Annotated in this window: 58 protein-coding genes and 1 riboswitch (2 of these 59 running past the window's edge); of the genes, 19 read left to right on the plus strand and 39 right to left on the minus strand. The window is 64.6% G+C overall.

Annotated elements, in window-relative coordinates:
• From rep to QYS36_RS17565, 3 genes are all read left to right on the plus strand, one after another.
• Positions 1-1,278 carry the 3' portion of a DNA helicase Rep gene (rep, locus tag QYS36_RS17555; RefSeq protein WP_308840706.1) on the plus strand. It extends 732 nt beyond the left edge of the window, so only the last 1,278 of its 2,010 coding nucleotides appear in the window; its start codon lies beyond the left edge, outside the window; its stop codon occupies positions 1,276-1,278.
• Positions 1,279-1,667: 389 nt separating this feature from the next.
• On the plus strand, positions 1,668-2,150 hold the full coding sequence (locus QYS36_RS17560) for a UPF0158 family protein (protein ID WP_308840707.1): 483 nt from the start codon (positions 1,668-1,670) through the stop codon (positions 2,148-2,150).
• A gap of 117 nt (positions 2,151-2,267) precedes the next feature.
• Positions 2,268-2,840 (plus strand): xanthine phosphoribosyltransferase, encoded by a 573-nt coding sequence (locus tag QYS36_RS17565; RefSeq protein WP_308840708.1) that lies wholly within the window; start codon positions 2,268-2,270, stop codon positions 2,838-2,840.
• Here QYS36_RS17565 and QYS36_RS17570 read toward each other — a convergent pair.
• The 6 genes from QYS36_RS17570 to dadA form a co-directional block, all read right to left on the minus strand.
• Positions 2,824-4,956: an acetyl-CoA hydrolase/transferase C-terminal domain-containing protein gene (locus QYS36_RS17570; RefSeq protein WP_308840709.1), complete on the minus strand. Its 2,133-nt coding sequence runs from the start codon at positions 4,954-4,956 to the stop codon at positions 2,824-2,826. The genes QYS36_RS17565 and QYS36_RS17570 overlap by 17 nt on opposite strands.
• A 132-nt stretch (positions 4,957-5,088) precedes the next feature.
• Positions 5,089-5,511, minus strand: coding sequence for a c-type cytochrome (locus QYS36_RS17575; protein ID WP_308840710.1), 423 nt, complete (start codon positions 5,509-5,511; stop codon positions 5,089-5,091).
• Between the two features lie 138 nt (positions 5,512-5,649).
• Positions 5,650-6,198 (minus strand): cupin domain-containing protein, encoded by a 549-nt coding sequence (locus tag QYS36_RS17580; RefSeq protein WP_073267937.1) that lies wholly within the window; start codon positions 6,196-6,198, stop codon positions 5,650-5,652.
• A gap of 309 nt (positions 6,199-6,507) precedes the next feature.
• On the minus strand, positions 6,508-7,581 hold the full coding sequence (gene alr / locus QYS36_RS17585; RefSeq protein ID WP_308840711.1) for an alanine racemase: 1,074 nt from the start codon (positions 7,579-7,581) through the stop codon (positions 6,508-6,510).
• A 193-nt stretch (positions 7,582-7,774) separates the two neighbouring features.
• Positions 7,775-8,125 (minus strand): RidA family protein, encoded by a 351-nt coding sequence (locus QYS36_RS17590; protein WP_308840712.1) that lies wholly within the window; start codon positions 8,123-8,125, stop codon positions 7,775-7,777.
• Positions 8,100-9,398 carry a D-amino acid dehydrogenase gene (gene dadA, locus QYS36_RS17595; protein ID WP_308840713.1) on the minus strand — a complete coding sequence of 433 codons (1,299 nt, stop codon included), beginning with the start codon at positions 9,396-9,398 and terminating at the stop codon, positions 8,100-8,102. The genes QYS36_RS17590 and dadA overlap by 26 nt, the downstream gene beginning before the upstream one ends.
• Before the next feature lie 156 nt (positions 9,399-9,554).
• Here dadA and dadR point away from each other — a divergent pair, with 156 nt between their 5' ends.
• The gene (dadR, locus tag QYS36_RS17600; protein ID WP_013789818.1) at positions 9,555-10,043 is read left to right on the plus strand and encodes a transcriptional regulator DadR; all 489 of its coding nucleotides are present in this window, start codon (positions 9,555-9,557) and stop codon (positions 10,041-10,043) included.
• Between the two features lie 4 nt (positions 10,044-10,047).
• Here dadR and QYS36_RS17605 read toward each other — a convergent pair whose 3' ends face one another.
• Positions 10,048-10,401 (minus strand): YkgJ family cysteine cluster protein, encoded by a 354-nt coding sequence (locus QYS36_RS17605; RefSeq protein WP_308840714.1) that lies wholly within the window; start codon positions 10,399-10,401, stop codon positions 10,048-10,050.
• Between the two features lie 152 nt (positions 10,402-10,553).
• Between QYS36_RS17605 and QYS36_RS17610 the strand changes: the two genes are divergently transcribed.
• Entirely contained in the window at positions 10,554-11,867 is a 1,314-nt protein-coding gene (locus tag QYS36_RS17610) for an FAD-binding oxidoreductase (RefSeq protein ID WP_308840715.1), read from the plus strand.
• A gap of 56 nt (positions 11,868-11,923) precedes the next feature.
• On the opposite strand, the gene QYS36_RS17615 is transcribed toward QYS36_RS17610, so the two are convergent.
• Positions 11,924-12,163, minus strand: a complete 240-nt coding sequence (locus QYS36_RS17615; RefSeq protein WP_308840716.1) for a DUF1127 domain-containing protein — start codon at positions 12,161-12,163, stop codon at positions 11,924-11,926.
• A 177-nt stretch (positions 12,164-12,340) separates the two neighbouring features.
• Between QYS36_RS17615 and QYS36_RS17620 the strand changes: the two genes are divergently transcribed.
• Positions 12,341-13,774 (plus strand): PLP-dependent aminotransferase family protein, encoded by a 1,434-nt coding sequence (locus tag QYS36_RS17620; protein WP_308840717.1) that lies wholly within the window; start codon positions 12,341-12,343, stop codon positions 13,772-13,774.
• A gap of 95 nt (positions 13,775-13,869) precedes the next feature.
• Positions 13,870-15,387, plus strand: a complete 1,518-nt coding sequence (locus tag QYS36_RS17625) for a phospholipase D family protein (RefSeq protein ID WP_308840758.1) — start codon at positions 13,870-13,872, stop codon at positions 15,385-15,387.
• On the opposite strand, the gene QYS36_RS17630 is transcribed toward QYS36_RS17625, so the two are convergent.
• Together QYS36_RS17630 and QYS36_RS17635 are read right to left on the minus strand one after the other, a co-directional pair.
• Positions 15,382-16,524, minus strand: coding sequence for an MFS transporter (locus QYS36_RS17630; RefSeq protein WP_308840718.1), 1,143 nt, complete (start codon positions 16,522-16,524; stop codon positions 15,382-15,384). The two genes, QYS36_RS17625 and QYS36_RS17630, sit on opposite strands and share 6 nt — an antisense overlap.
• Positions 16,525-16,619: 95 nt before the next feature.
• Complete coding sequence (locus tag QYS36_RS17635) at positions 16,620-18,113, minus strand: aldehyde dehydrogenase (RefSeq protein ID WP_308840719.1); 1,494 nt, start codon at positions 18,111-18,113, stop codon at positions 16,620-16,622.
• Between the two features lie 403 nt (positions 18,114-18,516).
• Here QYS36_RS17635 and QYS36_RS17640 point away from each other — a divergent pair, with 403 nt between their 5' ends.
• The gene (locus QYS36_RS17640; protein WP_308840720.1) at positions 18,517-18,876 is read left to right on the plus strand and encodes a cupin domain-containing protein; all 360 of its coding nucleotides are present in this window, start codon (positions 18,517-18,519) and stop codon (positions 18,874-18,876) included.
• A gap of 54 nt (positions 18,877-18,930) precedes the next feature.
• Here the strand turns inward: QYS36_RS17640 and QYS36_RS17645 are convergent, their stop codons facing one another.
• The 4 genes from QYS36_RS17645 to QYS36_RS17660 are packed head-to-tail and all read right to left on the minus strand — an operon-like array spanning position 18,931 to position 22,372.
• Complete coding sequence (locus QYS36_RS17645) at positions 18,931-20,085, minus strand: ABC transporter ATP-binding protein (RefSeq protein ID WP_308840721.1); 1,155 nt, start codon at positions 20,083-20,085, stop codon at positions 18,931-18,933.
• 10 nt (positions 20,086-20,095) lie between these two features.
• A complete protein-coding gene (locus tag QYS36_RS17650) occupies positions 20,096-20,755 on the minus strand; it encodes an ABC transporter permease (RefSeq protein WP_308840722.1) in 660 nt (219 codons plus the stop codon).
• 1 nt (position 20,756) lies between these two features.
• On the minus strand, positions 20,757-21,647 hold the full coding sequence (locus QYS36_RS17655) for a glycine betaine ABC transporter substrate-binding protein (protein WP_308840723.1): 891 nt from the start codon (positions 21,645-21,647) through the stop codon (positions 20,757-20,759).
• A gap of 11 nt (positions 21,648-21,658) precedes the next feature.
• Positions 21,659-22,372, minus strand: a complete 714-nt coding sequence (locus QYS36_RS17660; RefSeq protein ID WP_308840724.1) for an ABC transporter permease — start codon at positions 22,370-22,372, stop codon at positions 21,659-21,661.
• Positions 22,373-22,676: 304 nt separating this feature from the next.
• Between QYS36_RS17660 and QYS36_RS17665 the strand changes: the two genes are divergently transcribed.
• Positions 22,677-23,951 carry a sodium:proton antiporter gene (locus QYS36_RS17665; protein WP_308840725.1) on the plus strand — a complete coding sequence of 425 codons (1,275 nt, stop codon included), beginning with the start codon at positions 22,677-22,679 and terminating at the stop codon, positions 23,949-23,951.
• 20 nt (positions 23,952-23,971) lie between these two features.
• Here QYS36_RS17665 and QYS36_RS17670 read toward each other — a convergent pair whose 3' ends face one another.
• The 11 genes from QYS36_RS17670 to nrdR all read right to left on the minus strand — a co-directional run bounded on the left by QYS36_RS17670 (position 23,972) and on the right by nrdR (position 32,285).
• Positions 23,972-24,616 (minus strand): TIGR02281 family clan AA aspartic protease, encoded by a 645-nt coding sequence (locus QYS36_RS17670; RefSeq protein WP_308840726.1) that lies wholly within the window; start codon positions 24,614-24,616, stop codon positions 23,972-23,974.
• A gap of 15 nt (positions 24,617-24,631) precedes the next feature.
• Positions 24,632-25,354 (minus strand): transporter substrate-binding domain-containing protein, encoded by a 723-nt coding sequence (locus tag QYS36_RS17675; RefSeq protein ID WP_308840759.1) that lies wholly within the window; start codon positions 25,352-25,354, stop codon positions 24,632-24,634.
• A gap of 14 nt (positions 25,355-25,368) precedes the next feature.
• A complete protein-coding gene (locus tag QYS36_RS17680) occupies positions 25,369-25,902 on the minus strand; it encodes a phosphatidylglycerophosphatase A (protein ID WP_308840727.1) in 534 nt (177 codons plus the stop codon).
• Positions 25,895-26,860 (minus strand): thiamine-phosphate kinase, encoded by a 966-nt coding sequence (thiL, locus tag QYS36_RS17685; protein WP_308840728.1) that lies wholly within the window; start codon positions 26,858-26,860, stop codon positions 25,895-25,897. The genes QYS36_RS17680 and thiL overlap by 8 nt, the downstream gene beginning before the upstream one ends.
• Before the next feature lie 5 nt (positions 26,861-26,865).
• Entirely contained in the window at positions 26,866-27,348 is a 483-nt protein-coding gene (nusB, locus tag QYS36_RS17690) for a transcription antitermination factor NusB (protein WP_308840729.1), read from the minus strand.
• Complete coding sequence (ribE, locus tag QYS36_RS17695) at positions 27,345-27,821, minus strand: 6,7-dimethyl-8-ribityllumazine synthase (protein WP_074890035.1); 477 nt, start codon at positions 27,819-27,821, stop codon at positions 27,345-27,347. The genes nusB and ribE overlap by 4 nt, the downstream gene beginning before the upstream one ends.
• A 99-nt stretch (positions 27,822-27,920) precedes the next feature.
• Positions 27,921-29,012 (minus strand): bifunctional 3,4-dihydroxy-2-butanone-4-phosphate synthase/GTP cyclohydrolase II, encoded by a 1,092-nt coding sequence (gene ribBA / locus QYS36_RS17700; protein ID WP_308840730.1) that lies wholly within the window; start codon positions 29,010-29,012, stop codon positions 27,921-27,923.
• 13 nt (positions 29,013-29,025) lie between these two features.
• Positions 29,026-29,688, minus strand: a complete 663-nt coding sequence (locus tag QYS36_RS17705) for a riboflavin synthase (protein ID WP_308840731.1) — start codon at positions 29,686-29,688, stop codon at positions 29,026-29,028.
• Between the two features lie 12 nt (positions 29,689-29,700).
• Positions 29,701-30,162, minus strand: coding sequence for a 6,7-dimethyl-8-ribityllumazine synthase (locus QYS36_RS17710; protein WP_308840732.1), 462 nt, complete (start codon positions 30,160-30,162; stop codon positions 29,701-29,703).
• A 92-nt stretch (positions 30,163-30,254) separates the two neighbouring features.
• A riboswitch (FMN riboswitch) is annotated at positions 30,255-30,411 on the minus strand.
• 289 nt (positions 30,412-30,700) lie between these two features.
• Positions 30,701-31,819: a bifunctional diaminohydroxyphosphoribosylaminopyrimidine deaminase/5-amino-6-(5-phosphoribosylamino)uracil reductase RibD gene (gene ribD / locus QYS36_RS17715; RefSeq protein ID WP_308840733.1), complete on the minus strand. Its 1,119-nt coding sequence runs from the start codon at positions 31,817-31,819 to the stop codon at positions 30,701-30,703.
• Position 31,820: 1 nt separating this feature from the next.
• Positions 31,821-32,285: a transcriptional regulator NrdR gene (gene nrdR, locus QYS36_RS17720; protein WP_070887146.1), complete on the minus strand. Its 465-nt coding sequence runs from the start codon at positions 32,283-32,285 to the stop codon at positions 31,821-31,823.
• A 292-nt stretch (positions 32,286-32,577) separates the two neighbouring features.
• On the opposite strand from nrdR, the gene QYS36_RS17725 reads away from it, so the two are divergent.
• From QYS36_RS17725 to trxA, 3 genes are all read left to right on the plus strand, one after another.
• The gene (locus QYS36_RS17725) at positions 32,578-33,018 is read left to right on the plus strand and encodes a YbaY family lipoprotein (RefSeq protein WP_308840734.1); all 441 of its coding nucleotides are present in this window, start codon (positions 32,578-32,580) and stop codon (positions 33,016-33,018) included.
• Positions 33,015-33,677, plus strand: coding sequence for a 50S ribosomal protein L11 methyltransferase (locus QYS36_RS17730; protein WP_308840735.1), 663 nt, complete (start codon positions 33,015-33,017; stop codon positions 33,675-33,677). The genes QYS36_RS17725 and QYS36_RS17730 overlap by 4 nt, the downstream gene beginning before the upstream one ends.
• A 76-nt stretch (positions 33,678-33,753) precedes the next feature.
• Positions 33,754-34,626, plus strand: coding sequence for a thioredoxin (gene trxA / locus QYS36_RS17735; protein WP_308840736.1), 873 nt, complete (start codon positions 33,754-33,756; stop codon positions 34,624-34,626).
• 270 nt (positions 34,627-34,896) lie between these two features.
• Here trxA and QYS36_RS17740 read toward each other — a convergent pair whose 3' ends face one another.
• Positions 34,897-35,250, minus strand: a complete 354-nt coding sequence (locus tag QYS36_RS17740) for a hypothetical protein (protein ID WP_308840737.1) — start codon at positions 35,248-35,250, stop codon at positions 34,897-34,899.
• 127 nt (positions 35,251-35,377) lie between these two features.
• Between QYS36_RS17740 and QYS36_RS17745 the strand changes: the two genes are divergently transcribed.
• The 5 genes from QYS36_RS17745 to QYS36_RS17765 all read left to right on the plus strand — a co-directional run bounded on the left by QYS36_RS17745 (position 35,378) and on the right by QYS36_RS17765 (position 39,650).
• Entirely contained in the window at positions 35,378-35,962 is a 585-nt protein-coding gene (locus QYS36_RS17745; RefSeq protein ID WP_308840738.1) for a DUF2796 domain-containing protein, read from the plus strand.
• Positions 35,963-36,238: 276 nt separating this feature from the next.
• Positions 36,239-36,946: an ABC transporter ATP-binding protein gene (locus QYS36_RS17750; RefSeq protein WP_308840739.1), complete on the plus strand. Its 708-nt coding sequence runs from the start codon at positions 36,239-36,241 to the stop codon at positions 36,944-36,946.
• Position 36,947: 1 nt separating this feature from the next.
• The gene (locus tag QYS36_RS17755; protein WP_308840740.1) at positions 36,948-38,210 is read left to right on the plus strand and encodes an ABC transporter permease; all 1,263 of its coding nucleotides are present in this window, start codon (positions 36,948-36,950) and stop codon (positions 38,208-38,210) included.
• Positions 38,211-38,267: 57 nt separating this feature from the next.
• Complete coding sequence (locus QYS36_RS17760; protein ID WP_308840741.1) at positions 38,268-38,789, plus strand: DUF3299 domain-containing protein; 522 nt, start codon at positions 38,268-38,270, stop codon at positions 38,787-38,789.
• Positions 38,790-38,957: 168 nt separating this feature from the next.
• Positions 38,958-39,650 carry an OmpW family outer membrane protein gene (locus QYS36_RS17765; protein WP_308840742.1) on the plus strand — a complete coding sequence of 231 codons (693 nt, stop codon included), beginning with the start codon at positions 38,958-38,960 and terminating at the stop codon, positions 39,648-39,650.
• A 182-nt stretch (positions 39,651-39,832) separates the two neighbouring features.
• Here the strand turns inward: QYS36_RS17765 and QYS36_RS17770 are convergent, their stop codons facing one another.
• Both QYS36_RS17770 and QYS36_RS17775 read right to left on the minus strand, forming a co-directional pair.
• Positions 39,833-40,762, minus strand: a complete 930-nt coding sequence (locus tag QYS36_RS17770) for an NAD-dependent epimerase/dehydratase family protein (protein ID WP_308840743.1) — start codon at positions 40,760-40,762, stop codon at positions 39,833-39,835.
• Positions 40,755-41,639 carry a sugar nucleotide-binding protein gene (locus QYS36_RS17775; RefSeq protein WP_308840744.1) on the minus strand — a complete coding sequence of 295 codons (885 nt, stop codon included), beginning with the start codon at positions 41,637-41,639 and terminating at the stop codon, positions 40,755-40,757. The genes QYS36_RS17770 and QYS36_RS17775 overlap by 8 nt, the downstream gene beginning before the upstream one ends.
• A gap of 241 nt (positions 41,640-41,880) precedes the next feature.
• Here QYS36_RS17775 and QYS36_RS17780 point away from each other — a divergent pair, with 241 nt between their 5' ends.
• The gene (locus QYS36_RS17780; protein WP_308840745.1) at positions 41,881-42,228 is read left to right on the plus strand and encodes a hypothetical protein; all 348 of its coding nucleotides are present in this window, start codon (positions 41,881-41,883) and stop codon (positions 42,226-42,228) included.
• A gap of 59 nt (positions 42,229-42,287) precedes the next feature.
• On the opposite strand, the gene QYS36_RS17785 is transcribed toward QYS36_RS17780, so the two are convergent.
• On the minus strand, positions 42,288-42,791 hold the full coding sequence (locus tag QYS36_RS17785) for a single-stranded DNA-binding protein (protein ID WP_308840746.1): 504 nt from the start codon (positions 42,789-42,791) through the stop codon (positions 42,288-42,290).
• Between the two features lie 15 nt (positions 42,792-42,806).
• Entirely contained in the window at positions 42,807-44,195 is a 1,389-nt protein-coding gene (locus tag QYS36_RS17790; RefSeq protein WP_308840747.1) for an MFS transporter, read from the minus strand.
• Between the two features lie 187 nt (positions 44,196-44,382).
• Between QYS36_RS17790 and uvrA the strand changes: the two genes are divergently transcribed.
• Complete coding sequence (uvrA, locus tag QYS36_RS17795; protein WP_308840748.1) at positions 44,383-47,229, plus strand: excinuclease ABC subunit UvrA; 2,847 nt, start codon at positions 44,383-44,385, stop codon at positions 47,227-47,229.
• A 46-nt stretch (positions 47,230-47,275) separates the two neighbouring features.
• On the opposite strand, the gene bfr is transcribed toward uvrA, so the two are convergent.
• The 9 genes from bfr to secY form a co-directional block, all read right to left on the minus strand.
• Positions 47,276-47,740, minus strand: coding sequence for a bacterioferritin (gene bfr / locus QYS36_RS17800; protein ID WP_308840749.1), 465 nt, complete (start codon positions 47,738-47,740; stop codon positions 47,276-47,278).
• Between the two features lie 143 nt (positions 47,741-47,883).
• Positions 47,884-50,175: a catalase/peroxidase HPI gene (gene katG / locus QYS36_RS17805; protein WP_308840750.1), complete on the minus strand. Its 2,292-nt coding sequence runs from the start codon at positions 50,173-50,175 to the stop codon at positions 47,884-47,886.
• Positions 50,176-50,348: 173 nt separating this feature from the next.
• The gene (rplQ, locus tag QYS36_RS17810; protein WP_042552930.1) at positions 50,349-50,735 is read right to left on the minus strand and encodes a 50S ribosomal protein L17; all 387 of its coding nucleotides are present in this window, start codon (positions 50,733-50,735) and stop codon (positions 50,349-50,351) included.
• Positions 50,736-50,778: 43 nt separating this feature from the next.
• Positions 50,779-51,780, minus strand: coding sequence for a DNA-directed RNA polymerase subunit alpha (locus tag QYS36_RS17815; protein WP_308840751.1), 1,002 nt, complete (start codon positions 51,778-51,780; stop codon positions 50,779-50,781).
• Between the two features lie 22 nt (positions 51,781-51,802).
• Positions 51,803-52,423, minus strand: a complete 621-nt coding sequence (gene rpsD / locus QYS36_RS17820) for a 30S ribosomal protein S4 (protein ID WP_013789774.1) — start codon at positions 52,421-52,423, stop codon at positions 51,803-51,805.
• A 17-nt stretch (positions 52,424-52,440) separates the two neighbouring features.
• Entirely contained in the window at positions 52,441-52,830 is a 390-nt protein-coding gene (rpsK, locus tag QYS36_RS17825; protein WP_013789773.1) for a 30S ribosomal protein S11, read from the minus strand.
• 30 nt (positions 52,831-52,860) lie between these two features.
• Positions 52,861-53,217, minus strand: coding sequence for a 30S ribosomal protein S13 (rpsM, locus tag QYS36_RS17830; RefSeq protein WP_074890145.1), 357 nt, complete (start codon positions 53,215-53,217; stop codon positions 52,861-52,863).
• Positions 53,218-53,348: 131 nt separating this feature from the next.
• On the minus strand, positions 53,349-53,465 hold the full coding sequence (gene rpmJ, locus QYS36_RS17835) for a 50S ribosomal protein L36 (protein WP_002555468.1): 117 nt from the start codon (positions 53,463-53,465) through the stop codon (positions 53,349-53,351).
• 28 nt (positions 53,466-53,493) lie between these two features.
• Positions 53,494-54,552, minus strand: the 3' portion of a protein-coding gene (secY, locus tag QYS36_RS17840) for a preprotein translocase subunit SecY (RefSeq protein ID WP_070887127.1). The gene runs 270 nt beyond the window's last position; the window shows 1,059 of its 1,329 coding nt (coding positions 271-1,329); the start codon falls outside the window, past its right edge; it ends in the stop codon at positions 53,494-53,496.

Below are 54,552 nucleotides of genomic sequence, written 5' to 3' on the forward strand. Positions count from 1 at the left end.
CAGTCGATCTACGCCTGGCGCGGCGCGCGGCCGGAAAACCTCAACCTGCTCAAGGAGGATTACCCGTCGCTGAAGGTGGTGATGCTCGAGCAGAACTACCGCTCCACCAGCCGCATCCTCAAGTGCGCCAACACCCTGATCGCCAACAACCCCCACGCCTTCGAGAAGCAGCTGTGGAGCGAGATGGGCATGGGCGACGAGATCCGCGTGATCCGCACCCGCAACGAAGACGCCGAGTGCGAACGCGTGGCCCTGGAGATTCTCACCGAGCACCTGCGCACCCAGCGCCCGTACAGCGACTTCGCCATCCTCTACCGTGGCAACTACCAGGCCAAGCTGATGGAGCTGAAGCTGCAGCACCACCAGATTCCCTATCGCCTGTCCGGTGGCACCAGCTTCTTCGCCCGCCAGGAAGTGAAGGACCTGATGAGTTACTTCCGCCTGCTGGTCAACCCGGATGACGACAACGCCTTCCTGCGGGTGATCAACGTGCCGCGCCGCGAGATCGGCTCGACCACCCTGGAAAAGCTCGGCAACTACGCCAACGAGCGCAAGATCAGCATGTACGCCGCCAGTGACGAGATCGGCCTCGGCGAACACCTGGACAGCCGCTACACCGAGCGCCTGGCGCGCTTCAAGCGCTGGATGGACGGCGTGCGCGAGCAGTGCGTGGTCAACGAACCGATCGCCGCGATCCGCAGCATGGTCATGGACATCGACTACGAGAACTGGCTGCGCCAGAACGCCTCCAGCGACAAGGTCGCCGAGGCGCGCATGGGCAACGTGTGGTTCCTCGTCGATGCGCTGAAGAACACCCTCGACAAGGATGAGGAAGGCGACATGACCATCGAGGACGCCATCGGCAAGCTGGTCCTGCGCGACATGCTCGAGCGCCAGCAGGAAGAAGAAGAAGGCGCCGATGGCGTGCAGATGATGACCATGCACGCCTCCAAGGGCCTGGAGTTTCCGTCGGTGTACATCATCGGCTTCGAGGAGGAGATCCTGCCCCACCGCTCCAGCATCGAGTCCGACACCATCGAGGAAGAGCGGCGCCTGGCCTACGTGGGCATCACCCGCGCCAAACGCAACCTGGCGCTGACCTTTGCCGCCAAGCGCAAGCAGTACGGCGAGATCATCGAATGCACGCCAAGCCGCTTCCTCGACGAATTGCCGCCGGAGGATCTGGTCTGGGAAGGCCAGGAGGAAGCGCCCGTGGAGGTCAAGGCCGCCCGCGGCAATGATGCCCTGGCCAGCATGCGGGCAATGCTCAAGCGCTGACGCCGCAAGACCCTAGCCCGGGTCGAGCGCAGCGACACCCGGGAATCACCCTGGCTATCGCACGGCTCAACCCAGGCTACGGACTGATGGCATGAGTTCTTCGGGGGCAGAGTTGCCTGCGGGACGAATGTGGGAGCGGGCCATGCCCGCGAAGGGCGATGGAACGTGCGGCGCAGGTCTCGATGATTCAATCCGGTCACAGGCTTATGCTGATCTGGGCGATTTATCGCGGGCTACGCGCCTCAGCCGCCGACACCCCGAAACCGGTTTTCGCCGCGCCTGCTCGCGACGGGCACCTGCGTAACATTTCGTAGTCAGAGTGAAGGTCCGGCCACCGAGGCCGGGCATTCCGTTCTCCGTGAAGCTCCTTTGCAAAGAGGCCCGGCACCATGCGCACGCTCACTCTCGACCTCGATACCCTGACCCAGTTGATCAACGGTCGCGAAACCCTCGAGCACTGGCTCGACATGGAAGCCGGCACGCTGCTGAGCCTGTCGCCGGACGATCAGGGCAGCGACGAGCGCCAGCAGATCCAGCTCAACCCGGATCGTTACACCGCCGTGCCGAATCTCGATGTGGCGCAGCACGTGGCCATGCGCGAGTCCTTTCTGTTCACGCTGAACGACCTCAATGCCCACCCGCTGCTCAGCGCCGCGCTGACCGGCCGCAAGCCGCTGCGCGCCTTCGATTACGAGATCGATTACTTTCCGACCCTGCGCCAGCAGTGGCACGACTACGAGCAGAAGCAGCTGCGCGAATACGCCCTCAACTGGCTGTTCGAACTGGGCCTGGAGCCCGCGCCGGACAAGCTGCCCCTGGATACGCGCGGGATTCCCAAGGATATTTTGCGCCGGCTGATCAAAAGCGCCTGAGCGCTGCGTTTGTACCTGCAATGGATGAGCGGAGCGCTGCGCGTACGGTTTCGCTACAAATGAACGGCATTTTGAGGGAAAATCCGCTGCTTTGCTCTTGAGCCCAGAGGATCGATCGTGGAGTCGTTGAAACAGAAGATATGCAGTGAAGGTACCGTCCTCTCCGAGCAGGTGCTCAAGGTCGACGCCTTTCTGAATCACCAGATCGACCCACAGTTGATGAAGGAGATCGGCCACGAGTTCGCCGAGCGGTTCAAAGGTCAGGGCATCACCAAGATCGTCACCATCGAGGCCTCGGGCATCGCACCGGCGGTGATGGCCGGTCTGGAACTGGGCGTGCCGGTGATCTTCGCCCGCAAGTACCAGTCGCTGACCCTCACCGACAACCTGTACATCTCCAAGGTGTTCTCGTTCACCAAGCAGACCGAGAGCACCCTGGCGATTTCCTCCAAGCACCTGAACGCCAATGATCACGTCTTGCTGGTCGACGACTTCCTGGCCAACGGCCACGCTGCCAAGGCACTGATCGACCTGGTCGGCCAGGCCGGTGCGAGCATCGCCGGCATCGGCGTGGTGATCGAGAAGTCGTTCCAGAGCGGCCGCGCTGCGCTGGACGCCGCGGGTTATCGGATCGAATCCCTGGCGCGTATCCAGTCCCTGGCCGGCGGCCAGGTCACCTTTCTCGAGTAGCCTGCAGCCCGGCCAGCACCAGCCGTTGGTACAGCTCCTCGCGCAGACCGTCGGGCCGCTCCAGGCCCATGCGCTGCAGGGCAGCGGGAAACGCCTCGGCAGGCGGCGCATCGATCGCCGCCTTGCCCAGCTCCAGCACTTCGCTCAGGCGGAACTTGCCCTTCAGCCAAGTCAGCGCCCGCAACAGCGCCTGCTCCTCGTCAGTGAAGTCGCTGCCCAGCGGGTACTCGCCGAACATCGCCCGATGCCGCCCGGCAATCTGCTCCAGGCGTTCGGGGGTGTTGTCGGTGTAGCGCGCTTCGAGGCGAAAATCCTCCGTCAGCTTGCCGGCGGCGATGGCCTGCTGCATCAGCTCTTGCTGGAAGCGTGAATCGGCGACCGCGAGCAGCGCCTCGACCACCTGGGAATCGGTCTTGCCGCGCAGGTCGGCGATACCGTATTCGGTGATCACCACATCGCGCAGATGACGGGGAATGGTCACGTGACCATATTCCCAGACGATATTGGAGCTGACCTCGCCCGCCGATTCGCGCCAGCTGCGCAGCAGCAGGATCGAGCGGCCGCCAGGCAGCGCATGGCCCTGGGCGACGAAATTGTACTGCCCGCCCACACCGCTGAGCACCCGGCCATCTTCCAGCTGGTCGGCCACCGCCGCGCCGAGCAGGGTGACGGTGAACGCGCTGTTGATGAAGCGCGCGTCGACGCGCTGCAGGCGCTTGAGCTCTTCCTGGCCGTACAGCTCGTTGATGAAGCCGATGCCGGTCATGCCGAAGCGATTGCGCTGCTCCGGGGGCATGGCGTTGAGGCGCGCGTAGAACGACTGCGGCCCGAGAAAGAAGCCGCCATGCACCACCACGCCATGGGCAGCGGGCGTCAGGTAATCGCCCAGGGCCGCCTGGCTGAGCGGATCGGAGAGGTCGGTCGAGCACTGCTGGTCGGTCGGCAGCAGCAGGTTCTCGCCCTGCATCTTGAGGTTGGCGTCGAGCAGCCCGCCCTCCTGCATCCAGGCCAGCGCGGCTTCATCCAGGCGCGCCGACAGGCCGGCGTCGAGCATCGCCTGCACGCTGCGCGGCTGGCCGCTGGCATCCAGCGCGCCGGCACTGGCCAGGCGCTGCACGCGCACGTCCGGGTAGACGACACGGCGAATCACCCCCGCCTCGGCCAGATCCAGCAGGCCATTGACGAACATCTCGCTGCAGCCGTACAGCCCGGTCCGAAAAGCCTCCAGGTCACCCAGCTGGGTGCTCAGCGGATGCACCTGACCGCTCTGCAGGTCATCGAGCACGCCACGGTACGCCGGGTTGTCGCGATGCCGCTGCAATAGCGCGGCGCTGACCGCATCACCCATGGCGCCGATGCCGATCTGCAAGCTGCCGCCGTCGCGCACCAGGGTGCTGGCATGCAGGCCGATGCAGTGATCCTGCACCGTGACCGGCATGTTCGGCGTGGAAAACAAGGTGGTGGCTTCGGTTTCCTGCAGCTGGATATCGAAGACCTCGCGGCCGAGTTCGGCGTCGCCGGCCATATACGGCAGTGCCTCGTGCACCTGGGCCAGGCAGAGAATGGTTTCGCCGCGAGCGCGCCGCTCCTGCAGCATCGGCAGCAGGTCGAGGGTGATATCCGGGTTGCAGCTGAGGCTGAAATGCTGGGGCCGCGCGGAGTCGACCGCGACCAGCTGGGCCACCACGTTGACGCCCTTGGCGTTCAGGTCGCGGGCCGCATGGCTGTAGTTGCTGCTGGTGTAGTCCTGCTGGGTCGGCGCACTGTCGAGCAGGCTGCCGGGCTGAAGGAAGAACTGCTCGACCCGCACGTTGGCCGGCAACTGATCGGCCTGCAGGTCGGCAAGAAAATCCAGTTCGAGGTAGTCGCCGTAGATCCGCTCGACGAAGGGCTCGAGAAAGCGCCGCTGCAATTCCTGTCCGGCCTGGGGCCGACCCAGGCACAGCGCCGTGTAGATGGTCAGCTGCCGCTCGGGCAGCTCGCGCAGCCGCGCATACAGCGCGTTGACCCAGCGATTGGGCTTGCCCAGACCAAGGGGCAGACCGAGGCGAATCGGCCCGTCGATTGCTTCCAGCACGTGGTCGACAGCTTGCTCGAGGGTACGGGATTGGGGCATGCGGTTCTCCAGGCCAACGGTCGGGATCGTTCCCGTTGGACTCCCCCGCTGCGCTTTTTGCTGCATGTTGTCATCACCCTGAAACAACAAAGCCGCCTCTCGGCGGCTCTGGCGGGCGTAGACAACGCTGCTCTACAGGCCGGACATCTTCTGGATGGCGGCGCGCAATTCGTCGTCCGAGCAATCACCGCAGGTGCCCTTGGGCGGCATGGCGTTGATGCCGTTGATCGCCGCCGCGAGGATGCCGTCCAGGCCGCCCTGGTGGTCGGCACGTTCCTTCCAGGCCGCCGTGTCGCCGATCTTCGGCGCACCCAGCAGGCCGCTGGTGTGGCAGGCCGTGCAATGCCTGGCAATGATGTCGTCGGCGCTGCGGGCGGCCCCCGCGGCGGCGGTCGCCACGGTTTCGACGCCCTGGCATTGCTGCCCGGCGATGCACACCTGGCCGACGGGTTTGATCCGCTCGGCAATCGCTTCGTCGTTGTTCGCCTGGGCGGTCACGGCCCATAGCGCCAGGGCGATGGCCGGCGCTAGCAGCATGCTTCTCATTGGGTTCACTCAGATGCCCTCATGGGTGGCTAATCACGCTCGCGGCCAGGGTTTCGCAAGCCGGCAAAGTATACCGACTGGCCTGGGCGGCGGGATGCGTGACCCCATGACGCAGATCAACGACGACGCAGATTGCCGGGCGTGAACCTAGAAGTTGGCGGGCGTGGTGGCACTGATCAACCGCGCCGGCTGATCGAACGGATTGCGGAAACGGTGCGGCCGGCTGCTTTCGAAGTAGTAGCTGTCGCCACTTTCGAGGATGAACACCTCGTCACCGACGGTCAGCTCCAGGCGCCCTTCGACCAGCATGCCGGTCTCCTCGCCCTCGTGGGCGTACATCTCCAGGCCGGTGTCGCTGTGCGGCGGGTAGGTTTCATCGAGAAAGGAGATGGCCCGGCTGGGGTGCGCCTTGCCGATCAGCTTCATGGTGATCGCACCGCTGTGGATATCGGTGAGCTCACTGGCGCGGTAGACCACCTGCACCTGGTTGTCCTGCTCGGCTTCCAGGGAGAAGAATTCCACCAGCGACATGGGAATCCCGGCCAGCACCTTCTTCAGCGAGCTGATCGACGGGCTCACGCTGTTCTTCTCGATCATCGAGATGGTGCTGTTGGTAACCCCTGCCCGCTTGGCGAGTTCGCGCTGGGAAAGCCCTTTTTGCTTGCGGATCGATTGCAGGCGAAGACCGACGTCCAATGTTGGATACCCCCAGTGAAGCCATGAAAAGTGGTCTTATCATGGCGACAGTGTTCAGTATTTACAACAGCCCGAACACTTGGGGTCGTATCCCGCTCAGAACCTGTTGATGATCTTCATGGGCATGAGGCGGCAGCTACAAGGTAGAAGCAGCCGTCACTGTTCCAGTGTGGGAGCGGGTGGGGACGCCTAGTCCATGCCCGCGAAAAATCACGGGCATGGCCCGTTCCCACGGGATAGGGGAACGGCCGCTTCTGCCACTAGCTGCCAAAATCGACGAACCTGGGCTGAACGATCATGAGCAGCCGCTCAGGCTTCGCTGTAGATCAGCGGCACCCGCCGCACATTACAAAACAACTGGTAGGGAATGCTGCCGGCGGCCATGGCGACATCGCTGGCCAGCACGCCGCGGCCCCAGAACTCGACGCGGCTGCCCAGGCCGGCGCCCGGCAGATCGCTGAGGTCGACGGTGAGCATGTCCATGGAAACACGGCCGATGATGCGCGACGGCTGGCCGTCGATCAGCACCGGCGTGCCGGTCGGCGCATGGCGCGGGTAACCGTCGGCATAGCCCATGGCGACCACGCCGACCCGCGTAGGGCGCTCGCTGACGAAGCGCGCGCCGTAGCCGACCGGCTCGCCGGCCGGCAAATCACGCACGCTGATGACCTTGGACTCCAGGGTCATCACCGGCTGCAACCGCGCGGCGACTTCCTGAGCCTGCTCGAACGGCGTGGCACCGTAGAGCATGATGCCGGGGCGCGACCAGTCGCTGGGGATGCTCGGCCAGCCCAGCAGCGCCGGCGAATTGCGCAGGCTGATCTCGGCGGCCAGGCCGTCGCGGGCCTGCTGGAACACCGCCAGCTGCTCATCGCTGCGCGGGCAATCGAGTTCGTCGGCGCGGGAGAAGTGGCTCATCAGCACGATCTTCGCCACCTTGCCGCTGGCCAGCAGGCGCCGGTAGGCGGCCTGGTAATCGGCCGGGTGGAAGCCGACCCGGTGCATGCCGCTGTCGAGCTTGAGCCAGACATTCAGCGGGCGCTTCAGCGCTGCCTGTTCGATGGCCTCGAGCTGCCACTGGGCATGCACCACTGTCCACAGGTCATGCTGCTCGATCAGCGCCAGTTCGCTGGCCTCGAAAAAGCCTTCGAGCAGCAGGATCGGCGCGCCGATGCCCGCCGCACGTAGTTGCAGGGCCTCTTCAATACAAGCCACCGCGAAACCATCGGCCTTATCCTCCAGCGCCTGGGCGCAACGCACTGCGCCATGCCCGTAGGCATCGGCCTTGACCACCGCCAGCGCACGGGCGCCAGCCAGCTCACGGGCCAGTTGGTAGTTGTGACGCAGGGCTTGCAGATCGATCAGGGCACGGGCGGGACGCATGGTTATCTCGAAGGGCGTAAGAAGACATACAACAGTTGAGGCGCTAGACAGAGTTCTATCTGTGGAAGCGGGCGGGGCCGCCTAGGCCATGCCCGCGATTTTCGCGGGCATGGCCCGCTCCCACAAAAGCGAACCGAGTTACGCTCAAGCCTTGATGACAGCCGGACAATCTCAGAGGGTCGCTAGCTAACCATTAAGGCAGCGCCGCGATCACCGTCATTTCCACCAGCACATCCGGCGAATACAGCTTGGCTTCGACACAGGCACGGGCCGGCGACTGGCCAGCCGGCACCCAGGCATCCCAGACCTTGTTCAGGCCCTCGCGATCATCGATATCCTTGAGGAAGATGGTGATCGACAGGATGCGCGTCTTGTCGGTGCCGGCCTCGGCCAGGAAGGCGTCGATGCTGTCCAGGGTCGCTTTGGTCTGCGCCTCGATGCCTTCGCTGTGTTTTTCATCCAGCTGGCCAGCCAGGTAGACGGTGCCGTTGTGAATGACGATTTCGCTCAGGCGCGGCTCAGTTCGCAGGCGCTGTATGGACATGGTTGTTCAACTCCTTGGGGCTACCGTAACGGGAAATATCCAGGCCTTCGCTGCTGATCTGCGGGCGCTTCCTGGCGATCAGGTCGGCCAGCAGGCGACCGGAGCCGCAGGCCATGGTCCAGCCTAGGGTACCGTGTCCGGTGTTCAGAAACAGGTTTCGATAGGGGGTGGCGCCAACGATCGGCGTGCCATCCGGGGTGGCCGGTCGCAAGCCGGTCCAGAACTCCGCCTGGCTCAGGTCGCCGCCCTGGGGATACAGGTCACCGACGATCATCTCCAGGGTTTCACGGCGGCGCGGGTTGAGGCTCAGGTCGAACCCGGCGATCTCGGCCATGCCACCGACGCGGATGCGCTGATCGAAACGGGTGATGGCGACCTTGTAGGTCTCGTCGAGAATGGTCGAGGTCGGCGCCATGTCCGGGTTGGTGATCGGCACGGTCAGCGAATAGCCCTTGAGCGGGTAAACCGGCGCGCGGATGCCCAGCGGCTTGAGCAGTTGCGGGCTGTAGCTGCCCAGGGCCAGCACGTAGCGGTCGGCGGTTTCCAGCTTGCCGTCGATCCACACGCCATTGACGCGGTCACCGGCAACGTCGAGGCGCTGGATGTTCTGCCCGAAGCGGAACTGCACGCCCAGCGCGGCGGCCATCTCGGCCAGCTTGCGGGTGAACAGCTGGCAGTCGCCGGTCTGGTCATTGGGCAGGCGCAGGGCACCGGCGAGCTTGTCGGTGACGCTGGCCAGGGCCGGTTCGACCTTGGCGATGCCGGCGCGGTCGAGCAGCTCATAGGGCACGCCGGACTGCTCGAGCACCGAGATGTCCTTGGCGGCGTTGTCCAGCTGCGCCTGGGTGCGGAACAGCTGGGTGGTGCCGAGCTGGCGCGCTTCGTAGCCGATGCCGGTTTCCGCGCGCAGTTCGTCGAGGCAGTCACGGCTGTACTCGGACAGGCGCACCATGCGCTCCTTGTTCACCGCATAACGGCTGGCGGTGCAGTTGCGCAGCATCTGCGCCATCCACAGGTACTGGTCGATATCGCCGGTCAGCTTGATCGCCAGCGGCGCGTGCTTCTGCAGCAGCCACTTGATGGCCTTCAACGGAATGCCCGGGGCCGCCCAGGGCGAGGCATAACCCGGCGACACCTGGCCGGCGTTGGCGAAGCTGGTTTCCATGGCCGGGCCGTCCTGGCGATCCACGACCACCACCTCGAGCCCCTGGCGGGCCAGGTAATACGCACTGGCCGTACCGATCACACCGCTACCAAGCACCAGAACCCGCATATTATTCTCCTCGCCGCGACGATGCACTGGCGTATTACGATTTGAGAAGTCGATGCGTACAGTATAGAAAGTGAATGGCAGTGCTTTTCACTGTATACACCCGTATATTCGAAGGGAATTCTGGCTTTAACAGCCTTTCACGGAGGGGTGCCGAGCATGCGTACGCAACATCAGAGCCGCCGCGAGCTGGACAAGATCGACCGCAACATCCTGCGCATCCTCCAGGAGGACGGACGGATCTCCTTCACCGAGCTGGGCGAACGGGTCGGGCTGTCGACCACGCCGTGCACGGAACGGGTTCGCCGCCTGGAGCGTGAAGGCATCATCATGGGCTACCACGCCCGCCTCAATCCGCAGAATCTCAAGGCCAGCCTGCTGGTATTCGTGGAGATCAGCCTGGACTACAAGTCCGGCGACACCTTCGAGGACTTCCGCCGCGCCGTGCTCAAGCTGCCCCACGTACTGGAGTGCCACCTGGTGTCCGGCGACTTCGACTACCTGGTGAAGGCACGCATCAACGAGATGGCCAGCTACCGCAAGCTGCTCGGCGACATCCTGCTCAAGCTGCCCCATGTGCGCGAGTCGAAGAGCTACATCGTGATGGAAGAAGTGAAGGAGAGCCTGGCGCTGCCGGTGCCGGAGTAATCGGCTAGACGAGCACCTGGCGGGTGCTGGCGATCAACTGGTGCACCTGGTGCTCCACCTGCGCCTCGATCGGCTGCTCGGGGCCGCGGCCGTGGGGGCATGGCAGATTCGGCGTGGTGCCGAACAGCCGGCAGATCAGCGGGCGCTGGTCGTATACCTGACAGCCCTGGGGCCCGAGATGCACGCAGTTGTACTCGGCCAGGGCTGCTTCCTGCTCGGCGGCGGTCTTGCGCGGCAGGCGCGACATTTCCTGCGAAGACGCGGTCACCGGGCCACAGCAATCGTGGCAGCCGGGAACGCAGTCGAAGCGTGGAATCTGGCGGCGCAGCAGGTCGATCTTGCGGCTGGTACAACTCATGGCAATGGCTCTGGAACGGCAGGCGAGCATGGTACAGGCGGGCCCAGCCAGCGCAAAGCTCGGCCTGCCAAGCTGATCGCCGGTTGGCTCACAGCGGATTCCGCGCTTATGCTTCGTCCATTTTTAGGCACATAACACTCAGGATCCTGCACATGACCGTCCGTGCCCACCCGCCGGTTCATAGCGCCGAGCATGCGCCCTCGTATTACGCCGCCAGCGTCAACCAGGCCCTCGACTTGCCGGCCCTGCAAGGTGAGCAGCGTGCCGACGTGTGCATCGTCGGCGGTGGCTTCTCGGGCCTCAACACGGCCATCGAGCTGGCGCACAAAGGCCTCTCGGTGGTGCTCGTGGAAGCCCATCGCATCGGTTGGGGTGCCAGCGGGCGCAATGGCGGGCAGCTGATTCGCGGGGTCGGCCATGGCGTCGAGCAGTTCGAGCCGGTGATCGGCAAGGACGGTGTGCGCGAGCTGAAGCTGATGGGCCTGGAGGCGGTGGAGCTCGTACGGCGGCGGGTCGCGCAATTCGACATCGCCTGCGACCTGACCTGGGGTTACTGCGACCTGGCCAACAAGCCACGTGACCTGGCCGGCTTCGCCGAGGATGCCGCCGAGCTGCAGAGCCTCGGCTATCGCCACGAACTGCGCCTGCTGCAACCGGAACAGATGCACGAGGTGGTCGGCTCGCAGCGCTATGTCGGCGGCATGATCGACATGGGCTCGGGCCACTTGCACCCGCTCAACCTGGCGCTGGGCGAAGCGGCTGCGGCGCAGAGCCTTGGCGTGCGCCTGTTCGAACACTCACCCGCCACACGCATCGACTACGGCAGCGAAATCCGCGTGCACACCGCCCAGGGCGTGGTGCGTGCCGGGCAACTGGTGCTGGCCTGCAATGCCTATATCCGCGACCTCAACCCGAGCCTGGGCGGCAAGGTGCTGCCGGCGGGGAGCTACATCATCGCCACCGAGCCACTGGGCGAGGAGCAGGCCAGCGCACTGATCCCGCAGAATATGGCGCTCTGCGACCAGCGGGTGGCGGTCGACTATTACCGCCTGTCCGCCGACCGCCGCCTGCTGTTCGGCGGCGCCTGTCGCTACTCCGGCACCGACCCGGCGGATATCGCCGCCTACATGCGCCCGAAGATGCTCGCCGTATTCCCGCAGTTGCAGCACGTGCGCATCGAGTACCAGTGGGGCGGGATGATCGGCATCGGCGCCAACCGCCTGCCGCAGGTTGGCCGGCTCAAGGATCAACCCAACGTGTTCTACGCCCAGGCCTATGCGGGGCACGGCGTGAACGCCACGCACCTGGCCGGCAAGCTGCTCGCCGAGGCCATTGCCGGGCAAGCCGGCGGCGGCTTCGAGCTGTTCGCCAAGGTGCCGCACATGACCTTCCCCGGCGGCCGCCATCTGCGCTCACCCTTGCTGGCGCTGGGCATGCTCTGGCACCGCCTCAAGGAACTGACCTGACTGTGTCCGTGCGCAGCCCGTAGCCTGCGGTTGAGCGCAGCGCTACCTGTCTCGAGTCAAAGTTTCCAGAACGGCAGCCTGGCTTCACGACGTGCCTGCTCGCGGCTCAGGCCGATGTCACGCAACTGCGCATCGCTGAGTTCGAGCAAGGCGCGCCGGGTGGTCAGGCGGCGCAGGAAGCATTGCCAACGGTGCGTCATCGCCATACGCGCCGGCACGCCCGACAGGCGCAGCCCTGCACCGCTCGCCAGCTCGCTGCCTTTCAAGGTCAATCGCACATCGCTCAGCCCGTTCATGTCGCTCTCCTGCGCCCTGGGGGTATGGGAGATCATGATGGCGACTGCGGAAAAAGCATGACAGATGCAAAGAATCGGAATTAAATCCATACAGATCCCGCCGATTGCCAACTGAATGGTCGATTGCAGGGCAATCTGTATGGCTCCGCCAGCAATTTCCCAGACAGGTGCGCGAACATGACCCTCTACACCAACCTCGCCGATCTGCTTGGTGAACGCATCGAGCAGGGCCTGTACCGCCCGGGTGACCGGCTGCCCTCGGTGCGCGCCCTGAGCCAGGAACATGGGGTCAGCCTGAGCACCGTGCAGCAGGCCTACCGGCACCTGGAAGACCGCGGCCTGGCCCTGCCGAAAGCGAAGTCCGGCTATTTCGTGCCGCCAGGGCGCGACAAGCCGGCGCTGCCCAGGGTCAGCCGGGCACCGCAACGGCCCGTGGAGGTCTCGCAGTGGGATCAGGTGCTGGAGCAGATCGCCCCGCAGCCGCGGCCCGACTTCGTGCAGCTGGGCCGCGGGCGCCCGGATATCGACAGCCCGACGCTCAAGCCGCTGTTGCGCGCGCTGTCACGGCTGAGTCGCAAGCAGGAGCTGCACACCCTCACCTACGGCAGTATCCATGGCGACCCGCGCCTGCGTGAACAGATTGCCCGCCTGACCCTGGATTCCGGCTGCCAGCTGTCCTATGAGGACATCGTCATCACCACCGGCTGCCACGAGGCGCTGTCGGCCGCGATCCGGGCGATCTGCGTGCCGGGCGATATCGTCGCCGTCGACTCGCCGAGCTTTCATGGCGTCATGCAGGCCCTCAAGGGCTTCGGCATGAAGGCCCTGGAGCTGCCCACCGACCCGCTGACCGGGATCAGTATCGAAGCCCTGGAGCTGGCCCTCGAGCAGTGGCCGATCAAGGCCATTCAGCTCACGCCCAACTGCAACAACCCGCTGGGCTACATCATGCCGGAGGCCAACAAGCGCGCCCTGCTGGCCCTGGCCCAGCGCCACGACGTGGCGATCATCGAGGACGACGTGTACGGCGAGCTGGCCTTTCACTACCCGCGCCCGCGCACCATCAAGTCCTACGATGACGACGGCCGGGTGCTCTTGTGCAGCTCGTTTTCCAAGACCCTGGCACCCGGTTTTCGGGTCGGCTGGATCGCCCCGGGGCGCTACCTCAACCAGGTGCTGCACATGAAGTACATGGGCACCGGCACCACCGCGCAGCTGCCGCAACTGGCACTGGCCGAATACATCGAGGGCGGCCATTACGAGCCGCACCTGCGCCGCATGCGTGGGCAATACGCGCGCAACCTGGAGCAGATGAGCGACTGGGTGAGCCGTTACTTCCCGCCGTCGGTGCGGGTCAGCCGCCCGCAAGGCAGCTTCATGCTCTGGGTGGAGATGCCCGAAGGCTTCGACAGCCAGCGCCTGAACCGCGAACTGGCCGCCGACAAGATCCAGATCGCCCCGGGCAGCATTTTTTCCGCCGCCGGCAAATACCGCAATTGCCTGCGCATGAACTACGCCTCGCGCCCCAGCCCGACTATCGAAGCCGCGGTGCGCAAGGTCGGTGAAACCGTGGCGGCCATGCTCGCAGCGTTGCCAGCGCCGAGAGACTGAATTTTTCCCAGCGCAGCGTCGTCCTATCAGCACATCCGGACAGCCGATTGGAGGCTGCAACTGTGCCCTTGCGCGTGCTCTTTATCGCTCTGCTGATGCTCGGCGGCTGTACCAACCAGGTGCCGATCATCCCCAGCCAGGCGCTGCCCGCCGCCGACTCCTCGTTTGGCGCAGCCCTGCAGCGGCGCGCCGCCGAACACCAGGGCCATTCCGGCTTTCGCCTGCTGCCGGCCAGCAACGAGGCCTTCGCCGCCCGCGCCGAGCTGATCCGCGCGGCGCAGCACAGCCTCGACCTGCAGTACTACATCGTGCATGACGGCCTGAGCACCCGCGCCCTGGTCAAGGAACTGCTGCAGGCCGCCGACCGCGGCGTGCGCATCCGCATCCTGCTCGATGACACCACCAGCGACGGCGAGGACTACAGGATCGCCCTGCTCGCTGCCCACCCGAATATCCAGGTTCGCGTGTTCAACCCGCTGCACCTGGGTCGCCTGAACGGCGTCACCCGGGTGATCGGTCGCGGCCTGAACCTCTCCCAGCAGCACCGGCGCATGCACAACAAGCTGTGGCTGGCCGACAGCGCGGCAGCCATCGTCGGCGGGCGCAACCTGGGCGACGAGTATTTCGACGCCGAGCCGAACATGAACTTCACCGACATCGACATGCTGTCGGTCGGGCCGGTGGCCAGGGATCTGGCAGAGAGTTTCGATCAATACTGGAACAGCCGGCTGAGCAAGCCCATCGATGAATTTGTCTGGCGCCAGCCCTCGCAGAAGGATCTGGACAAAGCCCGCAGGGGTCTGCGCGACTACCTGGACAGCGCTCGCGTCGAGCAGCCGGAGCTCTACGAGCGCCTGCTCGCCTACCAGCACAGCCCCAAGCTCGAGGTGTGGCTCGACGAGCTGATCTGGGCGCCGGGCGTCGCCCTGTGGGATGCGCCGAGCAAGGTGCTGGCCAGCGGCGAGCCCGACCCGCACTTGCTGCTCACCACCCAGCTGGCGCCGCACCTGCAGGGCGCCAAGAGCGATCTGGTGATGGTCTCCGCCTACTTCGTGCCCGCGCCAGCCGGCCTGCAATACCTGATCGGCCTGGCCGACAACGGCGTGGATATCCGTTTGCTCACCAACGCCCTGGAAGCCACCGACGTGCCGGCCGTGCACGGTGGTTACGCGCCCTACCGGCAGGAAATGCTCGAGCACGGCATGCGCCTGTTCGAGCTGCGCAGCCAGCCGGGCGCAGACTCGCCACCGGCCTACAGCTTCAGCGGCAGTTCCAACTCCAGCCTGCACAGCAAGGCCATCGTCATCGACAAGCAGAAATCCTTCGTCGGCTCGTTCAACGTCGACCCGCGCTCGGTGCTGTGGAATACCGAGGTTGGCGTGCTGGTCGACAGCCCGCAGCTGGCCGCCTACCTGCGCGAGCTGGCGTTGCAGGGCATGAAGCCCTCGGTAAGTTACGAGGTGCGCCTGCAGCCCGATGGCAACGGCACGCGCATGGTCTGGGTCGGTGAGGACGATGGCCAGGCATTCGTCCTCACCGAGGAACCCGGCAGCCGCTGGCGGCGCTTCAATGCCTGGTTCGCCCGGGCCATCGGCCTGGAGAAAATGCTATAGCGCTACCTGTTCGTCGAAGGCATGGGGCCGCCAGGCCAGCCAGATGAACGCCACGGCCCCCGCTGCCATCAACAGCGGCAGCGCATGCCCGCTGACCCACTGGCTCACCGCGCCGGTGGCCAGCGGCCCGATCAGGCAACCGATACCCCAGAGTTGCGCCACATGGGCGTTGGCGCGCACCAATTGGTCGTCGCGAAAGCGCTCGCCGATCAGGATCAGCGACAGGGTGAACAGGCCACCCGCGCTGGCACCGAACAGCACCAGCACCGGCCAGATCAGCGGGGTGTGCAGCAGCAGCGGAATGCCCAGGCTGGAGAACAGCAGCACCACCCCGCACAGGCGGAACAGGGTGACCCGCGAAAGGCGGTCGGCGAGCAAGCCGATGGGCAGCTGCAGCACCGCATCACCCACCACCACCACGCTGGCCATGAGCAATGCCACTTCCTGGGTGAAGCCCTGGCGCAGGCCGTAGATCGGCAGCAGGGTGAGCATCATCGCCTCGAACGCGGCGAACAGCATCACCGCCCAGGCGATGGCCGGCATGCGCTGGCAGAACACCAGCAGGCCGCGCCCGGAGGCGCTGTGCGCATCGACCTTGGGCGCGCCGGTGCGACCGATCAACATCAGCGAGCCGCCAATCAGCAGCGTCACGCCAAACCAGAATCCCAGGTCGGTCTCGGTGCCCAGCACGCTGAGCAGCAGCGGCCCGCACAGCTGGCTGAGCGCATAGCCGGTGCCGTACAACGCCACCAGGCGACCGCGCCACTTTTCCACCGCCAACTGGTTGATCCAGCTTTCGCCGAGGATGAACACCACGGTCAGGGTCATCCCCAGCAGCAGGCGCAGCAGGATCCATACCGGGTAGCTTTGCAGCAGTGCCAGCCCGCTGACCGACAGCGCACCGGCCAGCAGGCACAGCTGCATCAGTCGCGGCGTCGGGCAGCGCGCCGCCAGCCCGCCGGCCAGCGAGGCGCCCAGCAGCACGCCAATGGCCGGCGTGGCCGCCATGATGCCAATGGCGAACGAGCCGTAGCCCCAGCTCTCCAGGCGCAGCGACACCAGTGGCATGGTCACGCCCATGGCCAGGCCGATGCTGATCACCGCCGCGCATACCGCGAAGTAGGTTGCCCAACGCATTACTGACTCCCCAACGAAGCACAGCGGCCGGGCTCTGGGAGCCCGGCCGCTGGTCTGCTCAAGCGCGCTGGTTGGCGCGCCTCATCCTTGCAGGATCAGAGTTTGATCCAGGTGGCTTTCAGTTCGGTGTACTTGTCGAAGGCGTGCAGCGACTTGTCACGACCGTTGCCCGACTGCTTGAAGCCGCCGAACGGTGCGGTCATGTCGCCGCCGTCGTACTGGTTGACCCACACGCTGCCGGCGCGCAGGGCGCGGGCGGTCAGGTGCGCCTTGGAGATGTCCGCCGTCCACACTGCTGCGGCCAGGCCGTATACGGTGTCGTTGGCGATCTGCACGGCCTGCTCGGCGCTGTCGAAACCGATCACCGAGAGCACCGGGCCGAAGATTTCCTCGCGGGCGATGGTCATGGCATTGGTCACGCCGTCGAAGATGGTCGGCTCGACATAGGTACCGCCGCTCTCCTCCAGGGTGCGCTTGCCGCCGATCAGCAACTTGGCGCCATCCTTGTGGCCGGCCTCGATGTAACGCAGCACGGTGTTCATCTGCTGGCTGTCGACCAGCGCACCGACGTTGGTGTCCGGGTCCAGCGGGTTGCCGGCCTTCCAGCCTTGCAGCGCCTCGACCACCATCGGCAGGAAGCGCTCCTTGATCGAGTTTTCCACCAGCAGGCGCGAGCCGGCGGTGCACACCTCGCCCTGGTTGAAGGCGATGGCGCTGGCCGCGGACTCGGCGGCCGCCTTGAGATCCGGCGCATCGGCGAAGACGATGTTGGGGCTCTTGCCGCCGGCCTCCAACCACACGCGTTTCATGTTCGATTCGCCGGCGTAGATCATCAGCTGCTTGGCGATCTTGGTCGAACCGGTGAACACCAGGGTGTCGACGTCCATGTGCAGCGCCAGTGCCTTGCCCACGGTGTGGCCGTGGCCGGGCAACACGTTGAACACGCCCGCCGGAATGCCGGCTTCGACGGCCAGGGCGGCCACCCGAATGGCGGTCAGCGGCGATTTCTCGGACGGCTTGAGGATCACCGAGTTACCGGTGGCCAGGGCCGGGCCGAGCTTCCAGCTGGACATCAGCAGCGGGAAGTTCCACGGCACGATGGCCGCCACCACGCCGACCGGCTCGCGGGTCACCAGGCCGAGCTGGTCATGGGGCGTCGGCGCGACTTCGTCGTAAACCTTGTCGATCGCCTCGGCGCTCCAGCGGATGGCGTTGGCCGCGGCGGGAATGTCGATGCCCAGGGAGTCGCTGATCGGTTTGCCCATGTCGAGGGTTTCCAGCAGCGCCAGCTCCTCGGCGTTGGCCATCAGCAGCTCGGCGAAGCGGATCATCTTGGCCTTGCGCTTGGCCGGGGCGATACGCGACCACACACCGGAGTCGAAGGCGGCCCGCGCCGACTTGACCGCCAGATCGGCATCGGCCAGGTCGCAACTGGCGACCTGGCCGAGCACTCGACCATCGACCGGGCTGATGCACTCGAAGGTTTCACCGCTCTGCGCAGCCTGGTATTCACCCTGCACGTAGGCGCGGGTCTCGATCTTCAGAGCCTTGGCACGTTGCTCCCAGTCGGTACGGGTCAAACCGGTCATCTGATCATCCTCTTCGTCGGTGAAGGCGCTGAGCGCCTGGTGGCCACTATAGGGCACCTCTAAAAACTAACTGCGTTGCCATCGCGGCGTTAAAAACAGGCTCGGATGCGAGTCCAATCAAAATGCTCATTTACAACACGTAAACTCCGCTTTTTCACCTGTTTTTGCCTTGCGCTGGCTGCCTCGCCTAGGTTTTTTGAGGTGCCCTACGGCCAAAAACTGCGAACCACACTAAACCAGCGCTCGCAGAATTTTCAATATTCTTGACAGTTGGTGGCTAAACGCCCTTGCTGCGTTCGTTTTTTTAAACATAGACTCGAACAACTCGTTACGCCGCGCCGCCCCCGACCTGCAACGGCCGTGGCAGGATCGACGTACGTTCACGTTGACCAGGAAAGCGCATATGAATATCCAGCAGATCGTCGATTTCGCCCAGGGCGCAGGCAGCACCGAGAGCTACCGCCCGGCGGCCGAAAAGATCCTCAAGGGTGACCCGCAGCAGCAGGTGCGTAACCACTACGCCAGCCCGTGCGGACAGTTCAATACGGGCATCTGGGAGGGCGCGGTCGGCCAGTGGACGGTCAGCTACACCGAGCACGAGTATTGCGAAATCCTCCAGGGCGTATCGGTACTGCGTGACAACGATGGCAACGCCAAGACCGTGCGCGCCGGTGACCGCTTCGTGATTCCGGCCGGCTTCGCCGGCACCTGGGAAGTGCTGGAGCCCTGCCGCAAGGTCTATGTGATCTTCGAGCAGGCCTGAGCGAGCACGGGTACGCCCGAAGCCGGCCACACATGACCGGCTTCGGGCAAACCTTCAGCTGGCGATCTGCTCGGCCGGCGAGACGATGCTGCTCTTGCCCCGCGAGCGCCCGGAGCTCAGGTAATCGGCGATGGATTCCTGGGTGACTTCACCGAGAAAGTCGTTGTCGGCGCTGAGCACCGGCAGCCACGAGCGGTTGAACTCGTACATGCGCGACAGCAGGATGCGCAGGTGTTCATCGTGGGCGGCGGTGGCGTTGAACGGTTGCACGAAGGGTTGCACCGAGCCGCCCTGGCCGCGCATGTCGCGACGGCGAACGTAGCCCAGGGCCTTCTTGTTGGCATCGGTGACCACCAGGTGGCGGCGGTCATGCTCTTCCATCAGTTCCACGGCATCGGCGATGCTGGTCTCGGCCAGTACCGATGGCGCATCGTCGGCGGCGTCTTCGGCACGGATCAGCAGCAGGCGCTTGAGGGTGCTGTCCTGGCCGACGAAGCCGCTGACGAAATCGTCCGCCGGGTGCGCCAGCAGGGTGTCCGGGTGGTCGAACTGGAGCAGCGTGCCGTCCTTGAAGATGGCGATCTTGTCGCCCAGCTTGATGGCCTCGTCGATGTCGTGGCTGACCATGATCACGGTCTTGTTCAGCGCCCGCTGCATCTGGAAGAACTCGTTCTGGATGGCGTCGCGGTTGACCGGGTCGACCGCACCGAAGGGTTCGTCCATCAGCAATACCGGCGCGTCGGCAGCCAGGGCGCGGATCACCCCGATACGCTGCTGCTGGCCGCCGGACAGTTCGCGCGGGTAACGCGACAGGTACTGCTTGGGCTCCAGCTGCACCATGCTCATCAGTTCCATGGCCCGCTCGTGGCAGCGCTTCTTGTCCCAGCCGAGCAGTTTGGGCACCACGGTGATGTTTTCCTCGATGGTCATGTTGGGGAACAGACCGATCTGCTGGATCACGTAGCCGATGTTGCGGCGCAGGGTTACTTCGTCGATGCCGGTGGTGTCCTCGCCATTGATCAGCACCCGCCCGGAGGTCGGCGTGATCAGCCGGTTGATCATCTTCAGGGTGGTGCTCTTGCCGCAGCCGGAGGGGCCGAGGAATACGCAGATATGGCCTTCGTCGACGGTCAGGCTGACTTCGTTGACAGCCACTACGTCCTTGCCTTTCTGCTGGAATCTCTTGGTCAATTTATCGAGCTGAATCATCTTCGAGTCCTCAGTGGGCGGCTTTCAGGCCACGGGGAGTGAGCGTTTTCTGCAGCCACTGCAAAAACAGGTCGGCGACGATGGCGAGCAGGCTCACCAGCACCGCGCCAACGAAAAGGGTGGCCATGTCGCTACGGCTGATGGCGGTGAGAATCAGCACGCCAAGGCCGCCGGCGCCGATGGTCGCGGCGATGGTCATCACCCCGATGTTCATCACCACGGCGGTGCGCACCCCGGCCAGGATCACCGGTACGGCAATCGGCAGGTCGACCATGCGCAGGCGCTGCCAGAAGCTCATGCCAATGCCCTTGCCGGCTTCGCGAATGCCCGGCTCGACGCTGGTCAGTGCCAGGTAGGTGTTGCGCAGGATCGGCAACAGCGAATACAGGAACACCGCGGTCACCGCCGGCAACGGGCCGAGGCCCTGGCCGAATTGCGAGTAGAAGGGCAGCAGCAGGCCGAACAGGGCGATGGCCGGCAGGGTCAGCACCACGGTGGCCAGGCCCTGCAGCGGCCCGGCGAGCCAGGGGAAGCGGGTCATCAGGATGCCCAGCGGCACGCCGATGAGGATCGCCAGGCCCACGGCGATGCCCACCAGGGCGACGTGTTCACCGGTCAGGCTGGCGACTTGCGCCCAGTCGATATGCTGGAAAGCGGTCATGAAATCCATGTCAGTTGCCCTCCCCGATCAGTTTTTCCTGACGCAGGAAATCGGCCGCTACTGCCGCAGGGGTTTCGCGATCCACGTCGACGCGGGCATTGAGGCGACGCATGGTGGCATCGTCCAGGCGCTCGGCGAGTGGCTTGAGCAGCGCTTCCAGCTCCGGGTGCTGCTTGAGGTAGTCGGCGTTGACCACGGGTGCGGCGGTGTAATCCGGGAAGTACTTGCGGTCATCCTCGAGCAGGCGCAGGCCGAAGGAGTCCAGGCGGCCATCGGTGGTGTACACCAGGCCGACGAACACCTGGTCGTTGCGCAGCGCCGTATACACCAGGCCCGGATCCATCTGGCGGATCTCGTTACGGGTGAAGCTCAGGCCGTACTCCTTGACCAACCCGTCGAGGCCGTCTGAGCGGTTGGCGAACTCGATATCCAGGGCCAACAGGCGGCTACCTTTGCCGGGCTTTTTCAGGGCCCCGGCCAGGTCACTGATGGTGTGGATGTCGGGATTTTCCTCAGCGACCTTTTCCGGCAGCGCCAGCGCATAGGTGTTGTTGAACCGCGACGGCGCCAGCCAGATCGCCCCGCTCTTGGCGTCCAGCTCCTTGACGCGCTGGTAGGCAGCCTCCTTGTCGAGGCGCTCGGTGACCTTGTTGTAGGCCACCAGCGAGGTGCCGGTGTACTCCCAGGTCAGGTCCAGCTGGCCGCTCTTCATGGCGTTCCAGGCGATGGTGCTGCCCAGGTTGCCGACGATGCGCGCCTGGTAGCCGTGGGGCCGCAGGTATTGGGCCGTGAGTTCGGAAAGGATCACCTGCTCGGTGAACACCTTGGCACCGATACGAATTTCCGCGGCCTGGCTGGTCGCCGCCAGCAGCAGGCCGAAGCACAAAACGAAAAACTTCATCATGGTTTCCTTCAACGGGCCACCCCACGCTCGAACCAGAAGCGGCTGGTGGCGGCCACCAGGCCATCGAGCAGCAGCGCCAGCAAGGCCGTGGCGGCGGCGCCGAGAATCAGCAGCGGCTGGTTCTCCAGGGCGATGGCGGGGAAGATCAGGCTGCCGAGGCTGTTGGCGCCGATCAGAAACACCAGCGGTGCGGTACCGACGTTCAGCGCCAGCGCCACGCGAATGCCACCGACGATGATCGGCACCGCATTGGGCAGTTCCACCCGCCAGAGCGCCTGGCGCGGCGTCATGCCGATGCCGGTGGCGGCCTCCTTGAGCGAACCCGGCACGTTGCGCAGCCCTTCGTAGGTGTTGCGCACGATGGGCAGCAGCGAGGCGAGAAACAGCGCGAGGATCGCCGGACCATTGCCAATGCCGACCACCGACAGGGCAATGGCCAGCACCGCCAGCGGCGGTACCGTGTTGCCGACGTTGAATACCTGCATGAAGCGTTCGGCGCTGTGCTCGCGGCCGGGCCGGCTGAGCAGGATGCCGGCCGGAATGCCGACCGCCAGGGCCGCCAGCATCGACACGAACACCAGGTACAGGTGCGCCTGCAGGTAGTAGATGAGGTCTTCGCGGTGCTGTGCGAGCACCGCCGGGGTGATCCAGTGGACCAGCAAGGCCAGTACTGCGACCAGCGCAACAGCGCCCAGCAGCACCTTGCCGAAGCTTTTCAGCATATGTCGACTCCAGTTAACGACCGCCGTTGGCGGGTCGAGCTGGCCGGATGCATTGCGCATCGGCCGTCCAATGCCGGCGGCTGGAGCATCTTGCGAGGATGCCCTTGATGCCAGGACGCACGCGCCCTGCAGCCTTCCGACCCATGGTTACTCGACCCTGGCGCGCCGCTTCGGTTCCGAATTTCTGCCATCGTTCTGCCATGGATCGGCGCCCATCTACCGCCACACATCCGGTTACAAGCCAGGTATCATCGGGCCTCCAGGATCGCCGGGAAGGCGAACATCAGCCGCCAAAGGAGACCCCGTGCTCGACCTCGTCGCCGCCTTCATCGTCCTCACCACCCTGCTCACCTACGTCAACTACCGCTTCATTCGCCTGCCGCCGACCATCGGTGTGATGGCCACCGCGCTGATCTTCTCGCTGGTCGTTCAGGGCCTGAGCCAGCTCGGCTATCCGCTGATCGAGCTGGAGGCGCAGGAGATCATCCGCCGCATCGATTTCTCCGACATCCTGATGACCTGGTTCCTGCCGGCCCTGCTGTTCGCCGGCGCCCTGCACGTGGACCTGCATGACCTGCGCAGCTACAAGTGGCCCATCGGCCTGCTGGCCACCGTCGGCGTGCTGATCGCCACCAGCGTGATCGCCACCCTGGCGTACTACATCTTCGCCCTGTTCGGCTGGCACGTGGACTTCATCTACTGTCTGCTGTTCGGCGCGCTGATCTCCCCCACCGACCCGATTGCGGTGATGGGCATCCTCAAGTCGGCCGGCGCGCCCAAACCGCTGGCCACCACCATCGTCGGCGAGTCGCTGTTCAACGACGGCACCGCGGTGGTGGTGTTCACCATCCTGCTCGGCATCCTGCAACTGGGCAGCACGCCGGATGCGGGCACCATCGGTATGCTGTTTCTTCACGAGGCGGTGGGCGGCGTGCTGGTCGGCGCCGCGCTGGGCTATGGCGTGCTACTGATGCTGCGCAGCATCGACCAGTACCAGGTGGAGGTGATGCTGACCCTGGCGCTGGTATTCGGCGGTGCGGCACTGGCATCACGCCTGCACGTCTCGGGGCCGATCGCCATGGTGGTGGCCGGCCTGATCATCGGCAACCTGGGCCGCAAGCACGCCATGTCGGATGAAACGCGCCGCTACGTGGACGGTTTCTGGGAACTGATCGACGAGATCCTCAACGCCTTGCTGTTCGCCCTGATCGGCCTGGAGTTGCTGCTGCTGCCGTTCTCCTGGCTGCACATCATCGCCGCCCTGGTGCTCGGCGGCGCGGTGCTGGTGGCACGCCTGCTGACAGTGGCCCCGGCGGTGCTGGTGATGCGCCGCCGCGCCGACGGCCGCCGGCAGGTGCCCCACGGGGCGATCCGCATCCTCACCTGGGGCGGGCTGCGTGGCGGCGTGTCGGTGGCGCTGGCCCTGTCACTGCCGCTGGGCGAGGAGCGCGACCTGTTGCTGAGCCTCACTTACATCGTGGTGCTCACCTCGATCCTGCTGCAGGGGCTGTCCATCGGCCCGCTGGTCAGCCGGCTCTACCGCGACCAGCCAAAGGCTGCGGTCGACGCTCAGCACTGAAGGCGCGGCGCTGCAGGGTTTTACAGGCGGGACTCGAGCACCAGCAGATTGTTCTCGACCCGCCAGCCGATGCGATTGAGAAAGCTCATGCCCAGCAGTGCCTCGGTGGGCGAGGCGCCTTCGAGTACCACCGCCTCGACGCCGAGCACCTGCAGCGAACCAACGCTGACCTTGTCGAGCATCACCCGCCAGCCCTTGGCCGTGCCACTGGCGGTGCTGACCTGAATCGGCTGGCCGCTGGTGCGGTAGTCGATACCCAGGCGGCGAGCATGGTTTTCATTGAGGGCCACCGAGGTGGCCCCGGTATCGACCAGGAACTGCTGGGCGCGGCCGTTGATCGCCCCCTCGGCCCAGTAGTGGCCGCCATTGCTGCGGGCGATGCTGAGGCTCTGTTTCTGCGGCGGCGCGAAACCTTCGGTGTTGTATTCGCGGCTCAGGCCGTAGCTGCGCTCGACACCCTCCACACGCAACACCGCGCCGCGGCTGTCGACGCTGACCACCTGCACGCCACCGGGCCCGGTCTGGCCGACACGCACCAGCTTGCGCTGGCCATCGACCGACAGCACCGCCGCGCCCGGAAACAGCCCGACCACCTGAACAGCCGGCGCCGCCAGCAGCAGTGGGGCCGCCAACAGGCCTGCCATGATCATCATCACTCGACGCATCCGTGCCTCTCCCGGCTATTCGAAGGGGTAATGCTCGCCCCAGCGCTCGAAGACCTCGCGCAGCTCACCCTGCTCGACGAGCTCGGCCATGCGCTGGTCGAACAGTTTAGCCAGCACGCGCCCGCGCGGCGTGTCGGAAAAGCCGATGTACAGGGGCAGCCGCAACAGGTCGGTAACCCGGTATTTGCCGCGGTCCGCGGCGCCAGCGAGCACCTGCTCGACCTCGGGGCGGGCATCGATGTAGTAATCGGCATGGCCCTGGTCGAGCATCGACAGGATGCCGCTGCGGCGTTGCAATTCGTTGTAGTGGGTGAGCCCGGGGATATAACGCTGGTACTCGTAGCCACGCATCCAGACCAGGCGCGAGCGGCGCAGCTCAGCCTGATCCGGCTCGGGCTTGGCGGCCACGCTCAGGGCGCTGATCAGGTCGGAGTCGTAATGCCAGGTCGGGTACACCACGCCACCGCTGACCTCGTTCTGGTAGGAAGCCACCCAGGCATCGGCTTCGCCGCGTTTCACCAGGCCGATGGATCGCGTGTAGGGCACGATCTGCATCTCCAGCTTGACGCCGGCTGGCTCGAACACCTTGCGCAGCACGTCCCAGGACAGGCCCGTGCCATCGGCGTTGATACGATCGAGCCAGACGTCACTGGCCATGCGGATGGACGGCGGCACGTCACTGCTCGCCTGGGCGCAAACGCCGATCGCCAACAACAGAGCCAGCCACACACCGCGCATCATCTGCCTCCTGATCAGGCAAAGCCGAGGCTGGCGGCCAGCCCATTGGCCCAGCCCCAGACCAGCAGTTGCATGGCCAGCCAGGCAAAGACCCCGGCCACCACGTCATCGAGCATGATGCCGAAACCACCGTGCACATGGCGATCGATCCAGCGAATCGGCCAGGGCTTGAGAATGTCGAAGAAGCGGAACATCAGAAAGCCCACCAGTATCCAGCCCCAGCCTTCGGGCACCAGCCACAGGGTGATCCACATGCCGACCATCTCGTCCCAGACGATGCCTTCGTGGTCATGCACGCGCAGGTCTTCGGCGACCTTGCCGCACAGCCAGGTGCCAAACAGCATGGTGATGCCGAGCATCAGCCAGTAGCCCCAATCCGGCAGCATCTGCCAGAGCGGGATGAACGGCACGGCGGCCAGCGAACCCCAGGTGCCTGGTGCCTTGGCGATGGTGCCGGTGCCGAAGCCGAAGGCCAGGAAATGCCATGGATTGCGCCATACCGAAGGTGGTACGAACTCGGCGGGGACTTGCTTGGGATGATCAGTCACGGTGCGTTCCGAAATGTTGGTAGCCACTGTGGCGTGGCTCGATGGCGCGGCCTTCGGCGTCCAACAGGTGCACGCCCTGTCCGGCCTCGACCCGACCGATCACCTGTACAGGCTGGCCCATGGCGCGTAGCGCGTCCAGTTTCTCGGCAGGCAGGGTAAAGGCAAGCACGTAGTCATCGCCACCCCCAAGCGCCAATTGACGTGCGCTTTGCTCACCCATGCAGGCCAGCAAAGCAGCTGACAGCGGCAGACGCTGCTGCTCGACGAGCAGCGCCACGCCGGACGCCCGAGCGATGTGCCCGCAATCGGCGAGCAGGCCATCGGAGACATCCAGCGCCGCCGTGGCGAGGCCGCGCAGGGCCTGGCCAAGCTGCAGCTGCGGCGCCGGCGACCAGTAATGGGCCAGCAACTCGGCGCTCCCCGGCTGCTCGGCCCGCTCGCCGAGCACGAACGACAACGCACCGGCAGCATTGCCCAGCGCGCCGCCGACACACAGCAGGTCGCCCGGCCGCGCGCCGGCGCGGGTCAGCGCCTGGCCAGCCGGCACGCGGCCGAATACGGTAAGGGTCAGGCTCAGGGGCCCGCGGGTGGTGTCACCGCCCACCAGGCGCACGCCGCATTGGCGCGCCATGCGTTCCAGGCCGGCGGTGAAATCGGCCAGCCAGGCGGAGCAAACCTCGGGAAGGGTCAGCGCCAGGGTGAACGCCAGGGGCGTCGCGCCCATGGCGGCCAGGTCACTGACTGCAACGGCCAGGGCGCGCTGGCCGAGCAGCTCACCCGGCGCGCCGGCCGGAAAATGCACACCGGCCACCAGGGTGTCGGTGGACACCGCCAGTTGCTCACCCGCCGGCACCTGCAGCAGGGCGCAGTCGTCACCGATTCCCAGCACCACCCCATCGGCCGCCTGCGCACAGGCGGCAGCGGCGAAGTAGTGACGAATCAGCTCGAACTCGCCCAAGGCACTCAGCGCTTGCTGTTGAAGTCGCGAACTTCGTCGGCGCGCAGGGTCGGCGCCAGCTTGTCGAGCACGCCGTTGACGAACTTGTGGCCGTCGGTGGCGCCGAACACCTTGGCCAGTTCGATGCCTTCGTTGATCACCACGCGGTACGGCACGTCGATGCGGTTACGCAGCTCGTAGGTGGACAGGCGCAGGATGGACAGCTCCACCGGGTCGATCTCGTCCAGCGGACGATCGAGCAGCGGCTCGAACAGGGCGTCGATTTCCGTCTTCTGGCGCGGCACGCCATGGAGGATCTCGTGGAAGTAGGCGCCATCGACCGCGCTGAAGTCGTTGTCGACGCGAAACTGCGCTTCGATCTCGTTCAGCGCCTGCCCGGCGATGTGCCAGGAGTACAGCGCCTGCATGGCCAGGGTACGCGCCTGACGGCGAGCCAGCAGCTTGGGGCTCGGGCCTTTTTTCACCGGCTTCTTGTCGTTCTGGCTCACTTGGCCTCCAACTGCGCCAGCAGGCTGACCATTTCCAGAGCAGACAGGGCAGCTTCGGCGCCCTTGTTGCCGGCCTTGGTGCCGGAGCGCTCGATGGCCTGCTCGATGGAATCGACGGTCAGCACGCCGAAGGCGACCGGCACGCCGAATTCCATGGACACCTGGGACAGGCCCTTGGTGCACTCGCCAGCCACGTATTCGAAGTGCGGGGTGCCGCCACGGATCACCGCGCCCAGGGCGATGATGGCGTTGTACTCACCCTGCTGGGCGACTTTCTGGGCAACCAGGGGGATTTCGAAGGCACCCGGCGCGCGGATGATGGTGATGTCGTCTTCGCTGATACCGTGGCGAACCAGGGCATCGACCGCGCCACTGACCAGGCTTTCGACCACGAAGCTGTTGAAGCGGCCGACCACCAGGGCGAAGCGGCCCTTGGGAGCGATGAAAGTACCTTCGATGGTCTTGAGTGTCATAGCGAGTTCTCGAGCTGTCTTAAAGAGCCAGGGCATGCCGCGGCAGGCCCTGAAAATGTGGCGATGAGTTGAAAATAGCTCACCGCGGTGGTCACCCCATTATTTCGGGGGCAGGTATTCTACAACTTCCAGGTCGAAACCGGATATCGCGTTGAACTTCATCGGCGCACTCATCAGGCGCATCTTGCGCACCCCCAGGTCACGCAGGATCTGCGAGCCGGCACCGACCGTGCTGTAGGTGCTTGGCGCCTTGCTGGTGGTCGTGCCACCCGCTTCGCGGATATGCGCCAGCACCTCGTCGCCGCCCAGCGAATGGCCGAGCAACAGCACCACCCCGCTGCCGGCCTCGGCCACTTCGGTCATCGCCGCGCGCAGGCTCCAGCGGCCCGGCTGGCGAACCATCAGCAGGTCGCGCATCGGGTCCATGTTGTGCACACGCACCAGGGTCGGCTGTTCGGCGCAGATGGTGCCCAGGGTCACGGCCATGTGCACGTCGCCCTCCACCGAATCGCGGTAGGTCACCAGGGTGAACTGGCCGACCTCACTGTCCAGCGGCTGCTCGGCGATGCGCTGTACGGTGCGCTCGTGAAGCATGCGGTAGTGGATCAGGTCGGCGATGGTGCCGATCTTGATACCGTGCTGGGCGGCGAATTCTTCCAGCTCAGGGCGACGGGCCATGGTGCCGTCGTCGTTCATGATCTCGCAGATCACGCCGCTCGGCTCATAACCGCCCATGCGTGCCAGGTCGCAGGCCGCCTCGGTGTGGCCAGCGCGGGCCAGCACGCCGCCGGGCTGGGCCATCAGCGGGAAGATGTGGCCGGGGCTGACGATGTCTTCGGCCACCGCGTTCTTCGCAGCGGCGGCCTGCACGGTACGTGCGCGGTCGGCCGCCGAGATGCCGGTGGTGACGCCTTCGGCCGCTTCGATGGACACGGTGAACTTGGTGCCGAAACCGGAACCGTTGCGTGGCGCCATCAGCGGCAGCTTGAGGGTTTCGCAACGCTCACGGGTCATCGGCATGCAGATCAGGCCGCGGGCGAAGCGCGCCATGAAGTTGATGTGCTCGGCGGTCACGCATTCGGAGGCGATGATCAGGTCGCCCTCGTTCTCGCGGTCTTCGTCATCCATGAGGATGACCATCTTGCCGGCGCGGATGTCTTCGACCAGCTCTTCGATACTGTTGAGTGCCATGGTGGCGGTGTCCTTAATGCTTCAGGTAGCCGTGTTCGGCGAGAAATCCTTCGGTGAGCCCCGAGCTGCTCGGCTCGGCGGCCTTGTCACCAAGCAGCAGGCGCTCCAGGTAACGGGCCAGCAGATCGACTTCGAGGTTGACCCGACGGCCGACGCGGTAGTCGGCCATGATGGTTTCGGCCAGGGTGTGCGGCACGATGGTCAGCTCGAACTCGGCGCCGTCCACGGCATTCACCGTCAGGCTGGTGCCGTCGACGGTGATCGAGCCCTTGTGGGCGATGTACTTGGCCAGCTCGCGCGGTGCGCGCACCTTGAACTGGATGGCGCGAGCGTTCTCCTCGCGGGAGACGATCTCGCCAACGCCGTCGACATGCCCGCTGACCAGATGGCCACCCAGGCGCGTGGTCGGCGTCAGGGCTTTCTCAAGGTTGACCCGGCTGCCACTCTGCAGATCGATGAAGGCGGTGCGCGCCAGGGTTTCGCGGCTGACGTCGGCCCAGAAGCCGTCACCCGGCAGCTCGACCGCAGTCAGGCACACGCCGTTGACCGCGATGCTGTCGCCGAGCACGACATCACTGAGGTCGAGCTTGGCGGTCTTCACGTAGACGCGCACATCGCCGCCCTTGGGGGTGATGGCGGCGATGCTACCGATGGATGCGATGATTCCGGTGAACATAAAGCCTCCTCGTCAGACCGGCAGTTCTTTGAGCTTGCGCAGCGTGTCGGCACAGGTCCGCGCCGCTTCGGCGCCCTTGACCACGAAATGCTCGCGGAAGAACGCCTGGTGCTCTTCGCCGGCATGGAAATGATGGGGCGTCAGCACCGCCGAGAACACCGGCACGTCGGTTTCCAGCTGCACCTGCATCAGGCCTTCGATCACCGCCTGGGCGACGAACTCGTGGCGGTAGATGCCGCCGTCGACCACCAGCCCGGCAGCGACGATGCCGGCGTAGCGGCCACTGTTGGCCAGGCGCTTGGCATGCAGGGGAATTTCGAAGGCGCCGCCGACTTCGAAGCAATCGATTTCGCTGGCCGCATAACCCTGGCGCTGCATTTCTTCGATAAAGGCGTGGCGCGACTGATCGACGATTTCGCGGTGCCAGCAGGCCTGCACGAAGGCAACCCGGCGCACGCTGTTAGAGGTGGACATGTTCGACTCCTGTTTATGGTTAAAACAGGGCAGCTTGGATCGATAGGGATGGTACGGACATGCAGCAGCCGGAGGGCCGCCTGGCCAGGCAATCCCGCTCTCTCTTCATCCGGACTATACCGTCGGCTCCGGAATCACACCGGATCTGCTCGACCCCGGGCGGCTGGTGCCGTACCGGGCGCTCGCGGGCTAGGCGCGTTGCGCGTCATTACCGCCGGTGGGGAATTACACCCCGCCCTGAGAACGTGTGGCTACGTGTCGCAGCCGACAGCGTTTTACCACACTTGCCGCGCCAGCGCACGGCGGCCCTGCCCAAGGGCCTGCTCACAATCCTCATGCAGGGCTTTGACTGCACCGTGGCGAGAGCGACCTGTCGTAGGGTGGACGACGCCTCATCCGTCCACCGCTCTGCGATCGCAATGGTGGATGAAAAGAGCGTCATCCACCCTACGGCTGAAGCCCACCAAATCGAACGACCGCTCTTGCCTTGTAGCTGACCGCGCACATGCCCAAGAAAGATCGCAAACAAACGGCGCATTCAACTCGCGCGATCCGGCACGGCGATGATGCGCCAGTCATCACCGACGGCGCGCATGTCGACGATCTTCAGGGCTGGCGCTTCGGCCATCTTGGCCAGGGGCAGATCCAGCAAGGGGCGGGCACTGGAGCCAAGGAACTTGGGCGCGACGAACAGCTGGTACTCATCGACCAGCCCAAGGCGGGCGAAGGCACCGGCCAGCTTCGGCCCGGCTTCGACCAATACCTCGTTGGCGCCGCGCGCGGCCAGCTCCAGCAGCAGCTTGCGCAGGTCGACATGGCCATTGCTGCCGGGCATGGCCAGCAGTTCATGGCCATCATCCAGATAACGACAGCGTGAGGTCGCCGCTGCGCAGGTCGCCACCAGCGCCGGGCCGGCCTGGAAGAACGGCGCGCTGAGCGGCACCCGCAGGCGCCCGTCGACCAGCACGCGCAACGGCGGCCTAACCTGGGCCAAAGCGGTCAGCTCGGCGCCCAGGCCGAGTTCTTCCGGGCGCACGGTCAGGCGCGCAGCGTCGGCCAGCAGCGTATCGGCGCCGCTGAGCACCACACTGGATCGCGCCCGCAGGCGCTGCACCGCGGCACGCGCCGCCGGCCCGGTGATCCACTGGCTCTCGCCACTGGCCATGGCGGTGCGCCCATCCAGGCTCATTGCCAGTTTGACGCGCACCAGCGGCAGGCCGCTTTCCATACGTTTGATAAAGCCGGCATTCAGCGCCCGCGCCTCGACCTCCAGCACGCCGCCCTGCACGGCGATGCCGGCATTCATCAGGCGCAGCAGGCCGCGGCCCGCCACTTCGGGATTGGGATCCTGCATGGCGGCCACCACGCGGGTGATGCCAGCGGCGATCAGCGCATCGGCGCACGGCGGCGTGCGGCCATGATGGCTGCACGGCTCCAACGTCACGTAGGCGGTGGCGCCGCGGGCCTTGTCGCCGGCCTGGCGCAGCGCATGCACTTCGGCATGGGGCTCACCGGCCTTGGCGTGCCAGCCTTCGCCGACGATCTTGCCATCGCGCACGATCACGCAGCCGACTCGCGGGTTGGGGTGGGTGGAATACAGCCCCTTGCGCGCCAGCTCGAGGGCGCGCGCCATGAATGCGTGGTCGCTGTTGCTCATCTCAATCCTGATTCGGCTCGCGGGAAAGACGGTCGATTTCCTCGCGGAATTCGTTGAGGTCCTGGAAGCGGCGGTACACCGAGGCGAAGCGGATATAGGCCACTTCGTCGAGCTTCTGCAGCTCGGTCATCACCAGCTCGCCGAGCACCAGCGACTTGACCTCGCGCTCGCCGGTGGCACGCAGGCGGTGCTTGATATGGGCGATGGCCGCCTCCAGCCGCTCGATGCTCACCGGGCGCTTCTCCAGCGCCCGCTGCATGCCGGCACGCAGCTTGTCCTCGTCGAAGGGCTGACGGCTGCCGTCCTGCTTGATCAGCCGAGGCATCACCAGCTCGGCGGTTTCGAAGGTGGTGAAGCGCTCACCGCAAGCCAGGCACTCGCGGCGACGGCGCACCTGATCACCCTCGGCGACCAGACGCGAATCGATGACTTTGGTGTCGTTGGCGGAGCAGAACGGGCAATGCATGGCTGGAAACTGTCGCGGGCAGGAAAGCCCGCATGGTAGCGCATCAGCACCGCCCGGCGCCAAGCGCCTGGATGCAGGCTGGGTGAAAACTACTGCGCCTGGTCATGCTGGGTTAAAAACCGGCTCAAAATGCGCATTCACACCAGGTTGACTGCGCTTTTTCGCCGATCTTTGCTTGACCTGACCTTCGCTCGCTACGCGTTCACCACAGCCTGGGCGTGGGCGCTTTCCTTTGCATTCAACGCCGGCTATGGCGAGAATCCAGGCATTACCCGTTTGCCAGGATCCTCCGATGCCATTGCGCCCGCTCGCCCTGCTCTGCTTTGCCTCTCTGCTCGCTGCCTGCGCCGGGGAAACACCACCGCCGGCCGTCACTGCGCCGACCCCCGCCGTCAAAGCCGAGCAGCCGGCGCCAACCCCGGCTCACCTGCGTGAACTCACCGGCACCCTGCTCGATGTACCGGCAGGCGCCGATGTCGAGCTGGCCTTGCTGACCATCAACGAGCGCGGCCTGCCGCACAAGCTGCTCGGCAATATCCAGCTGCGCGGCACCGGCGCGCCACTGCCGTTTCGCCTGCAGTTCAACCCGGAGAACTTCAACCAGGGCATTCGCGTGGAACTGCGCGGGCGCGTCCATCAGTCCGGCAAGCTGGTGCTGCACATGCCCAACCAGCTGATTCGTGAGCCGCAAAGCCAGGCGCTTGGCGAAGTCCGCGTGACCCCGGCGCTGTGAGCCCACCGCAGCACCTGCAGGCCGCCCTGCGCGAACTGCTCGGCGACGCACGACTGAGCGCTACCGTTGTGCCGGATACCGACCTGCGCCTGTGGCTGATCGACCCGGCGAACATGGACCGCTGCTTCAGCCCGGAAGAAACCCGGCGCATTCTCGACGAGCCACCCTACTGGTGCTTCTGCTGGGCCAGCGGCCTAGTGCTGGTGGATTGGCTGGCGCGTAATCCCGAGTGGGTACGCGGCAAACGGGTGCTGGATCTGGGCGCAGGCTCGGGCGTGGCCGCCATTGCCGCGGCCCGCGCGGGCGCCGCCCAGGTGGTGGCCTGTGATCTGGATCCGCTGGCCCTCGCTGCCTGCCGGGCCAATGCCGCGCTCAATGACGTGCAGCTGCAGTATTCCAGCGACCTGTTCAGCGAACCCCGCGACTATGACCTGGCCATCGTCGCCGACGTGCTCTACGACCGCAGCAACCTGCCGTTGCTCGACCGCGTGCTGGAGCACGCCCGCGAAGTGCTGGTGGCCGACTCACGGGTACGCGATTTCAACCATCCGCGCTACCGGCGTATCGCCGGGTTGCAGGGCTGCACCTGGCCTGATCTGGCCGAGCCGGAAACCTTCCGACACGTCAGCCTGTATCACGCCGAAGCAGAGGCCTTGTAGCCTTGCAACGGCGCCCACACTTATAGTCACACCTATATAGAGCCACACTCACTTTTCGCCGGGACAGAGACCGACCATGAGCGACACCCCCTACATCTTCGATATCAATGGCGCTGCCCAGTTTGAACAACTGGTGATCGAGAACTCGTTCACCACGCCGGTGCTGGTCGACTTCTGGGCCGAATGGTGCGCGCCCTGCAAAGCGCTGATGCCGGTGCTGGCGCAGATCACCGAGGGCTACCAGGGCGAGCTGCTGCTGGCCAAGGTGAACTGCGACGTCGAGCAGGAAATCGTCGCCCGCTTCGGCATCCGCAGCCTGCCCACCGTGGTGCTGTTCAAGGACGGCCAGCCGGTCGACGGCTTCCAGGGCGCCCAGCCGGAATCGGCGATCCGCGCCCTGCTGCAACCCCATGTCGCCGAGCCGCAAGCGCCCCAGGCCGACCTGCTGGAAATGGCCCAGACGGCCTTCGCCGACGGCCGTATCGGCGAGGCCGAAGCGGCGCTCAAGGAATTGCTGACGGAAAACAACGAGAACGCCGCGGCGCTGATTCTCTATGCCCGCTGCCTGGCCGAACGTGGCGAGCTGAGCGAAGCCGAGCAGGTGCTCGACGCGGTGAAGGGTGATGAACACAAGCAGGCCCTCGCCGGCGCCCGCGCGCAGATCACCTTCCTGCGCCAAGCAGCCGACCTGCCGGACGCCGCCACCCTGAAGAGCCGCCTGGCACAGAATGGCGAAGATGACGAAGCCACCTACCAGCTGGCCATCCAGCAGCTCGCCCGCCAGCAGTACGAACCGGCCCTGGATGCGTTGCTGAAGCTGTTCGTGCGTAATCGTAATTACGCCGACGGCCTGCCACACCAGACCCTGCTGCAGGTGTTCGACCTGCTCGGCAACGACAACCCACTGGTCACCACCTACCGCCGCCGGGTCTACCAGGCACTGTACTAAGCGCCTGTTCACGATCGTCAACCGGGCTTTATCCATTTTGCCCGCAACACGGCGGGAGCGGCCGGCCACCACTTGTGGGAACGGGCCATGCCCGTGATTTCGCGGGCATGGCCCGCTCCCACAGGTACTGCATCGATGCCTGCTTCTGCCTTGCAGTTGCCCCCTGCGGATGCCCGGATAGATGACCAACAGGCTCTAAGAACCTGGCGCTAAGCGCAGCGATGCCGGGGCAATCGCCCGGACATGCCGCGCTCACCCCGGCAACCTGAACTACGCCTCCCCTACCCAGCAATAAACCGGTGCATCGGCACCGGTTTCCATGCGCACCTGCTCGCAATGGCGCAGGCGTACCAGCAGGCGCTTGCCGGCTACTTCGCCGCCGGCCAGCGCTGCCAGTTGCGCCAGCAACTGCGGCCCTTCGATACGCCCGGCGCGGCGCAACAGCTCCAGCACCGTTTGCCACTGGCCATCCTGATCCGCCTGAGCCGGCGCTGGCGTGACCGCCGCTGGGCTTTGCGCTGCCAGGTTCGGCACGGCCGCCGCCAACTGCGCCCAATCCTGTGGATCCAGCTCCACCGTCAGGTCTACCGGCCAGTCGCCGATCCGCCCGCGAATACGCACCATGTCTATCTCCTCAGTCGATGCGCCATGCTCCCACGGGCGGACAGGCAAACCAAGCGGCTCTACCACGGGAGAAAAATTTGTTATAACGTATCAATCCATCCCAGCCCTCACCGTACCGGAGCCTTCCATGCGCCACCTGCTGCTTGCCCTGCCTTTCGCCCTGCTGCCCCTGGCCGCCGCCCAGGCCCACGATGACCATGAACACGGCAGCCTCGGCAAACACGAACACGGCGTCGCCACCCTGAACGTGGCGCTGGAAGGCAGCACCCTGGAAATCGAGCTGCAAAGCCCGGCGATGAACATCGTCGGTTTCGAGCATGCCGCCAGCAGCGAGGCCGACAAGAAGACCGTCGCCGCCGCCCGCGCCCTGCTGGAAAAGCCCCTGGCCCTGTTCAGCCTGCCCGCCGCCGCCGGTTGCAGCCTGAGTGAAAACGAAGTGCGCAGCCCGCTGTTCGGCAACGCCGAAGCCGACCACGACCACGACCACGACCACGACGAGCATGCGGACGGCGACGAGCATCACCACGAGCACAGCGACATCGACGCCGACTACAGCTTCACCTGCAAGCAACCTGGCGAGCTGAAGACCCTTGACCTGTCGGCCTTCTACAAGCAGTTCCCGGCCACCCAGAAAATCAACGTGCAGTTGATCGGCCCGAGCGGCCAGCAGGGCGTCGAGTCGACCCCGGCCAATCCGCGCCTGAGCTTCTAAACCGTAGAGCCGATTCACGCTTTAGCTGCAGTGGCAACAAAGTGACGAGAGCCACCCTTCGTAGGGTGGACGACGCTTCACCCGTCCACCGCTCTGCGATCGCAATGGTGGACAAAAAGAGCGCTGTCCACCCTACGCAGGGAGCCTTCCGCTTCTGCCTTGTAGCTGCATATTCGCCGGCAAAGCCATTTTTAGCGTGTCGCAACATATCCGGTTCGGTATCCATACCTAGGACTGGCACACTTACCCCTTTCACCTCCAGCGCCAGCAGTCCCCATGACCACAGCACTGATCGAACTCACCGACCTCGGCTTCGCCTGGCCCGGCCAGGACGAGCTCCTGGATATCCCCAATTTTCATCTGCAGCACAGTGAGACCCTGTTTCTCAAGGGCCCCAGCGGCAGCGGCAAGACCACCCTGCTGGGCTTGCTCGGCGGCGTGCAGAAACCCGGCCGCGGCAGCATTCGCCTGCTCGGCGAAGACCTGGCCACGCTCTCGGCGGCGCGCCGGGATCGCTTTCGCGTCGACCATACCGGCTACATCTTCCAGCAATTCAACCTGCTGCCCTTCTTGAGCGTGCGCGACAACGTCGAGCTGCCCTGCCGCTTCTCACCCTTGAGGGCCAAGCGTGCCGCCCAGCGTTACGGCAGTGTCGATCAGGCCGCCGGCAAGCTGCTGGAGCACCTGGGTTTGCGCCCCGAGCTGCTGGAGCGACGCGCCGATTCGCTGTCCATCGGCCAGCAGCAACGGGTCGCCGCCGCCCGCGCGCTGATTGGCCAGCCGGAGCTGGTGATCGCCGACGAGCCGACCTCGGCACTCGACGCCGATGCCCGCCAGGCGTTTCTCGAACTGTTGTTCGGCGAATGCCGCGACGTTGGCGCCAGCCTGCTGTTCGTCAGCCACGACCAGAGCCTGGCGGCGTTGTTCGACCGCAGCCTGTCGCTGAGTGAGCTCAACCGCGCCAGCAAAGCAGAGGAGGTCTGAGGTGTTCCTGTTACGACTCGCCCTGGCCAGCCTGGCCAACCGCCGCTTCACCGCCCTGCTCACGGTGTTCGCCATCGCCCTGTCGGTGTGCCTGCTGCTCGCCGTGGAGCGGGTACGCACCGAAGCCCGGGCCAGCTTCGCCAACACCATCAGCGGTACCGACCTGATCGTCGGCGCCCGTTCCGGCAGCGTCAACCTGCTGCTCTACTCGGTGTTTCGCATCGGCAACGCCACCAACAACATCCGCTGGGACAGCTTCGAGAAGCTCGCCGCCCACCGCCAGGTCGACTGGGCGATTCCGATTTCCCTGGGTGACTCGCACCGCGGCTACCGGGTAATGGGCACCAACGAAAGCTACTTCGACCACTACCGTTACGGCCGTGGCCAGCAGCTGCAGTTGGCCCAGGGCGAACGCTTCCACGACCTGTTCGACGTGGTGCTCGGCGCCGAGGTGGCCCAGGCGCTGAACTACAAGCTCGGCGACAAGCTGGTGCTGTCCCACGGCGTGGCGACCATCAGCCTGCAGCAGCACGACGACAAGCCTTTCGTGGTCAGCGGCATCCTCGCCCGTACTGGCACCCCGGTGGACCGCACCCTGCACATCTCCCTGGAAGGCATGGAAGCGCTGCACGTCGACTGGCAGAACGGCGTACCGGCGCGCGGCGCCGGCAAGGTCAGCGCCGAGCAGGCGCGCCACATGGACCTGCAACCCAAGGCGATCACCGCGGCGATGCTCGGCCTGAAAAGCAAGATCGCCACCTTCGCCGTACAGCGCGAGGTCAACGAATACCGCGGCGAGCCATTGCTGGCGATTCTGCCCGGCGTGGCCCTGCAGGAGCTGTGGAGCCTGATGGGCACGGCCGAGAAGGCGCTGTTCGTGGTCTCGCTGTTCGTGGTGCTCACCGGGCTGATCGGCATGCTCACGGCGATTCTCACCAGCCTCAACGAGCGCCGCCGGGAAATGGCCATTCTGCGCTCGGTCGGCGCGCGGCCCTGGCATGTCGCCAGCCTGCTGATTCTCGAGGCCTTCTCGCTGGCGGCCGCCGGCGTGGTGGCAGGCACCGCACTGCTGTATGCCGGTATCGCCGGAGCCCAGGGCTACGTGCAGGCCAACTACGGCCTGTATTTGCCGCTCAGCGCACCGACGCCCTATGAGTGGACGCTGCTCGGCGCTATTCTGGCGGCCGCCCTGCTGATGGGCTGCGTGCCGGCCTGGCGCGCGTATCGGCAGTCACTGGCCGATGGGCTCTCCATACGGCTGTGACTGCGCGGAGCCGGGCCTGATCAGCCTGGCTTCGTTTTTCAATCAAAAGGTAGTGTCATGCGTCGCGCCCTGCTTACCGCTCTGCTCCTTACCCTGGCCTCGCCGCTGTGGGCCGCCGAACTGCGCACCCTGAACTGGCAGGAGCTGATCCCCAAGGATGCGCCGCCGCAGGTGCCACAGATGACACCGATGCACGACATGTCGCAGCTCGGCGACGCATTGTCCGAGGGCGGCGCGGCCTCGCTGCAGCAGTTTCCCTCGGCGCCGGTGGTCAAGGAAATGGATGGCCAGCAGGTGAAGATTCCCGGTTATATCGTGCCGCTGGACGTTACCGAAGAAGGCCGCGTGACCGAATTCCTGCTGGTGCCCTACTTCGGCGCCTGCATCCACGTGCCACCACCGCCGTCCAACCAGATCATCCACGTCACCACCGAGCTGGGCGTGCTGCTCGATGCGCTGTACCAGCCGTTCTGGATCGAGGGCCCGCTCAAGGTCGAGCACAGCAGCAGCGAACTGGCCGAAGTCGGTTACCAGTTGGCCGCCGACAAGATCTACCCCTACGAACTGCCGGCCAACTAGGCTCGGTTGACGCTTCAGCACCGCGCTGCAGCGTCAACAGCCCCTGCATCGCGGCAAACCGTCGCACCCTTTCTTAGCCAGCTATTGAGCTGAGTCAAGGGACGCTCCGCCCAGCGCCCTACCCTGACGCCATCCGAGATGATTCGAATGACCCGTTAGGAGCTCACCATGTACAAGTCGCTGTTCTCTGCCTCGCTGATCGCCCTGGCGCTGGCTGCCCCTGTTGCCCAGGCGCACCAGGCCGGAGACATTCTCGTGCGCGCTGGCGCCATCACCGTCAACCCCGATGCGGACAGCTCCTCGGTCAAGGTCGACCGCGGCGGCCTGGCCGGCACCGACCTGGGCGGCAAGGCGACCATGAGCAGCGACACCCAGCTGGGCCTGAACTTCGCCTATATGCTCAGCGATCACCTGGGCATCGAACTGCTCGCCGCCACGCCGTTCGAGCATGACGTGAAGATCAAGGGCACCGTGCTGGATGCCGCCAACGGCAAGCTCGGCACCCTCAAGCACCTGCCGCCGACCCTGAGCCTGGTGTACTACCCGCTGGATGCCAAGTCGGCCTTCCAGCCCTATGTCGGCGGCGGCATCAACTACACCTGGATCTACGATGAGCACGTCGGCAGCGGCGCCTCGGCAGCCGGCTTCGACAACTTCCGCGCCAAGAACTCCTGGGGCCTGGCCTGGCAGATCGGTGCCGACTACATGCTCACCGACAACCTGATGATCAACGCCCAGGCCCGCTATATCGACATCGACACCACCGCCTACGTGGACAACACCGCCCTGGGCGTACGCGCCAAGGTCGACGTGGATGTGGACCCGTTCGTGTATATGGTTGGCCTGGGTTACAGGTTCTGAAGGACAGTTAGGAGGAGCGGGCTGACAGCGATCTACTTTTTGTGGGAGCGGGCGGGGACGCCTAGTCCATGCCCGCGATTCGCGCGCACGGCGCGCTCCCACAGGTTCAGCGCTAGGCTCACTAACACCAAAAACGCAAAAAGCCGGCATCGCCGGCTTTTTGCTGCCTTGCGCTTGGCGCCTCAGCTCTTGAGCAGCGCCGCCAACCCATCACGCAGCGAAGTCTGCGCCGGCAAGCGGTAACAGGCGGCCAGGCGGCTGTTGTCGGCACGCGAATGGCGAATATCGCCGGCCCGCGCGTCCAGGTGAGTGACCGCCGGCAACCCGCCGAGCAGCTCGCCGACCTCGGCCAGCAGTTGCTTGAGGCTCACCGCCTGGTTCCAGCCGACGTTCACCGCGCCGGTGGCCGGCTGCCTGGCATCCAGGGCCTGCAGCAACAGCTCGACCAGGTCGGCAACGTAGAAGAAATCCCGGGTCTGTTCGCCATCACCGAACACGTTGATCGGCAGGCCCTGCCGGGCGCGCTGGGTGAAGATGCTGATCACCCCGGAGTACGGCGACGACGGATCCTGGCGCGGGCCGAACACGTTGAAGAAGCGAAAGATCGCCGGCTCCAATCCGTGTTGCCGGGCATAGAATTCCAGGTAGTGCTCGCTGGCCAGCTTGTCCGCCGCGTAGGGCGTCAAGGGCGCCTTGGCGGTCTCTTCGTCGATGGCCACGCCTTCGCCGTTGTTGCCATACACCGCAGCGCTGGAAGCGAACACCACGCGGCGCACGCCGTGCTCGCGCATGGCCTCGCAGATGTTCAGGGTGCCGATGAAATTGCTCTGGTGGGTGCTGACCGGGTCGTCCACCGAGGCCTGTACCGAGGCCACGGCCGCCAGGTGCACCACGGCGCTACAACCGGCCACCGCGCGGTTGACCAGGGCGGCATCGGCGACATCGCCCTCGATAACGCTCAGGCGCTCGTCGTCCAGCGGCAGGTTGCTCAGCTTGCCCATGGACAGATTGTCCAGCACGCGCACGCTATGCCCGCGTGCCAGCAGGGCGTCGACCAGGTTGGAGCCGATGAAACCGGCGCCGCCGGTAACCAGGATAGGCTGATCAGACATGGCGGTAGTATTGCTCCAGCAGGCTCGGCAGGCCGGCACGCCAGGCGCGCGGCTTGACACCGAAGGTGTGAAGGATCTTCTTGCACGCCAGTACGCCGTGCTGCGGCTCTTCCGAGGCGTCGCCCCTGGCGGCATGGGCCTGGCCGCAGATTTCTTCCAGCAGGTTCTGGCGCAGGTGGCGGGCTTCACTGAGCATCGCCTGGCCCAGCGCCAGCGCGGTGGTCGCCTCGTGGCCACCGTAGTGGTAGGTGCCCCACAGCGGCGCTGCGCAGTCGAGCTGCTTGAGCACGGCAAGAATCACCCGCGCGGCATCTTCCACCGGCGTCGGGTTGCCGCGCCGGTCATCGGCCAGGAACAGCGCCTTGTCACGTTCGGCGCGCACCAGGAAGCGCGCCAGCAGGCCGTCCGGGCTGTCATCGAGGATCCAGCCGAAGCGCAGCAGCACATGACGCGGGCACAGGGCGCGCACGCTCTTCTCCATGCGCACCAGCACCTGGCCACGCATGCTCAGCGGCTGGGTTTCGTCCTTTTCGTTGTAGGCAGTGGCCCGGGCACCGTCGAACACTCGGTAGCTCGATGGCTGCAGCAAGCGAATGTCATGGTGCTGGCAGAGTTCGGCCAGGCGCTCGACGGCGCGCTCCTGGGCGGCGAAACGTTCTTCGCTGACCTTGGAGGCCTGAAACCAGTCGAAATAGTAAGCGAGGTTGATCACCGCATCAGGGCGGGTATCGTCGACCAACTGAGTCAGGCTGGCGGCATCCCAACCCTGGGCCGGCGGGCGCGGGGCGAGGAAACCGATATCTTCTTCGGCTCCCAGGCGAATCAACGCCCGACCCAGCGTACTGCCACCACCCAGCAACAACAGGCGCATGCGCATAACGAAACTAGAAGCTCCACAATCAGATTTGAGTCAGGCCCGGCATGACTGCCTGGGCGGCTGACTCTTGGCAGAGCCCGAACGGTTCAGCCCCATGGCCTGCATTTTGCTGTTTTTACCCCGCGCCGTCACCACCGGCTTCATCTTGACGCGCCTGACCCTGACCAAGGCACGCCCCGGGCAACCCTGCGGCGCGATGCCGGTCTGAATGCCGAGCCGATCAGAAACGAAGGAAGAAAACGTGAGAAAACTGCTGTTCCTGGCCTGCTGCGCGCTACTCGCCTACGGGCTGCTGCGCCCCGAGCCGCCACCCGACCTGTTCGCCGAGTCGGACAAATTCCTGCACCTGATCGCCTTGGGCGGCTTTTCGCTGGTTACCCGTATCGCCTTTCCCAGCGCCCCTGGCTGGCTGCTGTGGCCGCTGCTGTACATTCAGGCGCCTCTGCTGGAATGGCTGCAGCACGTGGTTCAGCCGGTGCGCGAGTTCAGCTCGCTGGACGTGCTGGCCAACCTCTGCGGCATCAGCATCGCCCTGCTGCTGTGGATCTGCCAGGGCCTGCTGCGCAAACGATATTTCAGCACCGCCTGAGCCGACTGGCAGAAAGCAAAAGGCCCCGCAGTGCGGGGCCTTTTGCGGTCAGCGCTCGATCAGAACGGGATGTCGTCGTCGAAGCTGTCGTAGTCCTGGGCCGGCTGCGGCTTTTGCTGCTGCTGCGGGGCGGACTGGCGTGGCGCCTGTTGCTGCGGCTCGCGCTGCGGTGCCGGGCGCGACTGACGCGGGGCAGAGTCACCACCACCGGCGCCGTCAGGACGGCCACCGAGCAGCTGCATGGTGCCGCCCATGTCGACGATGATTTCGGTGGTGTAGCGCTTGATGCCGTCCTTTTCCCACTCGCGGGTCTGCAGCTTGCCCTCGATGTAGACCTGGGAGCCCTTGCGCAGGTATTCGCCAGCGATCTCGGCGACCTTGCCGAACAGCGACACACGGTGCCACTCGGTTTTCTCGACACGCTGACCGGTCTGCTTGTCCGTCCACTGTTCGCTGGTAGCCAGGCTCAGGTTGGTCACGGCATTGCCGCTGGGCAGATAGCGCGTTTCCGGATCCTGTCCGCAGGTACCGACCAGAATGACTTTGTTAACCCCACGGGCCATAACGCTCTCCTACTTTCAGCACGTCACCGGCGCCGCTTCGATCAAGCGCTGCAGCGACGTGCGATCCAATTGTTGGGTATCCACTTTCACATAGATGGCGGCCTCTTCGACCACCACAACGGCATCCGCCACTCCCGGCGCTGCCTGAATTCGCTCCGCCAGACCTGCTTCCTGCAACGCCGCGCTGGAGAGCGGCAACCGCAGGCTGGTCACGTACGGCGGTTCACGCATAGTAACAGCAATGGCCAGCCAGAGAACCGTCAACAGCGCACAGCCGGCAAACACGCCAGCCAGCCCATGGTGCTGATACAGCCAGCCGCCGAGGATACCGCCCAGCGCCGAGCCGAGGAACTGGCTGGTCGAATACACGCCCATAGCCGTGCCCTTGCCGCCGGCGGGCGCCACCTTGCTGATCAGCGAGGGCAGCGAGGCCTCGAGCAGGTTGAACGCGGTGAAGAACACCACGATGCCCAGCACCAGGTTGCGCAGACCATGGCCGAACACCCAGAAGAACAGCTCGCAGGCGAGCAGCACGGCGACCGAGCCGATCAGCACGCGGCGCATCTGGCGTTTCTTCTCGCCGTAGATGATGAACGGCACCATCAGGAAGAAGCCACCCAGCAGCGCGGTGAGGTACACCCACCAGTGTTGCTCCTTGGGCAGGCCGCCCTGCTCGACCAGCGCCAGCGGCAAGGCGATGAAACTGGCCATGAGGATGGCATGCAGGGCGAAGATGGCGAAGTCCAGGCGCAGCAGGTCAGGGTGTTTCAGGGTTGGCCACAACGCCTGCCTGGCGACGCCCGACTCACGATGCTGCAGCGGGCCGGCACTCGACGGCACCAGGCCGGCGACGATGACGATGCCCAGCAGCGCCATGGCACCGGTGGCCAGGAACAGCCCGGACAGGCCAAAGGCGCGGGTCAGCAGCGGGCCGACCACCATGGCCACGGCGAACGACAAACCGATGCTCATGCCGATCATCGCCATCGCCTTGGTGCGGTGCTGTTCGCGGGTCAGGTCGGACAGCAACGCCATCACCGCCGCCGAGATCGCCCCGGCACCCTGCAGCACACGCCCGGCGATCACCCCCCAGATGGAGTCGGCATTGGCGGCCAGCAAACTGCCTGCGGCGAAGATCAGCAGGCCGAAGTAGATCACCGGTCGCCGGCCGATGCGGTCGGAGATCACCCCGAAGGGAATCTGCAGGAAGGCCTGGGTCAGGCCGTAGGCGCCGATCGCCAGACCGATCAGGGCCGGGGTTGAACCGGCGAGCTCCTGCCCATAGGTAGCCAATACCGGCAACACCATGAACATGCCCAGCATGCGGAATGCGAACACCAACGCCAGCCCACCGGCTGCACGAGTTTCCGCGCCACTCATGCGTTCGCTGTGCGAATCGCCCATCGTCGATAACCTGTTGAAACAAGCCGGCGATTCTATCAGTCGAAACCCTACTGGCACAGCAGCGGCGCTTTGCCGCACGGCTGTCGCCGCCCGTATACTTGGCGGTTTATCCGCCCGCCACACGAGGCTGTGACAAGGGCCTCCGGTTACGACAGCGACGAAAACCCAGTCAGCTTAGAGGTTCCTTTTGGACAAGATCCTGATTCGTGGGGCCCGCACCCACAACCTGAAGAATATCGACCTGACCCTGCCACGCGACAAGCTGATCGTGATCACCGGCCTGTCCGGCTCCGGCAAGTCCTCCCTGGCCTTCGACACCCTGTATGCCGAAGGTCAGCGTCGCTACGTGGAGTCGCTTTCGGCCTATGCCCGGCAGTTCCTGTCGATGATGGAAAAGCCCGATGTCGACACCATCGAAGGCCTGTCGCCGGCGATTTCCATCGAGCAGAAGTCGACCTCGCACAACCCGCGCTCCACGGTCGGCACCATTACCGAGATCTACGACTACCTGCGCCTGCTCTACGCCCGCGCCGGGACCCCGCGCTGCCCCGATCACGACCTGCCGCTGGAAGCCCAGACCGTCAGCCAGATGGTCGACCAGGTGCTGGCCATGCCCGAAGGCAGCAAGCTGATGCTGCTGGCACCGGTGATCCGCGAGCGCAAGGGCGAGCACCTGGCGGTGTTCGACGAACTGCGTGCCCAGGGCTTCGTGCGCGTGCGGGTCGACGGCAAGCTGTATGAGCTGGACGAGCTGCCCAAGCTCGACAAGCAGAAGAAGCACAGCATCGATGCGGTGGTCGACCGCTTCAAGGCGCGCGGCGACCTGCAGCAGCGCCTGGCGGAATCCTTCGAGACCGCGCTGAAGCTGGCCGATGGCCTGGCGCTGATCGCCCCCATGGAAGGCGAAGAAGGCGAGGAGATCATCTTCTCCGCGCGCTTCGCCTGCCCGGTGTGCGGCCATTCGATCAGCGAACTGGAGCCCAAGCTATTCTCCTTCAACAACCCGGCCGGCGCCTGCCCGACCTGTGACGGCCTGGGCGTGAAGCAGTTCTTCGACACCAAGCGCCTGGTCAACGCTGAGCTGACCCTGGCCGAAGGCGCGATCCGCGGCTGGGACAGACGCAACGTGTATTACTTCCAGATGCTCGGCTCGCTGGCCTCGCACTACCGCTTCAGCCTGGACAAGCCTTTTGGTGAGCTCGACGCCGAGCACCAGAAAGTCATTCTTGGCGGCAGCGGTTCGCAGAACGTCGACTTCAAGTACCTCAACGACCGCGGCGATATCGTCAAGCGCTCGCACCCGTTCGAAGGCATCGTGCCGAACCTCGAGCGCCGCTACCGGGAAACCGAGTCGACCAGCGTGCGCGAGGAGCTGGCCAAGTTTCTCAGCACCCAGCCCTGCCCGGACTGCCGCGGCACCCGCCTGCGGCGCGAAGCGCGCCACGTATGGGTCGGTGAGAAGACCCTGCCGGCCGTTACCGGCATGCCGATCGGCGCAGCCAGCGACTATTTCGGCGACCTGACCCTGGAGGGCCGGCGCGGCGAGATCGCCAGCAAGATTCTTAAGGAAATCTGCGAGCGCCTGCAGTTCCTGGTCAACGTCGGCCTCGATTACCTGACCCTGGACCGCAGCGCCGATACCCTGTCCGGCGGCGAGGCCCAGCGCATCCGCCTGGCCAGCCAGATCGGCGCGGGCCTGGTGGGCGTCATGTACATCCTCGACGAGCCCTCCATCGGCCTGCACCAGCGCGACAACGAGCGCCTGCTCGGCACCCTGCGCCACCTGCGCGACATCGGCAACACGGTGATCGTGGTCGAGCACGACGAGGACGCCATCCGCATGGCCGACTACGTGGTCGACATCGGCCCGGGCGCCGGCGTGCACGGCGGCCGCATCGTCGCCGAGGGCACCGCCGAAGAAGTCATGGCCCACCCGGACTCGGTGACCGGCAAGTACCTGTCCGGCCGCGTGAAGATCGTCGTACCGGCCAAGCGCACGCCGCGCGACAAGAAGCTCTCGCTGAAGATCAAGGGCGCCCGTGGCAACAACCTGCAGAACGTCAACCTGGAGATACCCATCGGCCTGCTGACCTGCGTGACCGGGGTGTCAGGCTCGGGCAAGTCGACGCTGATCAACAACACCCTGTTCCCGCTCAGCGCCACCGCCCTCAACGGTGCCACCACCCTGGAAGCCGCCGCCCACGACAGCATCGATGGCCTGCAGCACCTGGACAAGGTGGTGGATATCGACCAGAGTCCGATCGGCCGCACGCCGCGCTCCAACCCGGCGACCTACACCGGGCTGTTCACGCCGATTCGCGAGCTGTTCGCCGGGGTACCCGAGTCACGCTCGCGTGGCTACGGCCCCGGCCGCTTCTCGTTCAACGTCAAGGGTGGGCGCTGCGAAGCCTGCCAGGGCGACGGCCTGATCAAGGTGGAAATGCACTTTTTGCCGGACATCTACGTGCCCTGTGACGTGTGCAAGAGCAAGCGCTACAACCGCGAAACCCTGGAGATCAAGTACAAGGGCAAGAGCATCCACGAGGTGCTGGAGATGACCATCGAGGACGCCCGCGGGTTCTTCGATGCCGTACCGGCGCTGGCGCGCAAGCTGCAGACGCTGATGGACGTGGGCTTGTCCTACATCAAGCTCGGCCAGTCGGCGACCACCCTGTCCGGCGGTGAGGCGCAGCGCGTCAAGCTGTCGCGCGAGCTGAGCAAGCGCGACACCGGCAAGACCCTGTACATCCTCGACGAGCCGACCACCGGCCTGCACTTCGCGGACATTCAGCAATTGCTCGACGTGCTGCACCGCCTGCGCGACCACGGCAACACCGTGGTGGTGATCGAGCACAACCTGGACGTGATCAAGACCGCCGACTGGCTGGTCGATCTCGGCCCGGAAGGTGGCTCCAAGGGCGGCCAGATCATCGCCGTCGGTACACCCGAGGAAGTGGCCGAGATGCCCCAGTCCCACACCGGGCATTTCCTCAAGCCGTTGCTGGAACGCGACCGGGCTTACCCGGCAGCCTGAAACGCGAAAGCCCCGCAAATGCGGGGCTTTCTTTGTGCTGCGGTTTTTACATCTGGCTTTGCAGATACTTCTCCAGGCCCAGCTTGGCGATCAACTGCAGCTGGATTTCCAGCCAATAGGCGTGGTCTTCCTCGGTGTCCTTGAGCTGCAGCAGGAGGATGTCGCGGGTCTGGTAATCCTGGTGACGCTCGCACAGCTCGATGCCCTTGCTCAGTGCGGCACGCACCTGGTACTCGAGGGCCAGATCCAGCTTCAGTGCGTCCGGCACGGTCTGCCCGAAGGTGAAGGCGTCCGGCACCATGTCCGGCACGCCTTCCAGAAAGAGGATGCGCTTGAGCAGGGCGTCGGCGTGCTGGGTCTCCTCCTCCATCTCGTGGTTGATCCGCTCGTAGAGCTTGCTGAAGCCCCAGTCCTCGTACTGCCGCGAGTGGATGAAATACTGATCGCGCGCGGCCAGCTCCCCCTTGAGCAGGATCTTGAGGTAGTCGATGACTTCGATATGGCCCTTCATGCGCGGAATCCTTGGTGCAGCGAATGGAATAGGTGAATGCTCGGCCCATCATCCATTGCGGTCAAGCAAAAAGCACAACGCCTCCGCAAGGAGGCGTTGGCTAAAGCGACTCACCCAGCCGGGCAGGCGCGCCCGGCCATGGGTCAGGCGAGGTCGAAGCGGTCGAGGTTCATGACCTTGGTCCAGGCGGCCACGAAGTCCTCGACGAAGCGCGCGTCGGCACTGGCATAGACCTCGGCCTGGGCGCGCAGGATGGCGTTGGAGCCGAACACCAGGTCGACACGGGTGCCGGTCCACTTGAGCTTGCCAGTCTTGCGGTCACGCCCTTCGAACAGGTTGCCATCACCGGCCGCCGCCTTCCACGCCGTACCCATGTCGAGCAGGTTGACGAAGAAGTCGTTGCTCAGCACCCCTGGGCGCTCGGTGAGCACGCCATGGCTTGCACCGCCCACGTTGATGTTGATCGCCCGCAGGCCACCGACCAGTACCGTCAGCTCCGGCGCGGTCAGGGTCAGCAACTGCGCCTTGTCGATCAGCAATGCCTCGGCCGGCACGCTGTAGCGGCCCTTGAGGTAGTTGCGGAAGCCATCGGCGATCGGCTCCAGCACGGCAAACGACTCGACATCGGTCTGCGCCTGGGAGGCATCGCTGCGCCCCGCCGAGAACGGTACCTGCACGGCATGCCCGGCCCTGCTGGCGGCCTGTTCGATACCGGCATTACCGGCCAGCACGATCAGGTCGGCCAGACTGACCTGCTTGCCACCCGTGGCGGTACGGTTGAACTCGGCGCGGATACCTTCCAGCGTCGCCAGCACCTTGGCCAGTTGCTCAGGCTGGTTGGCCGCCCAATCCTTCTGCGGTGCCAGGCGAATGCGAGCGCCGTTGGCACCACCGCGCTTGTCGGAGCCACGGAAGGTCGAAGCCGCGGCCCAGGCGGTGCCAACCAGCTCGGCCACCGACAGGCCGCAGGCCAGCACCTGGGCCTTGAGGGACGCCACGTCGGCGGCGTCGATCAGCGGATGCTGCACCGCCGGCAGCGGGTCTTGCCACAACAGCTCTTCTTTCGGTACCTCCGGGCCCAGGTAACGGGACTTCGGCCCCAGATCACGGTGAGTCAGCTTGAACCAGGCACGGGCGAAGGCTTCGGCGAAGGCCTGCGGGTTATCCAGGAAACGCCGGGAGATCTTCTCGTAGGCCGGGTCGAAGCGCAGCGACAGGTCGGTGGTCAGCATGGTGGGTACATGCTTCTTCGCCGGGTCATGGGCATCGGGGATGATCGCGTCGGCATTCTTGGCGATCCACTGATGGGCACCCGCCGGGCTCTTGGTCAGCTCCCACTCGAACTTGAACAGGTTCTCGAAGAAGTTGTTGCTCCACTGCGCAGGCGTGGTCGTCCAGGTGACTTCCAGGCCACTGGTGATGGTGTCGCCGGCCTTGCCGCTGCCGAACGAGCTGCTCCAGCCCAGGCCCTGTTCTTCCAGGCCAGCGGCTTCGGGCTCGGCGCCAACATGGTCGGCCGGGCCGGCACCGTGGGTCTTGCCGAAGGTATGGCCGCCGGCGATCAGCGCGACGGTTTCTTCGTCGTTCATCGCCATGCGTGCGAAGGTCTCGCGAATGTCATGGGCGGCAGCGAGCGGATCCGGGTTGCCTTCCGGGCCTTCCGGGTTCACGTAGATCAGGCCCATCTGCACGGCGGCAAGGGGGTTCTCGAGGTCGCGCCCCTGGCTGTCGGTACGATCCTGCTCCTGGCCGTGCAGCGCTTCGTCGGCAACCAGCACGCCCTGATCGTCTTCACGGCCAGCCGCGCCCTTGCCGTAGCGCTCATCGCCACCCAGCCAGGTCTTTTCGGTGCCCCAGTAAACGTCCTGATCCGGTTCCCAGGTGTCCACACGGCCACCGGCGAAACCAAAGGTACGGAAACCCATGGTCTCCAGCGCGACGTTGCCGGTCAGCACCATCAGGTCGGCCCAGGAAATCTTCTGCCCGTACTTCTGCTTGATCGGCCACAACAGGCGGCGCGACTTGTCGATGTTGACGTTGTCCGGCCAGCTGTTAAGGGGCGCGAAGCGTTGCTGGCCACGGCCGGCGCCGCCACGGCCGTCACCCGTGCGGTAGGTGCCGGCAGCGTGCCAGGCCATACGGATGAACTGCGGGCCGTAGTGGCCGAAGTCGGCGGGCCACCAGTCTTGCGAATCGGTCATCAGCGCGCGCAGGTCTTTCTTCAGGGCTTCATAGTCCAGCGAGTTGAAGGCTTCGGCGTAATTGAAGTCCTCACCCAGGGGGTTGGACTTGGAGGAATGCTGGTGCAACAGGTCGACGCGCAGCTGGTTGGGCCACCAGTCACGGTTGCCTGTACCGCCGCCAGCAGCATGCTTCGGCGTTTCCGGAGAGGCTTTGCCCGAAAAGGGGCATTTGCCTGCGGTGTTGTCACTCATGTCTCTCTCCTTACCTGGCCTGATCGTTCCCGACTGAGCGGGATTGGCCTTGAGTATTGACGAGCACAAGCGAAGCGACAAATGAATAACAACTTACAGCACGATAGTTTTTTACTAAAAATGCAGGCATAAAAAAACCGGGCCTGGGCCCGGTTTTCCTTTGCAACGATGCCTTACTCGGCAGCTTCTACTGCGCCGCCGACCGGACGGTCGACCAGCTCAACATAAGCCATCGGGGCATTGTCGCCAGCGCGGAAACCGCACTTGAGGATACGCAGGTAACCGCCCTGACGGGTGGCGTAGCGCTTGCCCAGATCGTTGAACAGCTTGCCAACGATAGCTTTCGAACGAGTACGGTCGAAAGCCAGACGACGGTTAGCAACGCTGTCTTCTTTAGCCAGGGTGATCAGCGGCTCGGCAACGCGGCGCAGTTCCTTGGCTTTCGGCAGAGTAGTTTTGATCAGCTCATGCTCGAACAGCGATACCGCCATGTTCTGAAACATGGCCTTGCGGTGAGCGCTGGTGCGGCTGAGGTGACGGCCACTTTTACGATGACGCATGGTTCAATTCCTTACCAAACTACACGTTCGGTGATGATGACGATCAGGCAGTCGCCTTGTCGTCTTTCTTCAGACTTGCCGGCGGCCAGTTGTCGAGGCGCATACCGAGGGACAGACCGCGGGAAGCCAGAACGTCCTTGATTTCGGTCAGGGACTTCTTGCCCAGGTTCGGCGTTTTGAGCAGCTCTACTTCGGTGCGCTGAATCAGATCACCGATGTAGTAGATGTTCTCTGCCTTGAGGCAGTTGGCCGAACGAACGGTCAGTTCCAGGTCATCAACCGGACGGAGCAGGATCGGATCGATCTCGTCTTCCTGTTCGATTACCACGGGCTCGCTGTCACCTTTGAGGTCGACGAATGCAGCCAGCTGCTGTTGCAGGATGGTTGCAGCACGACGGATAGCCTCTTCAGGATCCAGGGTACCGTTGGTTTCGAGGTCGATAACCAGCTTGTCCAGGTTGGTGCGCTGCTCGACGCGAGCGTTTTCCACCACGTAAGACACGCGACGCACCGGGCTGAAGGAAGCGTCGAGCTGCAAGCGACCAATGCTGCGGCTCTCGTCTTCATCACTCTGGCGCGAATCAGCTGGCTCATAGCCGCGACCACGAGCTACTACGAGCTTCATGTTCAGCGCGCCATTGGAGGCCAGGTTGGCGATTACGTGGTCGCCGTTGACGATTTCAACATCATGATCCAGCTGAATGTCGGCAGCGGTTACGACGCCAGAGCCCTTCTTCGCCAGAGTCAGTGTAACTTCGTCTCGACCGTGCAGTTTGATGGCCAGACCTTTGAGGTTGAGCAGGATTTCAATGACGTCTTCCTGAACACCTTCAATGGCGCTGTACTCATGGAGTACACCGTCAATCTCGGCCTCGACTACTGCACAGCCAGGCATGGAGGACAACAGGATGCGACGCAGCGCGTTGCCCAGGGTATGGCCGAAACCACGCTCGAGAGGCTCGAGGGTGATCTTGGCGCGGGTCTGACTGACCACCTGCACATCGATATGGCGGGGGGTCAGGAACTCATTTACCGAAATCTGCATGGATGCACCTATTTTCTAGCCCTTACTTGGAGTAGAGCTCGACAATCAGGCTCTCGTTGATGTCAGCGGAGAGATCACCACGAACCGGAACGCTTTTGAACACGCCGGATTTCTTCTCGGTGTCTACATCTACCCACTCAACACGGCCACGCTGAGCACACAGCTCAAGAGCCTGAACGATGCGCAGCTGATTCTTCGACTTCTCGCGAACTGCAACCACGTCACCAGCTTTGACCTGGTAGGACGGTACGTTGACAGTCTTGCCGTTTACGCTGATCGCTTTGTGCGAAACCAGCTGACGGGACTCGGCACGGGTAGCGCCGAAGCCCATACGGTAAACGACGTTATCCAGGCGGCACTCGAGCAGTTGCAGCAGGTTTTCGCCGGTAGCGCCTTTCTGGCTGGCTGCCTGCTTGTAGTAACCGCTGAATTGACGCTCCAGTACACCGTAGATACGACGAACTTTTTGCTTCTCACGCAGCTGGGTGCCGTAGTCGGACTGACGGCCACGGCGCTGACCGTGGATACCTGGGGCTGCTTCGATGTTGCACTTCGATTCCAGGGCGCGAACGCCGCTTTTCAGGAAAAGATCAGTGCCTTCACGACGAGACAGTTTGCATTTGGGACCAATGTAACGAGCCATTTCTCACTGTCTCCTGATTACACGCGACGCTTCTTCGAAGGACGGCACCCGTTATGCGGGATAGGCGTCACATCGGTGATGCTGGCGATCTTGTAACCGCAGCCGTTAAGAGCACGGACGGCGGACTCACGACCCGGACCTGGGCCCTTGACGTTGACGTCGAGGTTCTTCAGGCCGTATTCCAGCGCAGCTTGACCAGCACGCTCAGCAGCCACCTGGGCAGCGAACGGGGTGGACTTGCGGGAACCGCGGAAACCCGAACCACCGGAAGTAGCCCAGGACAGGGCGTTACCTTGACGGTCGGTGATGGTCACGATGGTGTTGTTGAAAGAAGCGTGGATGTGGGCGATGCCATCAACCACCGTCTTCTTGACTTTCTTACGAGTACGAGCAGCAGGTTTTGCCATGACTAAATTCCTGTCGATTCGCGAACGCGATTACTTGCGGATCGGCTTACGCGGGCCCTTACGGGTGCGTGCGTTGGTCTTGGTGCGCTGACCGCGAACCGGCAGACCTTTACGATGACGCAGGCCGCGGTAGCAACCCAGATCCATCAAGCGTTTGATTTTCATGTTCACTTCACGGCGCAGATCACCTTCGGTATTCACCTTGGCGACTTCACCACGCAGCTGCTCGATCTGCTCGTCAGAGAGATCCTTGATCTTTGCTGCCGGGTTAACCCCGGTAGCGGCACAGATTTTCTGTGCAGTGGTGCGACCAACACCAAAGATGTAGGTCAACGAGATAACAGCGTGCTTGTTATCCGGAATGTTAACGCCTGCAATACGGGCCATTCAGTGGAACTCCAATTGACAGCTACCTACGCCCCGGAAGCCAAGAAATGGGGCGCGAGATATTAGCGCTGTAGAAACAAATAATCAACCCGGCAGCGCACTAGCTGCCGGGCTTATAGCGTCGATCACATTCAGCCTTGGCGCTGTTTGTGACGCGGTTCCGCGCTGCAAATTACTCGTACCACACCTTCACGGCGAATAATTTTGCAGTTGCGGCACAGTTTTTTCACCGATGCACGAACTTTCATCACCAACTCCTCGAACCTTATGGACACTTCAGCGGAGCATGCCGCTGCCGTAGCCCTTCAGGTTGGCTTTCTTCATCAGGGATTCGTACTGGTGCGAAACGAGGTGCGATTGTACTTGCGACATGAAGTCCATCACAACCACTACCACGATCAGCAACGAGGTCCCGCCAAGGTAGAACGGTACGTTGGCCGCCACCACCAGGAACTGGGGCAACAAGCATACGGCCGTCATGTACAGAGCACCGAACATGGTCAAGCGGGTCAGAACGCCATCGATATAGCGCGCCGACTGCTCACCGGGACGGATACCCGGAATAAAGGCACCGGACTTCTTCAGGTTTTCCGCTACGTCTTTCGGGTTGAACATCAGTGCCGTGTAGAAGAAGCAGAAGAAAATGATCCCTGCACTAAACAGCAAAATGTTCAACGGCTGACCAGGAGCGATAGCCTGTGAAATATCCTGCAGCCAGCCCATACCTTCGGACTGACCAAACCAGGCACCCAGCGAGGCCGGGAATAACAGAAGGCTGCTGGCGAAGATGGCCGGGATTACGCCCGCCATGTTCACCTTCAACGGCAGGTGGCTGGTCTGCGCAGCAAAGACCTTGCGGCCCTGCTGACGCTTGGCGTAGTGCACCGCAATGCGACGCTGACCACGCTCAATGAACACCACGAAACCGATGATCGCTACTGCCAGCAAACCGATGGCGATGAGGGCGAAGATGTTGATATCGCCCTGCCGTGCAGACTCGAAAGACTGCCCGATCGCCGACGGCAGACCGGCTACGATGCCCGCAAAAATCAGCATCGAAATACCGTTGCCAACACCGCGCTCGGTGATCTGCTCGCCTAACCACATCATGAACATCGCACCCGCCACGAAGGTGGTGACTGCAACGAAGTGGAAGCCGAAATCAGCCGAGAACGCTACGCCCTGGCTCGCCAGGCCAACGGACATGCCGATAGCCTGAACGAACGCCAGAACCAAGGTGCCGTAGCGGGTGTATTGACTGATCTTGCGACGACCAGCCTCACCTTCCTTCTTCAACTGCTCCAGCTGCGGGCTCACGGCGGTCATCAGCTGCAT

The sequence above is a fragment of the Pseudomonas sp. G34 genome (assembly GCF_031119625.1).
Taxonomy (GTDB): domain Bacteria; phylum Pseudomonadota; class Gammaproteobacteria; order Pseudomonadales; family Pseudomonadaceae; genus Aquipseudomonas.

What these genes read in the sequence shown, in the direction of transcription:
- rplQ (WP_042552930.1), bottom strand. Translation starts at nt 50,735, where the DNA reads ATGCGTCATCGTAAAAGTGGCCGTCACCTCAGCCGCACCAGCGCTCAC.
- QYS36_RS17785 (WP_308840746.1), bottom strand. Translation starts at nt 42,791, where the DNA reads ATGGCCCGTGGGGTTAACAAAGTCATTCTGGTCGGTACCTGCGGACAG.
- QYS36_RS17705 (WP_308840731.1), bottom strand. Translation starts at nt 29,688, where the DNA reads ATGTTCACCGGAATCATCGCATCCATCGGTAGCATCGCCGCCATCACC.
- trxA (WP_308840736.1), top strand. Translation starts at nt 33,754, where the DNA reads ATGAGCGACACCCCCTACATCTTCGATATCAATGGCGCTGCCCAGTTT.
- QYS36_RS17790 (WP_308840747.1), bottom strand. Translation starts at nt 44,195, where the DNA reads ATGGGCGATTCGCACAGCGAACGCATGAGTGGCGCGGAAACTCGTGCA.
- QYS36_RS17560 (WP_308840707.1), top strand. Translation starts at nt 1,668, where the DNA reads ATGCGCACGCTCACTCTCGACCTCGATACCCTGACCCAGTTGATCAAC.
- QYS36_RS17740 (WP_308840737.1), bottom strand. Translation starts at nt 35,250, where the DNA reads ATGGTGCGTATTCGCGGGCGGATCGGCGACTGGCCGGTAGACCTGACG.
- QYS36_RS17635 (WP_308840719.1), bottom strand. Translation starts at nt 18,113, where the DNA reads ATGACCGGTTTGACCCGTACCGACTGGGAGCAACGTGCCAAGGCTCTG.
- ribD (WP_308840733.1), bottom strand. Translation starts at nt 31,819, where the DNA reads ATGAGCAACAGCGACCACGCATTCATGGCGCGCGCCCTCGAGCTGGCG.
- QYS36_RS17710 (WP_308840732.1), bottom strand. Translation starts at nt 30,162, where the DNA reads ATGTCCACCTCTAACAGCGTGCGCCGGGTTGCCTTCGTGCAGGCCTGC.
- alr (WP_308840711.1), bottom strand. Translation starts at nt 7,581, where the DNA reads ATGCGTCCCGCCCGTGCCCTGATCGATCTGCAAGCCCTGCGTCACAAC.
- QYS36_RS17625 (WP_308840758.1), top strand. Translation starts at nt 13,870, where the DNA reads ATGCTCGGCGGCTGTACCAACCAGGTGCCGATCATCCCCAGCCAGGCG.
- QYS36_RS17760 (WP_308840741.1), top strand. Translation starts at nt 38,268, where the DNA reads ATGCGTCGCGCCCTGCTTACCGCTCTGCTCCTTACCCTGGCCTCGCCG.
- dadR (WP_013789818.1), top strand. Translation starts at nt 9,555, where the DNA reads ATGCGTACGCAACATCAGAGCCGCCGCGAGCTGGACAAGATCGACCGC.
- QYS36_RS17775 (WP_308840744.1), bottom strand. Translation starts at nt 41,639, where the DNA reads ATGCGCATGCGCCTGTTGTTGCTGGGTGGTGGCAGTACGCTGGGTCGG.
- dadA (WP_308840713.1), bottom strand. Translation starts at nt 9,398, where the DNA reads ATGCGGGTTCTGGTGCTTGGTAGCGGTGTGATCGGTACGGCCAGTGCG.
- QYS36_RS17770 (WP_308840743.1), bottom strand. Translation starts at nt 40,762, where the DNA reads ATGTCTGATCAGCCTATCCTGGTTACCGGCGGCGCCGGTTTCATCGGC.
- QYS36_RS17615 (WP_308840716.1), bottom strand. Translation starts at nt 12,163, where the DNA reads ATGAACGGGCTGAGCGATGTGCGATTGACCTTGAAAGGCAGCGAGCTG.
- QYS36_RS17675 (WP_308840759.1), bottom strand. Translation starts at nt 25,354, where the DNA reads ATGCGCGGTGTGTGGCTGGCTCTGTTGTTGGCGATCGGCGTTTGCGCC.
- rpsD (WP_013789774.1), bottom strand. Translation starts at nt 52,423, where the DNA reads ATGGCTCGTTACATTGGTCCCAAATGCAAACTGTCTCGTCGTGAAGGC.
- QYS36_RS17815 (WP_308840751.1), bottom strand. Translation starts at nt 51,780, where the DNA reads ATGCAGATTTCGGTAAATGAGTTCCTGACCCCCCGCCATATCGATGTG.
- ribE (WP_074890035.1), bottom strand. Translation starts at nt 27,821, where the DNA reads ATGACACTCAAGACCATCGAAGGTACTTTCATCGCTCCCAAGGGCCGC.
- bfr (WP_308840749.1), bottom strand. Translation starts at nt 47,740, where the DNA reads ATGAAGGGCCATATCGAAGTCATCGACTACCTCAAGATCCTGCTCAAG.
- QYS36_RS17645 (WP_308840721.1), bottom strand. Translation starts at nt 20,085, where the DNA reads ATGATTCAGCTCGATAAATTGACCAAGAGATTCCAGCAGAAAGGCAAG.
- rpmJ (WP_002555468.1), bottom strand. Translation starts at nt 53,465, where the DNA reads ATGAAAGTTCGTGCATCGGTGAAAAAACTGTGCCGCAACTGCAAAATT.
- QYS36_RS17750 (WP_308840739.1), top strand. Translation starts at nt 36,239, where the DNA reads ATGACCACAGCACTGATCGAACTCACCGACCTCGGCTTCGCCTGGCCC.
- QYS36_RS17765 (WP_308840742.1), top strand. Translation starts at nt 38,958, where the DNA reads ATGTACAAGTCGCTGTTCTCTGCCTCGCTGATCGCCCTGGCGCTGGCT.
- rpsK (WP_013789773.1), bottom strand. Translation starts at nt 52,830, where the DNA reads ATGGCAAAACCTGCTGCTCGTACTCGTAAGAAAGTCAAGAAGACGGTG.
- QYS36_RS17620 (WP_308840717.1), top strand. Translation starts at nt 12,341, where the DNA reads ATGACCCTCTACACCAACCTCGCCGATCTGCTTGGTGAACGCATCGAG.
- QYS36_RS17670 (WP_308840726.1), bottom strand. Translation starts at nt 24,616, where the DNA reads ATGCGTCGAGTGATGATGATCATGGCAGGCCTGTTGGCGGCCCCACTG.
- QYS36_RS17640 (WP_308840720.1), top strand. Translation starts at nt 18,517, where the DNA reads ATGAATATCCAGCAGATCGTCGATTTCGCCCAGGGCGCAGGCAGCACC.
- nrdR (WP_070887146.1), bottom strand. Translation starts at nt 32,285, where the DNA reads ATGCATTGCCCGTTCTGCTCCGCCAACGACACCAAAGTCATCGATTCG.
- QYS36_RS17590 (WP_308840712.1), bottom strand. Translation starts at nt 8,125, where the DNA reads ATGTCCATACAGCGCCTGCGAACTGAGCCGCGCCTGAGCGAAATCGTC.
- QYS36_RS17660 (WP_308840724.1), bottom strand. Translation starts at nt 22,372, where the DNA reads ATGCTGAAAAGCTTCGGCAAGGTGCTGCTGGGCGCTGTTGCGCTGGTC.
- katG (WP_308840750.1), bottom strand. Translation starts at nt 50,175, where the DNA reads ATGAGTGACAACACCGCAGGCAAATGCCCCTTTTCGGGCAAAGCCTCT.
- rpsM (WP_074890145.1), bottom strand. Translation starts at nt 53,217, where the DNA reads ATGGCCCGTATTGCAGGCGTTAACATTCCGGATAACAAGCACGCTGTT.
- QYS36_RS17610 (WP_308840715.1), top strand. Translation starts at nt 10,554, where the DNA reads ATGACCGTCCGTGCCCACCCGCCGGTTCATAGCGCCGAGCATGCGCCC.
- ribBA (WP_308840730.1), bottom strand. Translation starts at nt 29,012, where the DNA reads ATGGCACTCAACAGTATCGAAGAGCTGGTCGAAGACATCCGCGCCGGC.
- QYS36_RS17745 (WP_308840738.1), top strand. Translation starts at nt 35,378, where the DNA reads ATGCGCCACCTGCTGCTTGCCCTGCCTTTCGCCCTGCTGCCCCTGGCC.
- QYS36_RS17650 (WP_308840722.1), bottom strand. Translation starts at nt 20,755, where the DNA reads ATGGATTTCATGACCGCTTTCCAGCATATCGACTGGGCGCAAGTCGCC.
- QYS36_RS17725 (WP_308840734.1), top strand. Translation starts at nt 32,578, where the DNA reads ATGCCATTGCGCCCGCTCGCCCTGCTCTGCTTTGCCTCTCTGCTCGCT.
- QYS36_RS17655 (WP_308840723.1), bottom strand. Translation starts at nt 21,647, where the DNA reads ATGAAGTTTTTCGTTTTGTGCTTCGGCCTGCTGCTGGCGGCGACCAGC.
- QYS36_RS17570 (WP_308840709.1), bottom strand. Translation starts at nt 4,956, where the DNA reads ATGCCCCAATCCCGTACCCTCGAGCAAGCTGTCGACCACGTGCTGGAA.
- QYS36_RS17605 (WP_308840714.1), bottom strand. Translation starts at nt 10,401, where the DNA reads ATGAGTTGTACCAGCCGCAAGATCGACCTGCTGCGCCGCCAGATTCCA.
- QYS36_RS17630 (WP_308840718.1), bottom strand. Translation starts at nt 16,524, where the DNA reads ATGCGTTGGGCAACCTACTTCGCGGTATGCGCGGCGGTGATCAGCATC.